Source organism: Bacillus sp. AFS040349 (assembly GCF_002577655.1).
In the GTDB taxonomy this organism is placed as follows: Bacteria; Bacillota; Bacilli; order Bacillales; family Bacillaceae; genus Metabacillus.
The window spans coordinates 1-41,218 of sequence record NZ_NUMC01000014.1 but is presented as its reverse complement, the minus strand read 5'-3'; the positions used below and the strand labels follow the sequence as shown (position 1 = coordinate 41,218).

Genomic DNA, 41,218 nt, shown 5'->3' with positions numbered 1-41,218 from the left:
CCCACTTAAACAGTCTTCATAGCCTCGTTAATGACAGCCGGAAGTGTCACACCTAGCCACTAAAAAAAACAGAAACCGGCGTAACCGGTTTCCCCAACTCTACATATTCCTTCTATATTGTCCCCCGACCTCATATAATGCCTGCGTAATTTGGCCAAGGCTGGCTACTTTTACAGTTTCCATTAGTTCGGCAAAGATGTTGCCGTTGTGGATAGCTTTGTTTTTTAGGTTCAACAATGCTTCTTCAACTTTGTGCTCGTGTGTTTGTTGGAAGGCCTTTAAGTTTTGGATTTGCGTTTCTTTTTCTTCCTGTGATGCACGGGCGAGTTCCATGTTGTCCATCATGTCTTGTGATGGTGGGTTTGGATTTAGGTAAGTGTTTACACCGATGACTGGCAGTTCACCTGTGTGTTTTTTCATTTCATAGTGCATCGATTCATCCTGGATTTTGCCGCGTTGATATTGTGTTTCCATTGCGCCTAGTACACCGCCGCGTTCATTAATACGGTCAAATTCCTGTAGTACTGCTTCTTCTACTAAGTCTGTTAACTCTTCAATAATGAATGAGCCTTGCAGCGGATTCTCATTTTTCGTTAAGCCATGTTCTTTCGTAATAATCATTTGAATCGCCATTGCGCGGCGTACCGATTCTTCAGTTGGCGTTGTGATCGCCTCATCATAGGCATTTGTGTGTAATGAATTACAATTATCATGCAGGGCCATTAGTGCTTGAAGGGTTGTGCGAATATCATTAAAGTCAATTTCCTGGGCATGCAGGGATCGCCCTGATGTTTGAACATGATATTTTAGCTTTTGACTTCGTTCATTGGCGCCGTATTTGTCGCGCATGACGGTTGCCCATATTCTCCGGGCAACGCGACCGATAACCGTATATTCCGGATCGAGTCCATTGCTGAAGAAAAAGGATAAGTTAGGTGCGAATGAATCAATATCCATTCCTCTGCTTAAGTAATATTCTACATACGTAAACCCATTTGAGAGAGTAAAGGCTAGTTGTGAAATTGGATTGGCTCCTGCTTCTGCGATATGATAGCCAGAAATGGAAACAGAGTAGTAATTTCGCACCTTTTGATCAATAAAATATTGCTGAATATCTCCCATTAAACGGAGGGCAAATTCTGTTGAGAAAATACATGTGTTCTGTCCTTGATCTTCTTTTAAAATGTCGGCTTGCACGGTTCCTCTAACTGTTTGCAGGGTGAAGGCTTTTACTTCATCATATTCTTCCATTGTTAACGAGCGACCGAGCTCAGCTTCCTTCTTGCTTAGCTGCTGTTCAATCGCAGTATTCATGAACATCGCTAAAATGATTGGTGCTGGACCATTAATCGTCATGGAAACAGATGTGGAAGGCGCACATAAATCAAAGCCATCATAAAGCTTTTTCATATCATCTAATGTACAAATGCTTACTCCACTTTCCCCGATTTTTCCGTAAATATCAGGACGGTAGGCTGGATCTTCTCCGTATAGTGTTACTGAATCAAACGCTGTACTTAAACGCTTTGCGTCATCATCTTTTGATAAATAATGAAAACGGCGATTTGTGCGGGCAGGAGTTCCTTCACCGGCAAACTGTCGTTTAGGATCCTCTCCTTCTCGTTTAAATGGAAACACACCTGCTGTATATGGAAAAGAGCCTGGTACATTTTCTTTATAAAGCCAATTGAGAACATCACCGTCATTTTTATATTTTGGCAATGATACTTTCGCTATAGATAATCCTGACAGGGAAGTGGTTCTAAGCTTTGTGACAATTTCCTTATTGCGAATAACCGTTGTAAATTGCTCTTGAGCATATTTTTCCTTCGTTTCTTCCCAGCTATTTAGCAATGCTTTTGATTGAGGTGTTAGCTTTTCCTCAAGAGAATTCAGGACATTTTTTAAAGATAAAATCACTTCTTCGTTTGTTTCCTGTTCAATAAGAGTTTCAAGCGCACCTTTTAGTTGAAATCTTTTTGTCGCAAGCTCTGCTTGTTCCTCTGAGTGAAGATGATAGTTTCGAACAGTCTCACTGATTTCTCTTAAGTAATAACGGCGTTCAGGTGGGATAATCACGTTTTGCTTTTCTACATCTTTTACAACCGGAAGAGAGGTTTGCCAGTCTAGATTCGTTTTTTCATTGATTAACTCTAGTAGTTTTGCGAATAGAGTGTTTGTGCCTAAATCGTTAAATTGACTGGCAATTGTGCCGTAAACAGGCATCTCATCTAGCGGTTGATCGAATAGCATCCGACTGCGCTGCACCTGCTTTTGCACTTGGCGCTTCGCATCTTCAGAGCCTTTACGCTCAAATTTATTGATAACGACCACATCAGCATAATCGAGCATATCAATTTTTTCTAATTGAGACGGTGCCCCAAATTCACTTGTCATCACGTACATCGATAGATCACATATCTCGGCGATTTCTGCATCACCTTGACCAATACCGCTTGTTTCGACGATTACCAGATCAAAGCCAGCTGCCTTTACAATAGAGATCGCATCTTGAATGGCCAGTGATAGCTCAGACTTTGATTGTCGCGTTGCCAAGCTTCTCATAAACACTCGTGGAGAAAAAATGGCATTCATGCGGATTCGATCTCCAAGCAATGCCCCACCAGTTTTTTGCTTCGTTGGATCCACGGATAATATGGCGATTTTTACTGATGGCAACTCATTTAAAAAACGTCGAATTAATTCATCTGTTAGTGAGCTCTTTCCGGCACCACCTGTTCCCGTAATCCCGATCACAGGTGTTTTCGTACTCAACGTTTTTATTTCACTAATTAGGTTTTCTGCTGCTTCTGTGATTTCTTGTTTAAACACTTTCGCTTCTGCACAAGAAATGAGTTTGGCAACTGCTTTTGTTTCTCCTTCTTTCACATCGTCCAAAGAGATTTCTCCCTTTTCAACGGTAGAAAAATCGCACTCTCTTAGCATATGGTTGATCATGCCCTGTAGACCAAGCTCGCGACCATCATCAGGAGAGAAAATTTTCGCAATACCATACTCATGAAGCTCTTTTATCTCTCGAGGAATAATGACTCCCCCGCCGCCGCCATAAAGACGAATATGTCCTGCTCCTTTTTCCTGCAGTAGATCGTACATGTATTTGAAAAATTCAACGTGTCCACCTTGATAGGAAGAAATGGCAATCCCCTGAACATCCTCCTGAATCGCAGCAGCCACGATTTCTTCAACTGAACGATTGTGTCCAAGATGAATCACTTCCGCTCCACTTGCTTGAAGGATTCGTCGCATAATATTAATGGAAGCATCGTGTCCGTCAAATAAACTTGATGCTGTGACAAAGCGAACAGCATGCTTTGGTTTATATACCTCTGTTATTGTCATTTATAAAAACACCCCTTTGATTGCCACAAAAGTTACTTCCCAACCCCTTGTAAAATAACCTTTGTTTGCAGCTCAATGTAATCTTCAAGCGTATACATTTTGTGAAGGGCCCAGCGTCTAAAGCCCCACATTTGGCCTTTGACAAAAATATTGTGAGCAATTAAATCACATTCTGGCTCTGATAACGTTAATTCCCCATTTTGCACACAGTCTTTAACAATTTTTTTAAACATCCCGACCATTTCCATTTCCTTTTTTAACACATATGGTAAAGCGTCCTTAGATAATGACTTAACTTCCTGATACATAACGAGCACTTCATCTTGCATCTCATCCATGACGATAAAATAATTGTGAATCGCTCGCTTTAAACTTTCTATTGTGCCTTGTTTTGTATCAATATCTTCCTCTAAGCGGGCATGAACCTGGTCATAAATGCTGTCACAAACTAAGTAAAGAACATCCTCTTTTTGGCGAATATATTCATACAACGTTCCGATACTAAAGCCGGCAGACCTTGCAATCTCTCTAGTTGTCGTGCGGTGAAATCCTTTTTCTTTAAAAAGATTGACCGCACCTTTAATCATTTGCTCTCTTCGCTTTTCAATTAACTTCTCATCCTTAACGGATGCGACAACTTCACGCTTTTCCATCTACCTCCCACCTATCACCGAAACTAGTATTCCTTTATTTCGTTAACATTCTAGAAATGACAAGTCGTTGAATTTCCTGTGTGCCTTCATAGATTTGTGTGATTTTGGCATCTCTCATAAACCGCTCAACAGGGTAATCCTTTGTATAGCCATAGCCACCAAATACTTGAACGGCCTCAGTTGTAACCTTCATCGCTGTGTCACCAGCAAAAAGCTTAGACATTGCTGATTCTTTACCATATGGCAACCCTTCAGACTCTAGCCATGCTGCTTGATAGGTTAATAATCGTGCAGCTTCAATATTTGTTGCCATATCAGCAAGCTTAAAGCTGATTCCTTGCTGAGCTGCGATCGGCTTGCCGAATTGCTCTCTTTCTTTTGCATAGGCAATGGCTGCATCCAACGCACCCTGTGCAATTCCAACTGCTTGAGCTGCTATACCGTTTCTACCACCATCTAATGTCATCATAGCAATTTTAAAGCCATCCCCAATCTCGCCTAATACATTTTCTTTTGGTACTTTACACTCTTCAAACATAATCTCCGTTGTAGGTGATGAACGAATGCCCATTTTGCTTTCTTTTTTTCCTACCGAGAAGCCTTCAAAATCTTTTTCAACGATAAACGCTGTTGTTCCTTTATGCTTGCTTGAAGGGTCTGTTACTGCAAATACGATATAAATATCGGCAATTCCTCCATTTGTGATGAAAATTTTTGAACCATTTAAAATATAATAGTCGCCGTCTTCACGAGCATTCGTGCGCATACCACCTGCATCAGATCCAGAGCTCGGCTCGGTTAACCCGTATGCTCCAATTTTTTCACCTAGTGCCATTGGCTTTAGGTATTTTTGCTTTTGTTCTTCATTTCCGAACTTATATAGGGGCCATCCTGCAAGCGACGTATGGGCGGATAACGTTACCCCTGTTGATGCGCATACTCTTGAAAGCTCTTCAACTGCGATCACATAAGCTAGATAATCACTGCCAATCCCACCATATTCCTCAGACCAAGGAATTCCTGTTAAACCTAGGTCGGCCATTTTTTTGAAAATGTCCATATCAAAACGCTCATGCTCATCGCGCTCTGCTGCTGTTGGTTCTACTTCTTTTCTTGCAAAATCTCTTACCGTTTTACGTAGCATTTCATGTTCTTCTGATAGTTTAAAGTACATCCCTTTCTCCCCATTTCACCGCTTATTTTTCTTTCACTACATGCTTGCTGATCACAATTCGTTGTATTTCACTAGTACCTTCATAAATTTCACAAACCTTCGCATCACGGAAATACCGCTCCACCGGGTAATCCTTTGTGTAGCCATAGCCTCCAAAGACTTGAATTGCCTCTGTGGTAACCTCCATCGCTGTTTTCGAAGCAAATAGCTTAGCCATCGCAGCCTGCTTGCCACATGGAAGTCCTTGTTCTTTTAACCATGCAGCTTGATAAACTAATAGCTTCGCAGCTTCTACATTTGTTGCCATATCCGCAAGCTTAAAGGAAATCCCTTGCTGGAGAGCAATTGGCTTGCCAAACTGCTTGCGCTCCTTGGCATAAGCTGTTGCCTTCTCTAGCGCAGCCTCGGCGATTCCGAGTGCTTGAGCAGCAATGCCAATTCGGCCTCCATCAAGATTGGCCATCGCAAGCTTAAAGCCTTCTCCCTCGTTCCCTAGAAGATTTTCAAGCGGGACTCTAGCATTTTCAAAAATTAACTCCGTTGTTCTTGATCCGTTTAAGCCCATTTTGTGTTCATCTTTTCCGATAAGAAAGCCCGGTGTTCCTTTTTCAACAATGAATGCCGATATGCCGCTGCTTCCTTTGTCCTCGCTTGTTCGAGCAAAAACAATATATATGTCCGCTTCACCACCATTTGTAATGAATACCTTTGATCCATTTAATAAATAGTGATCATCCTTTTTAATGGCCTTTGTTTTCATGCTTGCCGCGTCAGATCCGGAGCTTGGTTCTGTTAAACAAAAAGCTCCTAGACGCTCCCCTGTTGCAAGCTTTTTTACATAGTTGTTTTTTTGCTTTTCATTGCCAAACATTAAAATTGGATAGGTTGCAACAGATGTGTGAACAGATAAAATAACAGCTACTGTCGCACTTACTTTGGCTATTTCATGAATAGCCATAATATAAGAGGTGTAGTCCATGTTCGCCCCGTCATATTCGGTCGGAATTGGAATCCCCATTAATCCAAGTCCCGCCATCTTTTGAAGTACAGAGGATGGAAATACCCCTTTTTCCATTTCTTCCACAAATGGCTCAATTTCGGCTTTTGCAAATTCACGTATCATTTTTTGCATCATTACTTGCTCTTCTGTAAAATGTAGATTCACTTGATGCCCACCCCTTTGGTCATTGCAAAATGAAAACCCTATGTTTCTACTGAAATTAGGAATACTGATAAAACCCTCTACCAGTTTTTTTTCCAAGCCAGCCTGCTTTCACATACTTCCGTAACAATGGACATGGACGGTATTTATCATCCCCAAAGCCTTCGTGGAGTGTTTCCATAATGTATAAGCATGTGTCTAGTCCAATGAAGTCTGCTAAAGTTAACGGACCCATTGGATGATTCATACCAAGTTTCATCACTTCATCAACTGCTTCCGGCTCTGCCACTCCTTCATACACAGTAAAAATCGCTTCATTGATCATCGGCATTAAAATACGGTTGGAAACGAAGCCTGGGAAGTCTTTTACTTCAACAGGTGTTTTATTTAATTTTTTCGTAAGATCTTCAATTTGCTGATAAACTTCATCAGAAGTAGCAAGCCCGCGGATAATTTCAACCAGCTTCATAACAGGAACAGGATTCATAAAGTGCATGCCGATTACGCGATCGGGTCGTTTTGTAGATGCGGCAATTTCTGTAATTGGTAAGGAAGAAGTGTTTGTTGCCAAAATAACCCCCTCTGGTGCAAGAGTATCGAGTTGCTGGAATAGTGTTGTTTTCACTTCCATTTTTTCAATCACAGCCTCGATAATGAAATCAACTTCTTTGGCATCTTCAATCGAATTAGAAGGTGTTAGTCTCTTTAGAGTTTCATCTTTATCCTGCTCAGAAAGCTTTCCCTTTTCCACTTGCCTTTGTAATTGCTTTTGAATGGAATTTAAACCTTTTTCAGCGATTTCCTGTTTCATGTCATGAAGTATCACTTGAAAGCCTGCCATGGCACATACTTGGGCAATGCCTGAGCCCATTTGTCCGGCACCGATAACCATGATTTTTTGAATATTCATATGGGGCCTCCTCTTTAAATATGGGTTGATTTCTGTATGTTTTATCTAACGGAAATATAGTTTTTAATTTCTAATTCTGTTTAGTGTGCTGAGGTGAGATGTCAGAGGTGAGAATTGAGGCAATCGGGGAGTGCCCGATTGCTCTAATTATTAATGGGTTAAACTTCAATCATGATGGCGTCGCCTTGGCCGCCGCCGCTGCAGATAGCTGCGATGCCGATACCGCCGCCTCTGCGTTTTAGTTCATGAATTAAGGTGATGAGAATTCTTGCTCCACTTGCACCGATTGGGTGACCAATTGCAACAGCCCCACCGTTTACATTTACCTTTTCCGGATCAAGACCGGCAATTTGGTTTGCGGCTAATGCAACGGTTGCAAATGCTTCATTGATTTCAAATAAATCGATATCTTCAACGGTTTTACCCGTTTTGCTTAATAGCTCATTAATGACAAGTCCCGGTGTTTTAGGAAAATCTTCAGCTTCAACAGCTATTGCTGTATGAGCAAGAATGGTTGCGAGAGGCTCTCTGCCTTCACTTTTCGCCCTTTCATCACTCATTAACACAAGAGCTGCTGCTCCGTCATTAATTCCTGGGGCATTACCTGCTGTGATCGTTCCATCATGATCAAAAACAGGGTTTAGCTTTGCTAATCTTTCTAGTGATGTGTCTTTACGTGGTGCTTCATCTTTGTCGACCACAATTGGGTCTCCTTTACGCTGGGGTACTTCAACAGCAACTATTTCTTCACCTAAAATTCCCGCTTCCTGAGCAGCAACCGTGCGCTGATGGCTTCTTAATGCCCACTCATCCTGCTGTTGTCGGGTGATTTCAAGCTCTTTTGATGTGCTGTTACCGTATGTGCCCATGTGAACACCAGTAAAGCTACATGTTAATCCATCATAAATCATTAAATCCTTCACAGCATGATCACCCATACGAAATCCCCATCTTGCTTTTGGCATCATATAGGGTGCATTGCTCATTGATTCCATGCCTCCGGCTACAATCACTCCCTCGTCTCCGGCACGAATGATTTGATCTGCCATTGTGACGCTTCTTAGTCCAGATGCACAAACCTTATTTACTGTTTCTGTTTTTACATTCCATGGCAGGTTTGCCGCACGGGCCGCTTGACGCGATGGAATTTGCCCTTGTCCTCCTTGCAGAACATTTCCGATAATCACTTCTTGGACTTCTTCAGGCTGAACACTTGCTCTTGTTAACGCCTCCTTTATGGCGATTCCCCCAAGCTCTGACGCTGTTAATGTTGAAAGAGCTCCACCAAATTTCCCCACAGGTGTTCTGACTCCACTTAAAATAACGGTTTTTGCCATGTTCCTCTCCCCTTTGCAATGTATGTAAATTAAAATTAGTAAACGCTTACAAATAGTGACTGAACGCTCGCTCAATTTTTCTTCAGAGATAAAGAGGGGAAATTCCCCTCTTTCCATTTTATCTTACTTTTCTTTGAAAATGACTATGAAACTAGCTCTTTTTGTTCGCCAAATATCGACTTTTCTAGAAGCTCAGCAACATCATATGTGCTAACCGTTTCTTCTACTTCTTTTGCTTTTGTTCCATCACTTAACATCGTTAAGCAATACGGACAGCCTGAGCTAATCACCGATGGATTCACAGCTAATGCTTGCTCTGTTCTCGCAACGTTAATGCGGCTTCCTGTATCTTCTTCTGTCCACATTAAGCCTCCACCAGCTCCACAGCACATTCCTTTTTCACGATTACGCTCCATTTCAATGAGCTTCACACCAGGAATTGCTTTTAAAATATTACGTGGTGCATCATACACTTCATTGTATCTTCCTAGGTAACAAGAATCGTGGAATGTAATGGTTTCATTAACAGGAAGGCTTGGTTTCAGTCTTCCAGAAGCCACTAGCTCTGCAAGCAATTCTGTATGGTGATAAACCTCTGCTTCTAACCCGAAATCCGGGTATTCATTTTTAAAGATATTATAAGCATGTGGATCGATTGTGACGATCTTTTTCACATCATTTTTTACAAACTCATCAATATTTTTCGTTGCAAGCTCCTGGAATAAAAATTCATTCCCAAGGCGACGCGGTGTATCTCCTGAGTTTTTCTCTTTGTTACCAAGAATCGCAAATTTAACTCCAGCTTCGTTAAGAAGTTTTGCAAAAGATAAAGCAATTTTTTGACTGCGGTTATCGTAAGAGCCCATTGAGCCAACCCAAAATAAGTATTCAAACTCTTCTCCTGATTTGCTCATTTCTTTTACCGTTGGAACGTGTACATCTTCGCGTGCTTCACGCCATGTTTCACGCTCTTTACGGTTAAGTCCCCAAGGATTTCCTTGGCGTTCAATGTTTGTCATTGCACGCTGAGCATCTGCATCCATTTTTCCTTCTGTTAGCACTAGATAACGGCGCATATCAATGATTTTATCAACATGCTCATTCATAACCGGACATTGATCTTCACAGTTACGGCACGTTGTACAAGCCCAAATTTCTTCTTCTGTAATCACATCACCGATTAATGAAGCACTATAGCCAGTTGCTGCCGTTTCTTGCGCACCTGAGCTAGCTGCCATCATTGCAATTTGATTTCCTTTTGTGCCACTGAATGCTACAGCCGGCACCCATGGTTGTTTTTGTGTAACAGCTGCTCCTGTAAAGGTTAAATGGTCACGCAGCTTAATGATCAGGTCCATCGGAGAAAGTATTTTCCCTGTCCCTGTCGCCGGACACATATTTGTACAGCGCCCACATTCAACACATGCATATAAATCAATTAACTGTGGTTGTGTAAAGTCTTCAATTTTGCCAACCCCGAATGATTCTTGTGTTTCATCTTCGAAATCAATTTTTTCAAGTTTACCGGGGTTTGATGTACGGTTAAAGTACACATTCGCAGGCCCGGCAATTAAATGCGCATGCTTTGATTGTGGTACATACACTAAGAACGTTAATAAGAAAAGTAAATGGATCCACCATGCAATATAGAAAATAACAATTGATCCTGTTTCACCTACAAAGCTCAGTAAAAAAGCAAATGATGAGGCAAGTGGCTCAGACCATGTTAGATCATGATCATGCCAGATTAAGCCCATTCCGTTCCCAAGCAATACGGATAGCATTAAACCACCAATAAAAAGTAATACTAGTCCTGATTTAAATCCTCGTTTTAGGCGAACAAGCTTCTCCACATAACGACGGTGAAACGCCCAAACTACGGCAACTAAAATCATAAAGGTGATAATTTCTTGGAAAAACGTAAATGCCGGATACAGCGGTCCAAGCGGCAGATGTGCACCTGGTACTAAGCCTTTAATAATAAAATCAATGGCACCAAATTGAACAAGAATAAAGCCATAGAAAAACATCACATGAATGATTCCACTCTTCTTATCTTTTAAGAGCTTTTTCTGTCCAAACACATTCACCCAAATTTTTTCTAATCTTTCTTTTACCTTTCCATCAAATTCAACTTTTTTGCCTAGCTTAATATAAGCCATTCTTGTACGAATTAAGTAGATGAAAAGATGGAATGCGTAAGCGGTTACAATTAAAAATGCAAGTAAATTTACCCAAAGTAATGCGCCCATGTTGTTTCCCCCAATCTCCCAATTGTTACAGTCTGTTTTTCCCCTTTGCACAACAGTCAGTTTCTTGTTTTCTGAATTTACTTATATCTCTATGATAATAAATGAATGAGCATTCAGTCAATATATTTTTGATGTGTATTTATAAATGGTGGTTGTACAATGTATTCTTGAACTTTTTAAATATTCTTCAAATAATCTTTAAACTTAGTTGGTTTATACCATGTTTTAGTAAATGGTTGATTTCCGCTACAGATTGCTCGCTTTCCGCGGGGCGTGCGGTGCTCCCGCAGGAGTCTCGCATCTTTCGCTACAATCAACCATAAGAAGTTTTACGTCCTGTATCTAATTACATAAAAACAGTTAAAAATGCTCAAGATAAATAGAACTTGCTGATTACTAATATTTACATTCATAAAATCTATGTGCTGCTAGGAGGATGGCGTTTGAACATCGTATTCATTATTTGCTTTATCATAGTGGCAATTATTAGTTGGTGGACGATTGATTATCACCTTGGTAGAAGAAGTCATCTGGCAACAAGCAAGTACACGCAATTTCCTCAACGTAAAAGTGATATTACCCTTATTACAGATGGAGATACTTTATATAAAGATCTTTTTGAGAGCATTAAAAATAGTACAAAAAGTATTCATGTGCTATTCTTCATTGTGAAAAATGATGAGATCAGTCATGAGTTTTTAACGATTTTGGGTGAAAGAGCGAGTCAAGGTGTCGAAGTGCGCCTTTTACTTGACTATGTAGGTAGCTCGAAGCTTACGAAAAAAAGGATTCAAGCTCTAAAAGACAAGGGTGTACGTCTTGCTTTTAGCCATAAACCTAAGTTTCCCTATCTTTTTTATACCCTACAAGCTAGAAATCATCGAAAAATTACAGTTTTAGATGGTAAAACCTCTTATTTAGGCGGCTTTAATATCGGAAAAGAGTATCTTGGAAATGACCCAAAGTTAGGGTATTGGAGAGATTTTCATCTAAAAATAACTGGTGAAGGTACAGCTGATTTACAGAAACAATTTTTAAAGGATTGGTACGACTCTACTGGTGAGGATGATGTAGAAAATCTCGAGTACTACCCTACCCTGCCTTCTGGTAAGAGTGAGCATCTGTTCATTTCTACATATGGAGAAAATCTAAAAAAACACTTTATTTCATTTATTCAGAATGCTAATAAGGAAATTTTAATTTGCTCGCCTTATTTCATTCCAGGTAAAGAAATATTAGACGAGCTATTAGCTGCCACATCAAGAGGTGTGCAAGTCAGAATAATGGTGCCGATGCGAAAGGATCATCCCCTTGTAAAAGAGGCTTCATTCCCTTACTTTGGCCCTCTTTTACTTGCAGGATGTGAAATTTATCGATATTACCATGGCTTCTTTCACGCAAAAATGATTATGATTGACGATCATCTTTGTGACATCGGAACAGCAAACTTTGATAAAAGAAGCTTTTATTTAAACGACGAAATGAACTGCCTTATTTATGACCGCGAATTCATTCAAGAGGTAAAGAAATTTGTTCAAGGTGATTTTGGTCGTTCAGAGTTGTTAACCTATCAGGCATACCAAAGCCGATCTTTTTTTGAAAAAGGAAAGGAAAAGTTTGCTACGTTGGTGTCACATTTTTTGTAATTCATTAGAGTCAGGGTGAGGCCCTCGCAGGCACTTTGGCGCTAAAATCACAACTTTAGGAGGGAGATCATGATTATTCGGTTCGGCTATGTGTCACATGCTCTTTCTCTATGGGATTGTTCACCAGCCAAATCATTAACATTCACAAGATGGAAAAAGCTCGATGAACAAGAACGGCACGATCAATTATTGTTTGTAACGAAGCAAAATCTAGAACACACATTACGAATGATGCACTACAATATTGCCCACGAAATAATGGTATACAGGATGTCATCATCGATTGTTCCGCTTGCCACTCATCCTGAGGTACTTTGGGATTATAAAACACCTTTTAAAGATCTGCTCACTGAAATTGGAGACTTAGTGAAAAAGTATAAGCTGCGGACGAGTTTTCATCCAAATCAATTCACACTGTTTACAAGTGATAAAAAGCATATTACAGAAAATGCAGTTGGCGATATGACCTATCATTATGACTTATTGGATGCGATGGGACTTGCAGATGAAGCCATTATTAACATCCATGTCGGCGGAGCTTACGGTGATAAGACAAAGGCTACAGAGCGATTTCATGAAAATATTAAGAAACTGCCTGGACACATAAAAAGAAGAATGACTCTTGAAAATGATGATAAAACCTATACAACGTCAGAAACATTGGCAATTTGTCAAAAAGAGAAGATTCCCCTTTTATTTGATTATCATCACTACATGGCAAATAAAGATGATGATGAGGATTTCGTAGAACTGCTTCCTACTATTTTTGATACGTGGGATTGGGTCGGTATACACCCAAAAATACATGTTTCCTCTCCAAAGTCTGAGAAGGAATTTCGTAGTCATGCTGATTATGTTGATGCTGAGTTTTTAATGCCGTTATTAAAAGGGTTGAAAGAACTGAATGTTGACGTTGATTTGATGATTGAAGCGAAGCAAAAGGATAGAGCAGCATTGAAGCTTTGTGAGGATGTTGCGAAGATTAGAGGAGTTAAGCGGATTGGTGGCGCTACTATAGAATGGTAGTGCCATTTTCCTATTAAAAATGATAACGTTTTCACTTGATTTATATGTATGATCTGGGTTATCCTTTATGCTACAGCGGTGCTCTTACATTTCATTCTGTGCAATCGGTTGCGCAAATAAACGGTTGTGTAAGCGCTTAAAATAAAACCGTTGTACAACAAAGGAGGATGTAATATGTGTCAATTTTTCAAAAGGTTTGGAATTAGTTTGCTCATTATTCTTCTCACCGTGTCTTCTCTCTTTTCAACCTCAGCAAGCGCAGACATCAAATCAGATTATAAAACATACGTAATGGCACCACTTACGAAAATCACAAACTGGAGTGATTTTGCAAAGCAGTTGGCTACTTTAAAAAGCAATGGGGTATATGCTTTAACAACTGATGTTTGGTGGGGTGATGTTGAAAAAAACGGCAATAATCAATTTGATTGGTCCTATTATCGTCAATATGCACAAACTGTAAGAGAATCAGGACTTAAATGGGTTCCGATCATCTCTACACATCAATGTGGTGGCAATGTTGGTGATGATTGCAATATTCCGATACCAAGCTGGGTTTGGAATTTAGCCTCTACTGATACACTTACTCATAAATCTGAAACCGGCTATGTAAACAAAGAAACATTATCTCCATGGGCAACGGGTGTAATCTCAACACAATATGACGAATTGTATGAATCATTCTCGCAAAATTTCTCAGACTATAAAGATATTATTATAAAAATCTACTTAAGTGGTGGACCTGCGGGTGAATTAAGATTTCCATCCTATGTATCAAGTGACGGTTGGTCCTACCCCTCAAGAGGAAAACTGCAAGCATATACAGATACAGCGAAAAGTGACTTCCGAACGAATATGCAAGCTAAGTATAGTACGTTAACAAACTTAAATACTGCTTGGAAAACAAATCTTACTTCATGGAATCAGGTAAATCCACCTTCAGATGGAGATAACTTCTTCTCCTCAGGTGCTGCCTATAATAGTCAATATGGAAAAGATTTTATGACGTGGTATCAAAATGTTTTAATTAAACATCTTACCTTAATTAGTCAGAAGGCTCATGAAAATTTTGATGCTACATTTGGTGTTCCAGTCGGCGCCAAAATTGCCGGAATCCACTGGAAAATGAATGACCCTTCGATGCCACATGCTGCTGAATACTCAGCTGGTTATTACAACTATGCAAGCATACTTGATCAGTTCAAAGCTAGTAATCTACATCTTACTTTTACATGCTTAGAGATGGACAACAGTCAAGAATTTACAAGCCCGTATTACTCAGCACCGAAGGCTCTTGTTACTCAAATTGCGAATTTGGCAACACAAAGAGGAATCGTGCTTAACGGCGAGAATGCACTGGCTATCTCTAGCTCTGATGCTAGCTATAGTGAGTCTCGCTACCGAAATACAGCACAGCACCTATTCAATGAAGGCTTCAGCGGTTTCACTTTGCTTCGATTAGCAAATGTCGTTCAGTCTAATGGAACAAAAACTGCTGAAATGGACCGCTTTCGAGATATTTTAGCTCTACAGCCGATTAAAGTTAATTTTATCGTTAAAAATGCTCCAACCGCATACGGGGATACTGTTTATGTGACAGGGAACCGCTGGGAAATGGGAATGTGGAACAATCCTGATGGAGACATGATCAAACTAACCTGGGATAACACAAATAAAGACTGGCGTGGAACAGCAAATATTGCAGCTAATCGTTACTATGAATTTAAAGCTGTAATCGTCGGCTCAAATGGAAGTGCAAAAGCATGGGAGCCTAATGGTAATAATACTTGGTCTACTCCTAATATGAGTTCGAATTATACGATTCAGTGGTAAAAATGAGCCCCCTCAGCTTTGCTTTAGGCAAGCTGAGGGGGTTCTTGTGCTTTTGGAGGGGGTATCATCTATTTCGGGCATTTATCCGTGATGCTGAGATTTTATCCGCGATTTCCGAACCCTTATCCGCGATTTCCGAACCGTTATCCGCGATGCTGGGATTTTATCCGCGATTTCCGAACCCTTATCCGCGATGCTGGGATTTTATCCGCGATCCCACAAAAAACCTCAGATGAGCAACTCTCATCTGAGGCAGATTTCTTTTTTTACATCTTTTCAGGTGCAGAAACACCTATGATCGTCAATGCATTTTGTAATGTAACTTGTGTTGCTTTCATTAGGCCTAGTCTTGCGCGGCTTTTTTCTGTGTTTTCAGGATCCAGCACTTTTTCAGCGTTGTAGAAGCTGTGAAGTGTTGATGCTAGGTCATAAATGTAATTTGTAATGCGGTGCGGAATACGTTTTTGAGCTGCTTCCGCTACTGCTTGTGGGAATTCGCCTAGTTTTTTCAGTAAGTCAAATTCTTTTTCTGATGAAATTTCATCTAATTTTAGGTTATCTTCAAATGATAATCCCTGTTCCTCACCTTGGCGCAGCATGCTGCAAATACGTGCATGAGCATATTGTGCGTAGTACACTGGGTTTTCGTTTGATTTTGATACAGCAAGATCCAGGTCAAAGTCCATATGTGTATCAGCACTTCTCATTGCGAAGAAGTAACGAACAGCATCAAGACCTACCTCTTCAATCAGATCACGCATTGTGACAGCCTTACCAGTACGTTTACTCATCTTCATTTTTTCACCGTTTTTGTATAGGTGAACAAGCTGAATGATTTCAACTTCAAGAGTATCCTTGCCATAGCCTAGTGCCTCAATTGCTGCCTTCATACGAGGAATATAGCCATGGTGGTCTGCTCCCCATACGTTAATTAGCTTTGTAAAGCCACGGTCAAGCTTGTCCTTGTGATAAGCAAGGTCTGGTGTTAAATACGTGTATGAGCCATCATTTTTGATTAATACACGGTCTTTGTCGTCACCAAATGTTGTTGAACGGAACCATGTTGCGCCATCTTCTTCATAGATGTGACCTTTTTCTTTTAATGCTACAAGGGCATTATCAATTTTTCCGTTGTGGTAAAGAGATGTTTCTGAGTACCACACATCAAATGGAACACGGAATTCTTCTAAGTCAGTTTTTAGCTTTGCCATTTCGTATTTTAATCCGTATTCTCTGAAAAAGCTTAGGCGCTCGTCTCTTGATTGATCAACGAACTTATCTCCGTACTCTTCTGCAAGCTTTTTCCCAATGCCAATAATGTCTTCCCCATGATAGCCATCCTCAGGCATTTCTTTATCCTTCCCTAGCGCTTGGAAGTAGCGTGCTTCTACTGAAAGAGCTAAGTTGTTAATTTGGTTTCCGGCATCATTGATGTAATACTCACGAGATACATCGTACCCAGCTTTCGCTAATACGTTACATAATGAATCACCTACAGCTGCTCCACGGGCATGACCTAAGTGAAGGTCACCCGTAGGATTTGCTGAAACAAACTCAACTTGAACTTTTTCTTTGTTTCCTACGTTTATTTCTCCATAGCTAACGCCTGCTTTTAAAATGTTTGGAATTAAGTCTGTAAGATAGCTATTATTCATGTAAAAGTTAATGAATCCAGGACCAGCAATTTCAATTTTTTCAATTGAACCTTTTTCTTTATCAAAATTCTCAACAATCGCTTCTGCAATGGCGCGTGGGGCTTTTTTCGCTACACGTGCAAGCTGCATCGCCATGTTTGTTGAATAATCTCCATGTGCCTTTTCCTTTGGAAGTTCTAATAATACATCTGGAATTTGCGCTTCTTCAGCTAAACCAGCTTTTAAAACGGAAGCTTTGATTTCATCTTTTAACCGTTCTTTGACTTGCTCAACGATATTCATTGATACTCCTCCTTATAGGTAATCATCAGTTTATGTACATGCTTTTCATTTTCATCTATTTGCAAATCATATAAAATAACGAGCTTATCTTCAAGCTCTGTTTTTTCTTTTGTTAGTGATTTTGTATATGTTTCTAATTGAAGCTTGCCAAATGGTGTACCATAATCGGTTAGTGTTACCTCATCTTCGATAAAACGCTGTTTCATCGTAACCGCACCAGATCGCATAACCATAACCTCACGATCAGCAATTTTCACAGTTGTTTTGACAGATCCGAGTTCATGAGTTTCATCATAACGGAGATAAATGGTTTTCCCCTTTAAAAAGTATTCACCTGTTGTTGAAACCTCAATCGTTTCTTTATCATCATCATGTTGATTCTGGATCTCCGACAACACATGGATTCTAATAGGCGTGCTTTCTGACATGTAGACACTCCCTTTCCATCATTCTCCTTTAACTTTAATAGTATAAAGAACACATTGCAACTACGCAAGAGAGAAAAATTCGGTGCCTGTCACTTCCCGAAGTTTGTCGAACGAGTTGGAAGACCACAAAAAAACAACCAGCTAATGCTGGCTGCTTCTCTTAACTTATTTCCCAATAAACTGCTGAGTCCAATAGTTACCTTCCGCTACATACCCTACCCCAATGTGAGTAAAGTTTGAACTTAGGATGTTTGCACGGTGGCCTGAGCTGTTCATCCACGCGTTTACAACTTCTTGTGGAGTGCGTTGGCCTTTTGCGATGTTTTCGCCTGCTGTACGGTATGTTACGCCAAATTTCTTCATCATATCAAACGGTGAGCCGTATGTTGGGCTTGTATGTGAAAAGTAGTTATTTTTTTGCATGTCTAATGATTTCTCACGGGCTACTTTGCTTAAAGTTAGATCAACTTTTAACGCTGGTAGACCTTGTTTTGCGCGTTCTTGGTTTGTTAAATCCACTACTTGCTGCTCGTATTGGCTAAGCTGATAGCTTGCTTGCTCGGTAGTTTGTTCTGGTTGAGCTGGTTGCTGTGTAGTAGGCTGTTGAGCTGCTGGCTCTTGAGTTGCTGGCTGTTCAGCCTTAGGTTCTTGAGCAACTGGCTGTTCAGTTGTTGGCTGCTGCACTACTTCTGTTGGCTGCTCTTCTTTAGTAGTTGTTTCAGGTTGTTGAATTTTAACATTACTAAAATATTTTTGGAGCAGAGCATTAATGCGCTCCATATCAACATTACCAGATTGATAATAGTAAACTTTTGATTGTGTAGTGTTTGAAGCCGCATCAGCTTTATCAACGATTGGATTTGCCATTAATAATGCTGCACCTGCTACGACTGACAATATGATTTTCTTTTTCATATGTTTCATCCTCCCTTATCAACTGCTTGCTGACGAACATATCGTATCATGTGTTTTTTTGTCATAATTAAGGGAGAATTTAACAATATTAGATTTTATGATGTTTTAATAGGTTAAAGGTCATATCATTTTTCAGACTCTATCAGGTGCTTCATAGAAAAAATAGACCTTCCGCTTTACTATGAATAATTTCCTATAAATATTTAAAAAATGGATTTTACACCAAATTTTTGTCCTTAAAATCCTGTTGACAGGTTTTTGTAAACAGTTAGGATATTACATTTATATCCGCTGTGTTACAAAGGTTAAGATTATTTCAGCTACCAGCCTGAAAGCATCGTAATGGGATCGTTTAATGTCTCTTAATATACTTTTTCCTAACTTCGGACTTAGCAAAAAAACTATTCTGCCTAAAAGGGTTCGCATTTCCTTTTATGCATGCTTTTATCGCTTCTTTGCTTGAAAATCATACGGAAATGGATATTTCTTACATACCCTTTCACCTTTATCGTCTTTTTTACTTTTTTTTAGGCTTTACGAATGGTTTTATCCTGCCTATCTTGCTAGAAGCATTCGTATTTACCCTTTACGCATGCTTTTATCGCTTTTTTGCTTGGAAACCATACAGAAATGGATATTTCTTACATATCCTTTCACCTTTATCGTCTTTTTTACCTTTTTTTGGGTTTTTCGAATGGTTTTCTCCTACCTATCTTGCTAGAAGCATTCGTATTTACCCTTTACGCATGCTTTTATTGCTTCTTTGCTTGAAAATCATACGAAAGTGGATATTTCTTACATATCCTTTCACCTTTATCGTCCTTTTTACCTTTTTTTAGGTTTATCGGATGGTTTTCTCCTACCTATCTTGCTAAAAGCATTCGTATTTACCTTTTACGGATGCTTTTATTGCTTCTTTGCTTGAAAACCATACGTATTTATAAATCAAACCTATTCCAAAATGTTTTTAAAATTAAAAGCGTTCACGGACCATTATTACATACAAAAAGCACCGCATTTCGCGGTGCCGTGCCCATTAGCTATACATTTTACCGTCCAATGACGACAGTAAACAGAACCCGTAAAAAATATAGGGCCTCTCTCTTCTTACCCTTTTTTCTGCACTAGACCAAGAATCATTTCTCTAATAATTTTACTCGCTGTGTTTGCTGTTTGCTCAGAATGATCATAAATTGGCGCAACCTCAACTAAATCTGAACCAACAACACGTACATCTGAATGAGCAATTTCATGAATAGATGCTAAAAGTTCTTTTGATGTGATACCACCAGCGTCCACGGTACCTGTCCCCGGTGCATGTGCAGGGTCAAGGACATCAATGTCAATTGTTAAGTAAACCGGACGACCTGCAAGGGTTGGTAAAACTTTTTTTAATGGCTCAAGTACTTCAAACTTCGAGATGTGCATGCCCACTTCTTTTGCCCAACGGAACTCTTCTTTCATACCAGAGCGAATTCCGAACGAGTAAACATTTGTTGGTCCGATGTGATCTGCAATTTTTTTGATTGGTGTTGAATGTGATAAAGGCTCACCTTCATAATCATCACGAAGATCTGTATGGGCATCAAAGTGAATAATCGCAAGATCTGGGTACTTTTTGTACATAGCTTTCATCACAGGCCAAGAAACTAGATGCTCTCCACCCATGCCTAGTGGGTATTTTCCGTCTGCAAGTAACTGATCGATATATTCCTCAATCATATCAATGCTTTTTTGCGGGTTTCCGAAAGGCAGTGGGATGTCACCAGCATCGAAGTATTTTACTTCTTCAAGCTCTTTATCTAAATATGGGCTGTATTCTTCAAGTCCGATTGATACTTCACGAATACGAGACGGGCCAAAGCGTGAACCTGGGCGGTAGCTTACTGTCCAGTCCATTGGCATCCCGTAAATTACAGCTTCACTTTCTTCATAGCTTGGATGACTTTTAATAAAAACATTACCTGAATAGGCTTCATCAAATTTCATTGAGTTTTTCCTCCGTTCTTAAAAAAAGTGAGGCTTTACCCTCACTTTGTCTTTTTTATTTAATTAAGTCGCTAACAAACTTCGGTAAAACAAAGCACGCTTTGTGAAGTTCTTTCGTGTAGTATTTTGTTTCGATTTCGTGAAAACGCTCTTCACTGACTTCAAGTGGATCGTATTTTTTAGAACCAATTGTGAATGTCCATAATCCACTTGGATATGTTGGGATGTTCGCTGTGTATAGACGTGTGATTGGGAAGATTTCTTTTACGTCACGTTGAACATTTGTAATTAATTCTGGTGTGAACCAAGGGTTGTCCGTTTGCGCAACGAAAACACCATCCTCTTTAAGTGCTTTTGAAATACCAGCATAGAAGCCTTTTGTAAATAAGTTTACGGCAGGTCCCATTGGTTCTGTAGAATCAACCATGATTACGTCATATTCATTTTCGCTTTCAGCAATATGCATGAAGCCGTCGCCCACTTTTACCTCTACACGTGGATCGTCAAGTTTTCCTGCAATTTCAGGAAGGAATTTTTTTGAGTACTCAATTACTTTTCCATCAATATCAACAAGTGTTGCTTTCTTCACTTGTGGGTGCTTAAGAACTTCGCGAATAACGCCACCGTCTCCACCACCAACAACTAATACGTTCTCAGGGTTTGGGTGTGTAAATAAAGGAACATGCGCAACCATTTCGTGGTATACGAATTCGTCCTTTTGAGACGTCATAACCATTCCATCAAGAAATAGCATGTTGCCGAACTCTTCTGTTTCAACCATTTCTAAATATTGAAAATCTGTTTGCTCTGTATGTAACGTTTGCTTCACTTTTAATGTAATCCCAAAATTCTTCGTTTGTTTCTCTGTGTACCATAATTCACTCATGTAAAACCATCCTTTCAAATTGGAACAAGGGGACAGGTTCTGTGTCCCATTTTTATGGGACACAGAACCTGTCCCCCTGTCCCTTCAAACTATAGATGAATCTAGCAGATATTGAGGAAAAAATCTATGACTTTTTTTCAAAATGTTTAAAAAGTCGGAAAAAATCCCATAATGGCTAACAATATGCTCATTCGAAAAATCAATACTTGTAGAGGAGGTGAGCATGATGGATGTGATTACACCGAAACGAATTAAAATCACATTAAAGACATTACGTGCCATAACATTTATTAGTTTGTTATTACTTGTCTTTTTGTCGACAGTTATATTAAGTATTGTTTTATATGCAAAATGGCAAGGACCTCCCTCTTTATCCGTTCCACAATCAACGATTATTTATGCAAGTGACGGATCAAAAATAGGAGAATTACATAATGGACAAAAACGATATTGGGTTAATCTTGATGATATTTCTCAGCATGTTATAAACGCAACCATATCCATTGAGGATCAAAGCTTTTATGAACATAACGGATTTGACTATAAGCGGATAGCTGGTGCAGCTTTGGCTGATATAAAAGCAATGGCAAAGGTCCAGGGAGCAAGTACAATTACCCAGCAATATGCGCGAAATCTATTTTTAAAGCATGAAAAAACATGGCAACGAAAAGCAAATGAGGCTCTCTATACCATTCGGTTGGAGCAGAATTATAGCAAAGATAATATCCTAGAGGGTTATTTAAATACGATTTATTATGGACATGGTGTTTATGGAATTCAGGCCGCGTCAAATTACTATTTTGGCAAAAACGCAAGTGAACTAACACTTCCTGAAGCTGCTTTACTTGCCGGTATTCCGAAAGGACCTAATTTATACTCTCCTTATGTGAACCGCGAGAAAGCCGAAGAAAGACAGCATGTTATTTTACATACGATGCAAAATGAAGGCTATCTTACTGAGAAGCAATTACAAGAGGCCGTTTCAACGGAACTCGTTTATAAAACAAAGACGGAAAAAGTTGATAAAGGATTTGCAGGTTATTATCAGGATGCAGCTATGAGTGAGCTGTCAGATAAACTAAATTTGGATGTTCAAGCTGTTCAAACACAAGGCTTAAAAATTTATACAACATTAGATGTAAATATGCAGAAAAAAGCCGAGGAAATTGTAGCAAAAACTATAGCTGAAGAATCTGACATTCAAACAGGGATGGTTGCGATTGATCCTAAAACAGGCTACGTTAAAGCATTAATCGGTGGACGTAATTATGAAGAAAGTCCATTCAATCGTGCCATTCAAGCAAAAAGGCAGCCCGGATCAACAATAAAGCCTTTACTCTATTATTCAGCCATCATGAAAGGCTTCACTCCAGCAACAGAAATGAAAAGTGAGCCAACCTCTTTTGCCTATGATGATGGAAAAGCAACCTATAAACCGAGTAACTACAACGACTATTATGCTAATGACTTTATTACGATGCTACAGGCAATCGCTCTGTCTGATAATGTTTTTGCTGTAAAAACTCATATGTTTATCGGCATGGAGGAACTAATCAAAACAGGTGAATTACTGGGGCTTTCAACAAAAATTAAGGAAAATCCATCTGCTGCGTTAGGAACATCACCTGTTCGTCTCGTTGATATTGTAAATGCTTATGGAATTCTCGGTAACGGTGGCAAAAAAATAGAACCGACCTTTATTACAAAAATTGAGGATGCACAAGGTGAGGTCATTTACAAAGCAGATCGCGAGAAAGAACAAGTCCTTAATGAGCAAGCTGCTTTTGTTACGACTCATATGATGAAAGGAATGTTTGATACTTCTATTAATGATTACACATCTGTCACTGGACACAGCATCGCTGATTCCTTAACAAGAGATTATGCCGGAAAATCTGGTACAACCTCAACAGACAGCTGGATGATTGGAATGGCTCCACAACTCGTCACAGGTGTCTGGACAGGGTATGATAAAGGCAAAACAATCGACCTTGTCCAAGAACGTAGCTACGCAAAAACGATTTGGTCCACCTTTATGGAAGAAGCTCTCGACAAACAGTCTGTGAAAGCATTCCGTCCACCTGATGGAGTGGTTGGCGTGTATATTAATCCAGCTAGCGGTAAGCTCGCTACAAAGGACTGCCCCGTTCGCAGATTAACCTACTTTATTGCAGGCACTGAACCTACTCAATATTGTGAAGAACATATCGATGAGTTGAATGGTTTGGATAAAGAACAAAAGCCTGAGGAGCAGAAAAAAGAAGGCTGGTTTGATAAGTACTTTAAGTGGTGGGATTAGATAACGACGGCTAGACTGAGGTGCTTATAATCGATGGCGAAATCTGAGAATCGCGGATATTCCTAAAATTGCTGATATCACCAGTCATCTATAAAATAAATAAAAAACCCCGAGCAAACAAGTCGCTCGGGGTTTTTTATGTCCTAGTTTTATAACTGTATATCTAGTCTACTAATTTTCCCAGTGAACCACAAGAATTTACTTATTTGTTCACGTAATTTTCACACTTTGGACAAATTTAATGAGCTGTGTTCAAATTGTCCTTTAACTTTTGCTCAGAATTCTCCCACATATTTGGGTCATGTTTTTTCAGAAAATCTGTAAGAATTTCTTTTGAACGATCATCCATATGATCAACGATGATATGGCGTTTGATCGATTTATCCATACGGTTTACATGCTCTGGAAGTGATTTGTATCCTCTTCTGATGCTGCGATCGACTGTCATTTCACAGGCTGTTACTCCTGCATAATAAGGACCATCTGTTTTGCGGTCAATCGTCACCCAAACTAACCAATATGGTTTACCATTTGGTACTTCTTCTTTCGTTTTAAGAAACTTGATTCCCTTTTCCACGACACTTCTTGCATGCATCGCGCCAATATCAACAAAGGCTTCTCCTTCTTCGATATCAACAAATACAGGTGAGACATTATCAAGGCTGAGCGCTCCAACACCGAAGCCGCCATGTCCGTCTGTTGGATCACTTTTTATAATATTAAAGCCAATGCTTTTTTTCTTTTTTTCTTCCATATTGGACCTCCTAACTTGTTTTTACAATAAAGGACTAAGCAAAAAGTGGAATGTGTTCATCACGATTGCTCTTCCTACTTCAAATATTGGTTGAATAATATACGCATCTAATGGTGTAATCACAAGGATTAAGAAAATAATGATTCCATAGCTCTCATACTGTGTCATCTTTGAGCGGATATGTGTTGGTGCTAAATCTTCGATAATTCTGTATCCATCCAGTGGTGGAAACGGAAGCAAATTAAAAATAAATAAAATCACATTAAGAGACACAAAAATATTAAAAAACTGTTCAAGGCTTGTTACCATATTGTCTGGCAGTGCAGAAACAGCATTCGTTGTTAATAATATATACCAAATGGCTGTTCCTATAAAAGCAAGCACCAAGTTACTTAACGGACCAGCGATGGAAACCAACACACCTGCCAGGCGTGGACGTTTGAAAAAGTAACGATTTACCGGAACAGGTCTTGCCCAACCGAATCCTGCTATAAAAATAAGGATCGTACCAAATGGATCTAAATGGGCCAGTGGATTTAGTGTTAATCTCCCCTGCCGCTCTGCCGTCGGATCACCGAATTTATAAGCCACATAGGCATGAGCAAATTCATGGAGAGTAAAAGCCACCATAAGTGTAATGATTACATATGGAAACACTTCTAACGGAAACGCTAAAAAGCTACTAAAGTCGTTCATTTTTAACCCCTTTGGTTTTTAAAGTATGTAGGAATCACTCTATTATATGAAAGATCTTGAGGATTCATTATTCTTCTAGCTTAACATGTTACATACTAGATGTTCGACTAAAGTATACTATATTTAGCCTAAAATGAAAAAGACACGCCCGTTAATAGATGATAAAAAAACCGCCAAAAATATTAATTTTTGACGGCCTCATTTTTCACAAGGTTTTTAATCGATTTAATATATTCATATGCATCAGCGATTTCTTCTTCTGTATAGCGCTGCTTGCTTTTTAGCGTGAATACTTTTTCCTTCACTTCTTCTTCTGTTAGTCCTTCAAAGTATAAAACGGTTGAGACTAATTCTAAAAAGCGAGAACTTTGTTCATTTAAGTTTAGCATACATTCCTTGAGTGGTGGCATGTCCAGGTCATAGTGTCCGAGAAATTCACTTCCTGTATCTGTTAAGGAATATCTGTATTGAAAATATCCACCCTTTTTTTCATGAACTTCCTCTAAAAAGCCTAGGTTGCAAAGCTCTTCAATTCGTAAAGTAAGCTCTTCTGAATATGGTCCGTAAAAGTGGAAATTGTATTTTTCATAAAAAGGCAGATCAATCTTTTTTGCAATATAAATCATTTTTTGCAGTTTTTTCCGACCAATGATTTCCCCAGCAGATGAAATAACCTTCATCAGCTTTGCATGTTCTTTCATCAATGCCCCGTCATCTCCTAACTCTTTCTTTGTTTCATCGTTAAAAAATTTATGTTTAGTCTCAAGATGAGGACGTGATCATTCCTCTTTCTTTTTATCTAAGTTCAGTAACTCAAGAATCTTCTTCTTAGCAGCTTTTTTCGTTGAAAAGTCTTCTAATAAGTCCAATGGAAAATATAATTTATGGTCCGTTCTTCTTTTTCCAGAAATAGCATCCACAATCTCTGATTCTCTTGATAATTCTCGCAAATCACCGTTAGACATTAATAAATGAATAGGTAACCGTTCCTCTTCTTCACCTGGACGGTAAAAATCATAAGGCAGATCTGAGGAGGAATCTACTACAAGATAGTACTCCGGATCAATTCCAGCCTTTTTAAATAGAGTTGTAAGCTCCATTAGTGTCATCATTTGGACATTTGGATTGAACTCCACATATTTAAAGAGCTGACGGTTCATAAAACGACAGCATAAGTCACGTAATATAAGATCGTCTTCATCTTGCCAAGCTTGGAAATAATACAAAATAATGGATTCATCCAGCTTTAAGTAATCCTGAAGAGTTAGCTCTTCTTCAAATAAGGAATAAAAATGAATAGGATCATGTTTGAAGGTATAAAACTCTTGGTGGAGTTGTTTTGCACGATGAAGGATTTTGGTTAAAATCACTTCAGCACTGCGCGTAACCGGGTGAAAATACACCTGCCAATACATTTGATATCGGCTCATAATGTAATCTTCAACGGCATGCATACCACTGCTTTTAATGACAACCTGATCCTCACGCGGTCTCATTACCCGTAAAATCCGTTCCATATCAAAGTGGCCATAGCTAACACCAGTGTAATAAGCATCACGTTGCAGATAATCCATACGATCAGCATCAATCTGGCTAGATATTAAACTAACAACCTGTTTCTTTTCATAGGTTTTGGCAATAACCTCTGCGACCTTTTTAGGAAAATCTTCTTCCACTTCTTTTAACACTGAGTTTACCTCAGTATCTCCTAGTATAATCATCTGAGTAAAATCTTCATGATCAAGGTGGAATACCTTTTCGAATGAGTGAGAAAACGGACCATGACCTAAATCATGTAATAAAGCCGCACAAAGGCATAACAGCCTTTCTTCATCATCCCATTCCGGTCTTCCTTTAAAAACATCATCAACGATTCTGCGCACAATTTCATAAACACCTAATGAATGGTTAAATCGACTATGCTCAGCACCATGAAAGGTTAGATAGGTTGTCCCTAATTGACGTATTCTTCTTAAACGCTGAAATTCCTTCGTACCGATCAGATCCCAAATGAGCTTATCACGTACATGAATATAGCGGTGAACGGGATCCTTAAATACCTTTTCTTCAGACAACTTTCTATTTTTCATTGTCTTCCACTTCCGTTCTAACTTAATCACTAATACCTAATCTTTCTCTCATCACTACATCATCTATTATATCGGGTTCCATTCGACAATCCCACCCATAATTCGGAAATCCGTTCGACAAACTTCGGGGAGTGACAGGCACCACAAAACCCAGTCCCCAAACAAAAACATCACCATGCATTTAACACAAGGTGATGTTATTTTCCCAATTTCTTTTCGATCTTTTCGATGAGTTCGTCTTCTGTTAGTGCAGCTAGTGGACGGTTGTTAACAAAGGCGAATGCTTTTTTTCTGCCTGGTCCACAGTAAGATTGACATGCAATGTCTATTGTAGCTTCTGAATCTATTTTTTTTAATTTTGGTATGAGTGTTTTAATGTTTGTTGCTTGACAATCATCACAAATTCGAAATTCATTTGCCATCGATTATCCAGTCCCTTCTATTCGAACGGTACAATTCTACCGTTTTTTCACTAAGAGACATTTTACCTTGATTCGACCTGTGATGCAAGTACGCTGAAGCTAGGCTCTTGTCATATTTCATTTCCTCCTGCGGTTGCATTTTCCATTTCATTTTATAAACATGAGTAAAAATGGTTATAGTAGATTATAAAAATGAAAGATAGTCACCAATTTTCACAGCAATTTACAGGGATATTTATTTGTTTTTGAAAAAATCTACTATCCTCTTAAGAAAATTGTATAAAACAAGTCATTCTTGTCCATGCTTAGTAACAGTTAATAGTAAACAATATTTATTTCACATAGGGAGTTGGACATTTATGAAACAAAGACAAGACGCATGGTCAGAAGAGAATGATTTATTACTAGCCGAAACCGTTTTACGACATGTTCGTGAAGGCAGCACACAGTTAAATGCATTTGAAGAAGTTGGAGATAAGTTAAATCGTACTTCTGCTGCATGTGGGTTCCGCTGGAATGCTGTAGTTCGTCACGACTATGAAAAAGCATTGCAACTAGCGAAAAAACAACGTAAACAAAGAATGAGAGCTTTAGGAAAAGGACAACCTGTTAAAAAGCAATTACTTTATACACCAGATTCTCCTTCTGGAGATATAGAAGATTTCGATGAACAAGAAGAGCAATCAATGATGTCAATGTCTGCTTTAGAAAGCCATATGGCAGAGGTAATGCCTGCAGATGAAGATGTATCAACATCATTTACAAAACAAGCACAACCAGCACCAGTAAAACAACCTGTTGCCACCCACCAAACTCAAGCTACAACTAATAGATTAACAATGGATTCAGTTATTGCATTCTTGCAGTCTTATAAAACAAGCAGCGTTCAATCAGAAGCATTAAAAAGTGAAAACCTTCGTTTAAAGCGTGAAGTTCAAGAGCTTTCTTCACAAAATGATGAACTACAAAAGAAAGTGAACAGATTAGAACAAGACACCGTTACCGTTCAAGAAGACTATGAAACATTAATGAAAATCATGAACCGCGCGAGAAAGCTTGTTCTATTTGATGAAGAAGACCGCACAGTGCCAACTACATTTAAAATGGATCGCAATGGAAATTTAGAGAAAATGGCTGAATAGTTCTAGTTGAAGACGTGATAACCACGTCTTTTTACATTTTATAAAACTTTCATGAAACTCTATTGAATCTTCATTCGTATATAGTGATCATATCAAGTGAAAAGGTTGGTTTAACATGGAAAATCAATATTGGCTGCAATCAGAATTAAAGATCATTGAAAAATGGGAGCAGGATCAAAAAGGGGTTTGGTTTTGGGAGCGAATTGGTCGCCTTCCTTTTAAGCTATTAGATAAAATCACTCCAGCTTTTATTCAAAAAAAGATTGGTGTTCTTTTAGATGAATTAGGGCAATTCGTCCAAACAGGTGGACAATATTTAACACAGGAAAAACTTGTGTTAGGAAAGCTGAGAAAGAAGGCTGGTAACGAAGCTTTAACACTTACCGACATTTCCACTCTTCCCCTCTCAACGATGGATGAAGTAGGCGCAGAGTTAAAGTCAAATCGAAGCAAGCTCGCGACCATTCAAGGAGCTACAACAGGGGTTGGCGGAATTTTCACCCTCGCCATTGATATTCCTGTTCTACTCGGTCTTTCCTTAAAAACGCTTCAAGAAATAGCAATCACATATGGATATGATCCTAGTAAACGCGAGGAACGGATTTTCATTGTAAAATGCCTTCAGTTTTCTTCTGCCGATATTGTTGGAAAACAGGCGATATTAAATGAATTATCATCATTCTACAAACGAAGTGAAAGCACAAATAATGAAATGATTTCACAGCTTCAAGGCTGGCGTGAGGTTGTTTACACATACCGCGATCAATTTGGGTGGAAAAAACTACTTCAAATGGTTCCAATCGCAGGCATCGTATTCGGGGCACTAACAAATCGCTCTATGATTCACGATTTATCAGAAACAGCAATTATGTTGTACCGGAAAAGAAGAATACTAGAAAAACTAGATGCATACGAAAAAGAGTTAGCTGAGTAAGTCAGCTAACTCTTAAATACTTTTTCATTGCGATCGATCATTCGCACCAAATTTTGTTGAAATAGAAGCTGCTCATCCACTGTAAGAGAAGATGAAATTAGCTCCTGACTATGTTCCTTCAACGTAAGTAGCAGTTCATACAACATCTTTTCAACCGTTAGCTCTACTTGAAGTAAATCACTAAGTGAAGACATCGTTTCCGGTTTAATCACTGGAAACGTAAACTTCGTTTGTTCATTTCTTAAAGAAAGCTCATAAAACTGACGAATAAGGTCAGCTCTTTCTTCGCCGCTCCCTGTTACACAAAGATAAATCTGAACAGCAACTCCACCGCGCAGTCTTCTTTGCGATATTCCTGCAAATTTCTTACCGTTTATACTTAAATCATAGCTGCCAGGACAATAAGAGCCAACAATTTCACGTGCTTCAATATTGGCATCGTATTTTTTCAGCATCAGTTTAATTAAATCAAGCATCGCATCATAGCCGCGATCAATATCAATTCCTTTTTCACTATCAGGAAAAATAAGCGATATATTTAATACATCCTTGTCTAATACAACTGCAAGGCCTCCAGAATTTCGAACAATCACATGATATCCTTGGTTTTTGAGAAATTGTACACCTTCCTCTAAATATGGAAGCTTGGTATCTTGTATTCCCAGCACAATCGTTTTATGATGCACCCACGTTCTCACCGTTGCTGGTGACTCATTTTTTCCAACACTTGCACACAAAGTGTCGTCAATTGCAAACGAGTGCTTCGCATCAAATTGCGGTCCCAGGCTTGATTGATCAATGATCCTCCACTGTGGCTGATGGATTAAAGAGGAAGGTAATAGATTGGTCATGATGAATTACTCCTTAAAACAGTTTCGTTCATTCATTATACCACTATTAGTCTTCATTCTATCCTCATTTTCATTTCCAAATCCCGTTATTCACCTCTACTTGTTCTTCTGAAGCTCCTTCTGCTAATCTTCGTTTTTTTAACGCAACTAAGCTAATCATCTCAAATGCTACAGCTGATGCCAATGCAGCAGTGATTTCTCCATGATCATAGGCAGGAAGCACTTCAACAAGATCAAATCCAACTAAATTAAGACCGTCAAGTGCTCTCACATATTCTAATGCTTCGTGACTCGTTGGACCTGCCACCTCTGGCGTACCAGTACCAGGTGCATAAGCAGGGTCCACAAAATCAATATCAAAGGTTACAAAAACAGGTCGATCTTTTCCTACTCGTTCGTGAATACGACGAATGACCTCTTCTTGACCGAGCTTCCTTGTTTCACTCATCGTGATTACTTCAAAGCCTAAGTCTTTAGCATCCTGGATATCACCTGGACCATATAAAGGACCGCGCATTCCGATTTGAATGGAATGATCCACATCTAGTAACCCTTCCTCAACTGCACGACGGAATGGTGTTCCGTGTGTATATTTTTCACCATAATAATGATCCCACGTATCACCATGTGAATCAAAATGAACCAATGCAACCGGGCCATATTTTTCATGAAAAGCACGTAAATTTCCTAATGAAATGGAATGGTCTCCTCCTAAAATAATCGGCACAACTCCTTTATCTAAAATCGGTTTTAATCCTTGCTGCATTCTGTCATACGTTCTCAGCACATTACCAGGAACAATATCAATATCACCGTAATCCACACCAGAGCAATAATCAAAAATATTAATATCCTGATCAGGATTATAAGGTCTTAATAAAACAGAAAAATTACGAATATGCTGCGGGCCGTAACGTGCCCCCACTCGGTTTGTGGCTGCTGTATCAAAAGGTACACCAACCACAACAAAATCAACAGAATCTGTTGTTGGAAGAAGTTCTAATCTCATAAATGTTCGAATTCCAGAAAAACGCGGTGATTGGGAAGAATCTTTTGGTTGATACATTGTGAACCGACTCCTTTTTATCTTAAGTTTTAATATGAACAAATTGAAAAAAGCATGACATTATCTGTCATGCAAAATCCGTGCCACCTATTAATCTATGTGATATTTTTTTAACTTTCTCACCGCTGTTGGTTGACTGATACCAAGCTTTTCAGCGATTTTTGTGGTGGTGATAAATTTTTCCTTTGCCTGTTGAAACACCTTACTCTCGACTTTTTCCAAAATTTCTTTTAACGAGTTACTTTCTAAATGATAAACAATGTCAGAATTGCTTTCTGATCGGTAGGATTCTGGCAAATTATCTACAGAAATTAACTGACTTGGAGTAGTCACAACGAGCCGCTCTATTAAGTTCATTAACTCGCGAACATTGCCCTTCCATTTATGGGTGATTAGATGCTCCATGACGGCATCATCCAATTCTCTTGTTCGATGATATTTTTGAGAAAAATAATCTAAAAAATAATAGATAAGTGGCACAAGATCTCCGCTTCGTTCCTGTAACGACGGAACATGAATCGGTACAACATTTAGCCGAAAATATAAATCTTCTCGAAATAGCTTTTGCTCGACCAACTCTTGAAGATGTTGATTTGTTGCAGCAAGCAATCGGAAATCCACTTTTCTTAGTTTTGTCCCACCTACGCGGTAAAACTGCTTTTCTTGAATGAGTTTTAAAAGCTTTACTTGATTTTCAAGAGAAAGCTCGCCTACTTCATCTAGAAAAAGCGTTCCACCTTCTGCTAGCTCTGCAAGGCCCATTTTTCCACTTCTATTTGCACCGGTAAAGGAGCCAGCTTCATAACCAAAGAACTCCGCTTCGAATAAGGATTGGGGAATGGCCCCGCAATTCACCTCGATAAATGGCTTTTTCTTTCGAGGACTTAGGTTATGTATGTATTTGGCAATTAACGATTTTCCAACACCAGACTCTCCTAACAATAAAACATTCACATCAACATCTGACACCTGCTTCGCCATTTGCAGCGTCATTTTCATTTTTTTATCCTCAGCAATTAGGCCATCTGCAGAGAGATGTTCCTTCTTTAACGATTGAATCTCGTCTTTCACACGCGTCATTTCATCTTCCATTTTTGATAAATAGCTTTTCATCGTTAATAGTTCCGTTACGTCGTGTGAGTAACTAACAACTCGGTGAATTTCACCCCTTTTGTCCACAACAGGAATGCCTGTGACTAAGAGCTTTTTTCCTTTATTTGTGCTTTGGACAATCGTTACTTTTTCCTTTTTCTTCAACACAATCGGGGTGATGGCAGGAGAAAATATTCCTTCACTTTCCAGCTCATAAACTGTACGGCCAATTAGCTTTTCATAAGGAATTTGGTAGATTTCTGCTGTTGCTTGTGTGGCGCGCAAAATTACTCCTTGTTCCGTTGTGACAAGCAAATCATCTTTTAGGGAGTTTAAAATTTCTTCTGCATCAGTAGTTGTGCTCACAGCTTGCTTCATCGTATCACCACCTCTTTTAGATTTGGTTATTCATCTATGTATAGTATATTCATTTTTGAATAGTCAGTCTATTTGTTTTTCATCCCTCGAAATAAAAAAAGGTCAGGGACCACTATCCCCAACCTATCTATTCTTCCATTTGAATCGCAATTGCGCGTACGGGGGATCCATCAATCCCCTTTAACTTTAACGGCAATGCAATAATGAATGGATTTTGAAAATCAATGAGAGCAAAGTTTGTGAAGTTTTCCCCGATGATTCCATTCACCTTTGTGATTAAATCATGTCCCTCAAACGAGCTTCCATCTGGTGGATCAATATTTAAAGCATCGATAAAGAAGGTTTTTATCCCTCTACTTAATAACTCCACGATGACCTCAGGCTTTAGATAAGGATGTTCATAATAAGCTGGCTGACCAAGATATTTTGACCAGCCTGTATGAAATAAGGCAATATCTCCTGCCTGACAATGATGTAACTTCTCCATAATATCTTCTAATATAATGGCCTCTTTTTTGTTTTTGCCCGTTACATCAAACAAAATTCCTCTGCCCATAAACTGCCGAAGCGGCACCTCATCAATTTTTTGACCATCGTTATTAAAGTGATACGGGGCATCAACATGTGTTCCAGTGTGTGAGCCAATTTTTAATAAACTAACATTGTAGCCGTCTCGTTCAAATGTCGCAGCAGGCTTCAGTGATGGCTCTGGGTCCCCCGGATAGATTGGGGTTTGTTCTGTAATGGATATGGATAGATCAACGACCTTTTTCATGTTTATCTCCTACCTTTTGAATAAATCATCGCGAAAGTCTGCTTGCATGGTGAAAAAAGACTCTTGAAGCTCTTTTCTTTGGTCAGTATCAAGTGATGCGAATAAAATCGCTTCTTCCTTTTCCTCTGATTTGACCATTACTTTGCCATCTGGCCCATAAATGGCTGATTTTCCAAAAAAATCAAGATCATTAGAAAGGCCAATATGGTTACAGGTTGCTATAAAGACTGTATAATCAATGGCTCTAGCCCTCGCAAACAGTTCATAAGGCTCATGATGTGGAGATTCCCATGCACTTGGGGCAAGAATCACTTCTGCCCCTTTTTGAGCTAGAGCCTTTGCTAAGTCAGGAAAAGCTAGGTCCCAACATGTCATCAAACCAAACTTTCCTATTTCAGATTCTACAACCACTATTTCTGATCCTGCTGTAAAAAACTTCTTTTCAAGGGGGGTTAAATGAATTTTTCGGTAGTTTGCGATTTTGTCACCATATGAGTTAGTCACCATTAAAGAGTTATAGATCATGTTAGTGTCTCCTTTTTCAACATACCCGTAAGCAATGGTGATTTCTTCTTGTTTTGCGACCTCTGACATGATTTGAAAATGTTCTCCATCTGCAGAATCAGCTACATCTAGTAATTCTTTTGTTAAAAAATAACCTGTTGAACACAGCTCAGGAAATATAATTATTTCAACATTCTGATATTTATTTTTACATGATTTTACTTGCTCGACCATTTTCTCCAGATTTTTTTGTTTATTTCCATTCGTATATTGTGATTGCACAATCCCTATGTTCATCCTGACTCTTACACATCCAATCTCGTATTTGATACTTCATCTGTTAAGTTCGGCTTTGTTACCTGCTTTGTTGCATACATGAATGCCCCGTATACAACTCCAGAGAAAACAAATGTTAAAATAGTGGATCCTACACTTAATGGTTTAATGTAAGTGAAATAAAAGGCAAATATTGCTCCAGCAATGTAAGATACATACGCAACATAGTTGATTCCGCTTTGGTATTGATATAATTTTTTCGTGTTTGACACAAGCTCCTCCGCATCATAACGGCCTTTTTTCAAAATGAAGAAGTCAACAATTACGATTGCAAATACTGGGATAAAAAGTGTTGCAATTAGCAGGACAAAATCAAAGAAATTTGTCATTAATGCTTCTTTCATTAACGCACCAAGTGTACAGATTATCCCTAAAATTAAGCCAGGCTTCCAAAAGCCAAACTTCGTGAAAACATTCATAAATGACATGGTCGCGCTGTATAAAGCCATAACATTTGTTGATAAAACTGAGAAGAAAACAACAATCGAAGCCACTAATCCAAATCCATATTGAGTCAATAATACAGTTGGGTCATATGTTTGTTCCATTCCATTTATAATACTAAATCCACTAACCGCAGCTCCCATCCCCATTGCAATTAAAGAAGCTACTACATAACCAGCGAATGTACCGATCATCCCTTTTTTCCCATCTTTACAATAACGATTAAAATCACAAACAGATGACATCCAAGAAAATGCTGTTGCCACAACGATATCAAACGCGATAACAGCTGTTAGAGCTGGATTTTCACTTAGTGTCATCGTGACAAGTGCCCCGGCATCATAGCTTGTAAATAATTTATAAAAAACGAGTGCAGACAAAATTAGCATTGCAATAGACACATATTTTTCAATACTTTCTACGCCTTTATGACCATAGATCGTAATTGCAACAACAAGGATTTCCGTAAGAATAACAAATAGATTAATATTGCTATAACCAAATGCATAATTCACAGCATAGTTTAAGCTCAGTCCCGCCATATAAGCCTGAATCCAGCTCCAGCCAACCAAGATAATCGTATTAACAATAGCCGGGAGAACAGCTCCTTTTTGACCGAAAGAAGCTCTCGTAATGACCATCGTAGGAAGTCCTGTACGCGTTCCAATTAAGCCTGTCATTGCTAGTGGTATAGCTCCAATTGCAGAGCCTAGTAAAATAGCAATAACAGCATCTTTGAACGAAATATCAGGTAAAAACATCATCCCCGTCATAACTGACGTAATGACAACATTGGCTGCGAGCCAAAGGGCAAACGTACTAAACAAACCCATGGTTCTTTCATTATTCTTTGTTGGTAAAATACTGTCTCTTCCAAATCCCTCTAAAACCTTTGCCATGCACTCATCCCCTTAAAATTAGTTATTTTTAAAGCTATACCAACCAAGCTGCCCGACTCTTTCTGATATATTTACATGCTTTGTTTCTGTGAATGAAGCTAAGCCTTGTGGACCCAACTCTCTGCCAATACCACTTTGTTTAAATCCTCCCCATGGCGCTTCAATATAAGGAGTATGGTAGCTATTAATCCAGATTGTACCCGCCTTAATTTTCGAGGCAATTTCCCTTGCCTTTTGTGCGTCAGAGGATAAAATTCCTCCTGCTAAACCAAATTTTGTCCCATTTGCCAGTTGAATTGCTTCTTCTTCATTTTTAAAGGTTTGAACCGTTACAACAGGACCAAATATTTCATCCTGAACAATTTTCATTTGCTGCTCGACATTTGTGAAAATCGTCGGCTCGATAAAGTAACCTGGACGTTCGATTCTTTTTCCTCCATAAGCAATGTTCGCCCCTTCTTCCAGACCGGTCGATATATAGTGCTGGACTTTTTCTAAATGCTGAGCCGACACTAATGAGCCTAGTTCCGTTTGCTCTTGCTCCGGGTCGCCAATTCTAATGTTAGATGTGTACTCAACAAACTTTTGTAGAAATTCTTCATATATTTTTTCATCAACAAGAATTCTTGAAGATGCCACACATACTTCTCCTTGATTAAAAAAAGCTCCAAACATAGCCCACTCAACAGCCTTCTCAAGCTCGGCATCAGCCAAGATGATTAGAGGAGATTTTCCACCGAGCTCCAAAGATACCCGTTTGAGAGAACTTGCACACTGTTCATTAATTTTTTTGCCTGTGATCGAGCTGCCTGTAAAGGAGATCTTATCAACATCCTCACTTTCAACGACGGTCACTCCAACAGCACCATCTCCAAGGATTAAGTTAAACACTCCTTTAGGAATATCTGTTTCAGCAATTAATTCTGTCAACTTTAGAAAAGATAATGGAGTTACTTCAGAAGGTTTAAACACAACTGTGTTTCCTGCTGCCAATGCTGGTGCCAGCTTCCACAACCCTAGTAAAAGTGGAAAATTCCAAGGTACAATTAACCCACAAACACCAATTGGTTCTTGAATGACCTCACTTACCGTTCCATCACTCATTTCTATTTTTTGAGGCTTCGTTTCACGAATTAATTTAGCGTAATAACGAATACAGCTAACACCATCTTCCACATCGATCTCTGCTTCTCGGAAGGGTTTTCCTGTATTTTCCGATTCGATTTTAGCAAACTCATTTTTTGACTCTTCCAATAGTTGGGCTAAATGAGTTAATGCTGCGGTACGCTTTTCTAGATTTGTCGCCCAATCAGATTGATCAAAAGCCTGTCTAGCTGCTGATATTGCATGAATTGTTTGCTCGCTACTAGCTTCATTTACTGTAGTGATGACCTCACCCTTCGCTGGATTTATAACCGTCCGCTGAGTTCCCTCTCCGGCCAACCACTGTCCGTTTATAAATAAGTCCTTAATAATAATCACTCCTTGTTTTTTGATAGCTTACTAGTTTTAATGCAAATACCATGCCAAGTTAGGGATAGTGTTGTTGCAAATTCTAATTTGCCCCTTGTATCATCTTGCAATATAGGATTTTTGAGTGCATGTTTGATGTTATGTTTTCTAACATAGGAGTTTTGGGTGTATAAGCTTACAATAGTGAGTGTACTTGTTGTTATTCAAAAATGAATAGGTTTGTGATGTGAAAGGGTAAGGGTGGTGGATGGGGTTTTCAAACTTTGGTTATGGTTTGGTTATGGTTATGAAGTACGTTTTCTCGGTTTATTCTTGCGCTTTTGGTCTTCATCATGAGTATGAAGACTGTTTCCCTTTTGATCACCTGCTATTTTAGTCTTCATTGCAAATATGAACGACATTTCCTCTCTAATCTCTCTCCATTTTGTCGTTTACCATCTCCCTCACAATCTTCCCCCCAAATAATAAAGACGCAAATCCTTTAATAGAATTCACGTCTCATCATTCATCTTTTAAGCTTGTGCAGCTGTGATTAACGCTAATTTGTAAACATCTTCTGCGTTACAGCCGCGTGATAGGTCGTTTACTGGTTTGTTTAATCCTTGTAGGATTGGGCCGACTGCTTCGAAGTTTCCTAAGCGTTGAGCGATTTTGTAGCCGATGTTTCCAGCTTCAAGGCTTGGGAAGACAAATACGTTTGCATCACCTTTGATCACTGAGTCTGGTGCTTTCTTTTCAGCTACTGAAGGTACAAATGCTGCGTCGAATTGGAATTCGCCGTCCAGTACGATGCTAGAGTCAAGGCCTTTTGCGATTTCAACAGCTTGTGACACTTTTTCTGTTTCTGGTGATTTTGCTGATCCTTTTGTTGAGAAGCTTAGCATGGCTACACGTGGATCAATGTTAAACATTTTCGCTGTTTCTGCACTTGCGATTGCGATTTCTGCAAGATCCTGACTATCTGGAGCAATATTGATTGCACAATCGGCAAAAACGTATTTTTCATCTTCACGTACCATGATGAAAACACCTGATGTTTTTTTGATGCCTTCTTTTGTTTTGATAATTTGAAGAGCTGGACGTACAGTGTCAGCTGTAGAGTGTGCTGCACCACTTACAAGTCCGTGAGCTTTTCCTAGATGAACAAGCATTGTTCCAAAGTAATTTTCATCCAAAAGGATTTTGCGTGCATCTTCTTCCGTTGCTTTTCCTTTTCTTCTTTCAACAAATGCAGCAACCAGCTCGTCCATTTCTGCATAGTTTTTTGGATCATAAATGTTTACACCGTCTAAAGTTAAGTTTAATTCTTTTGCTTTATTTGTTACTTCCTGCTCGTTACCAACTAAGATTGGTTGCAGAATTCCTTCACCAGCTAAACGGTTTACAGCTGTTAAAATTCGTTCATCTAAACCTTCAGGAAAAACAATTTTAATTCCTTGTCCTTTAACTTTTTCTTTTAATGTCGCAAATAAATCTGACACAAAAAAACCTCCTTGAGTATGTAAGAGAAATGCTTCCTTAACTAGGATACTCCACTTATTCTTAATTTCAAACCGTTCTGTCACACTGTAACGCTTACATCTAAATTTTTTTAATTTCAAAAAAATCTGTTAAATTCTTCGCTTCCACTTTTGGAGTTTTCCACTAATCCTAAGAATTTACTCTTTGTTGTTCAAGTTTTATTACCATGGTGAAATGGACAAGATATGATATAGTAAATGTGTACATAACGAATTCATAAATAGGAGTGAATATATATGAGTGAAGCAGCACAAACCTTGGATGGCTGGTATTGTTTACATGATTTCCGTACTGTTGATTGGTCTGCTTGGAAGCTGTTATCTAATGATGAGCGTGAGGCTGCCATCAATGAGTTTTTAGGTTTACTAGAAAAATGGGGCGTTGCCCAAGATGCGGAGCAAGGAAGTCATGCTCTTTATTCCATTACTGGTCAAAAAGCAGATTTCATGATGATGATTCTGCGTCCAACAATGGAAGAGCTAACTGAAATTGAGCTTGAGTTTAATAAAACAACTCTTGCTGAATTTACGATTCCTGCTTATTCTTATGTTTCTGTTGTTGAGCTAAGTAATTACTTAGCTGGTGAAAGCAATGAAGATCCTTATCAAAATCCACATGTTCGTGCTCGTCTTTATCCAAAACTACCAGAAGCAAAATACGCTTGTTTCTATCCTATGGATAAGCGCCGTCAAGGCAATGACAACTGGTATATGCTTTCAATGGAAGAGCGCCGCGATATGATGAAAAGCCACGGCTTAATTGGTCGTTCTTACGCTGGTAAAGTAAAGCAAATCATCACAGGCTCTGTGGGCTTTGATGATTATGAGTGGGGAGTTACTCTTTTCGCTGAAGATGTTCTTCAGTTCAAAAAGCTTGTTTATGAAATGAGATTTGATGAAGTTAGTGCTCGTTACGGAGAGTTTGGTTCTTTCTTCGTTGGAAACATCTTAAGTACTTCTAAATTGAATGATTATTTTTCGGTTTAATAAGTAAAAAACTGACTCTGTGATTGTAACAAGCTCGGTTTTTGAAGTACAAATTCGAATTAACATTGCTTTTGTTTAATTATTGCACTTGGATTAAAAAGCAATTTGGCAAGTATATTAGAAAAGAAAAATGCTTGGAGACAAATATGCTCCAAGCATTTTTTATACCAAGATCAGCACCTATAAAAGTGATATTCAGATCTTAAAGAATCTCCAGAAGATAAACGGATAAATTCCTCTTAAAGAGGAATTATCACGAAAAAAAGGTGAAATAGGTGGAAAGATTCCGCCTATTTCATTAAAAAGGATGAAAATGGGCAATTTTACTTTGCTTAACCGGAGAAATTCCGGTTATATCTCCCAACTGTGTTCAATGCTTCAATCTAACCGGAAAAACTCCGCTTATTTAAACTACGTTACTGTCCATGAGTCAGTTTTTTAATTTTTTCTCATAGCAATCTACTTCTCTTCCATCTTTAAACGGCTTCGTCTCATAATAGATAAATCCCAATGATTCCCAAAAGATTTTTGCATCCCTATTGTTTGTTAATACACCTAGTCTGATTGCTTGCTTTCCTGAATTTTTAATACTTTGCTCAAAAAGGTGATAAGCTCTTTTTCCAAAGCCCTTTCCTTTCCACTGTTCATGAATCATAAGCAATCCCAGCCAAGGATAGTGGTCCTTCGGGTTTTCAGGTAAATAGTCGATTAAGCCAATGTAGTCTTGATCAGCTTTTATAAAATAGCTATATGTAGCTGGGTTCAGAAACTCTTCCTTCATTTCTTTCATTGATCTTCATTGATCGAGTTTCCTTCCCATTTTCTAAAGCATTGTAGATTTTGTTCGAGAGGACAATTTCTTGCACCTTTTTCATTTTATCCTTTGTTACTTCTTCTAAAGTAATTGTAATCATTTAGCTTCTCCTTCAATATTTTTGTTTAAAAGGCATAAGTTGCTTGTTCGCAACATACCTATGAATGAGCAAAGATTGAGAAAAGATCCCTTTCGGTTTTATCACTTATTAATTTTGGTAGTGTCAAAAGATTT

The 41,218-nt window shown here is 38.8% G+C and carries 34 protein-coding genes; 7 read left to right on the top strand and 27 right to left on the bottom strand.

All coding sequences use genetic code 11. The features are described 5' to 3' along the window. Nucleotides 1–99: 99 nt before the first annotated feature. The 7 genes from icmF to COD11_RS03660 form a co-directional block, all read right to left on the bottom strand. The gene (icmF, locus tag COD11_RS03690; protein ID WP_098795408.1) at nucleotides 100–3,360 is read right to left on the bottom strand and encodes a fused isobutyryl-CoA mutase/GTPase IcmF; all 3,261 of its coding nucleotides are present in this window, start codon (nucleotides 3,358–3,360) and stop codon (nucleotides 100–102) included. Between the two features lie 32 nt (nucleotides 3,361–3,392). After that, nucleotides 3,393–4,013, bottom strand: a complete 621-nt coding sequence (locus COD11_RS03685; RefSeq protein WP_098795407.1) for a TetR/AcrR family transcriptional regulator — start codon at nucleotides 4,011–4,013, stop codon at nucleotides 3,393–3,395. A gap of 34 nt (nucleotides 4,014–4,047) precedes the next feature. After that, complete coding sequence (locus tag COD11_RS03680) at nucleotides 4,048–5,187, bottom strand: acyl-CoA dehydrogenase (RefSeq protein ID WP_098795406.1); 1,140 nt, start codon at nucleotides 5,185–5,187, stop codon at nucleotides 4,048–4,050. A gap of 22 nt (nucleotides 5,188–5,209) precedes the next feature. Further along, on the bottom strand, nucleotides 5,210–6,352 hold the full coding sequence (locus COD11_RS03675; protein WP_098795405.1) for an acyl-CoA dehydrogenase: 1,143 nt from the start codon (nucleotides 6,350–6,352) through the stop codon (nucleotides 5,210–5,212). A 55-nt stretch (nucleotides 6,353–6,407) separates the two neighbouring features. Further along, nucleotides 6,408–7,259 carry a 3-hydroxybutyryl-CoA dehydrogenase gene (locus tag COD11_RS03670; RefSeq protein WP_098795404.1) on the bottom strand — a complete coding sequence of 284 codons (852 nt, stop codon included), beginning with the start codon at nucleotides 7,257–7,259 and terminating at the stop codon, nucleotides 6,408–6,410. Nucleotides 7,260–7,417: 158 nt separating this feature from the next. After that, a complete protein-coding gene (locus tag COD11_RS03665) occupies nucleotides 7,418–8,596 on the bottom strand; it encodes an acetyl-CoA C-acetyltransferase (RefSeq protein ID WP_098795403.1) in 1,179 nt (392 codons plus the stop codon). A gap of 143 nt (nucleotides 8,597–8,739) precedes the next feature. Next, a complete protein-coding gene (locus COD11_RS03660; protein WP_098795402.1) occupies nucleotides 8,740–10,848 on the bottom strand; it encodes a (Fe-S)-binding protein in 2,109 nt (702 codons plus the stop codon). 443 nt (nucleotides 10,849–11,291) lie between these two features. Here COD11_RS03660 and cls point away from each other — a divergent pair, with 443 nt between their 5' ends. The 3 genes from cls to COD11_RS03645 all read left to right on the top strand — a co-directional run bounded on the left by cls (nucleotide 11,292) and on the right by COD11_RS03645 (nucleotide 15,353). After that, nucleotides 11,292–12,494, top strand: coding sequence for a cardiolipin synthase (gene cls / locus COD11_RS03655; protein WP_098795401.1), 1,203 nt, complete (start codon nucleotides 11,292–11,294; stop codon nucleotides 12,492–12,494). Nucleotides 12,495–12,563: 69 nt separating this feature from the next. Further along, nucleotides 12,564–13,520: a UV DNA damage repair endonuclease UvsE gene (uvsE, locus tag COD11_RS03650; protein ID WP_098795400.1), complete on the top strand. Its 957-nt coding sequence runs from the start codon at nucleotides 12,564–12,566 to the stop codon at nucleotides 13,518–13,520. 174 nt (nucleotides 13,521–13,694) lie between these two features. Next, entirely contained in the window at nucleotides 13,695–15,353 is a 1,659-nt protein-coding gene (locus COD11_RS03645) for a family 14 glycosylhydrolase (RefSeq protein ID WP_098795399.1), read from the top strand. A 266-nt stretch (nucleotides 15,354–15,619) separates the two neighbouring features. On the opposite strand, the gene argS is transcribed toward COD11_RS03645, so the two are convergent. From argS to speE, 5 genes are all read right to left on the bottom strand, one after another. Next, entirely contained in the window at nucleotides 15,620–17,290 is a 1,671-nt protein-coding gene (argS, locus tag COD11_RS03640; RefSeq protein ID WP_098795398.1) for an arginine--tRNA ligase, read from the bottom strand. Continuing rightward, the gene (locus COD11_RS03635; RefSeq protein ID WP_098795397.1) at nucleotides 17,287–17,718 is read right to left on the bottom strand and encodes a YwiB family protein; all 432 of its coding nucleotides are present in this window, start codon (nucleotides 17,716–17,718) and stop codon (nucleotides 17,287–17,289) included. The genes argS and COD11_RS03635 overlap by 4 nt, the downstream gene beginning before the upstream one ends. 165 nt (nucleotides 17,719–17,883) lie before the next feature. Then, nucleotides 17,884–18,633: a CAP domain-containing protein gene (locus COD11_RS03630; RefSeq protein WP_098795396.1), complete on the bottom strand. Its 750-nt coding sequence runs from the start codon at nucleotides 18,631–18,633 to the stop codon at nucleotides 17,884–17,886. Nucleotides 18,634–19,740: 1,107 nt separating this feature from the next. Beyond that, on the bottom strand, nucleotides 19,741–20,622 hold the full coding sequence (gene speB / locus COD11_RS03625) for an agmatinase (protein WP_098795395.1): 882 nt from the start codon (nucleotides 20,620–20,622) through the stop codon (nucleotides 19,741–19,743). Nucleotides 20,623–20,677: 55 nt separating this feature from the next. Continuing rightward, entirely contained in the window at nucleotides 20,678–21,508 is an 831-nt protein-coding gene (gene speE / locus COD11_RS03620; RefSeq protein WP_098795394.1) for a spermidine synthase, read from the bottom strand. A gap of 226 nt (nucleotides 21,509–21,734) precedes the next feature. On the opposite strand from speE, the gene COD11_RS03615 reads away from it, so the two are divergent. Further along, nucleotides 21,735–23,807 carry a transglycosylase domain-containing protein gene (locus COD11_RS03615; RefSeq protein WP_098795393.1) on the top strand — a complete coding sequence of 691 codons (2,073 nt, stop codon included), beginning with the start codon at nucleotides 21,735–21,737 and terminating at the stop codon, nucleotides 23,805–23,807. Between the two features lie 238 nt (nucleotides 23,808–24,045). On the opposite strand, the gene COD11_RS03610 is transcribed toward COD11_RS03615, so the two are convergent. The 5 genes from COD11_RS03610 to COD11_RS03590 form a co-directional block, all read right to left on the bottom strand. Further along, the gene (locus COD11_RS03610) at nucleotides 24,046–24,561 is read right to left on the bottom strand and encodes a YwhD family protein (protein WP_098795392.1); all 516 of its coding nucleotides are present in this window, start codon (nucleotides 24,559–24,561) and stop codon (nucleotides 24,046–24,048) included. A gap of 21 nt (nucleotides 24,562–24,582) precedes the next feature. After that, nucleotides 24,583–25,257, bottom strand: coding sequence for a site-2 protease family protein (locus COD11_RS03605; RefSeq protein WP_098795391.1), 675 nt, complete (start codon nucleotides 25,255–25,257; stop codon nucleotides 24,583–24,585). A gap of 182 nt (nucleotides 25,258–25,439) precedes the next feature. Further along, complete coding sequence (locus COD11_RS03600; protein ID WP_098795390.1) at nucleotides 25,440–25,961, bottom strand: YwgA family protein; 522 nt, start codon at nucleotides 25,959–25,961, stop codon at nucleotides 25,440–25,442. A gap of 75 nt (nucleotides 25,962–26,036) precedes the next feature. Next, nucleotides 26,037–27,347 (bottom strand): HD domain-containing protein, encoded by a 1,311-nt coding sequence (locus COD11_RS03595; RefSeq protein WP_098795389.1) that lies wholly within the window; start codon nucleotides 27,345–27,347, stop codon nucleotides 26,037–26,039. 197 nt (nucleotides 27,348–27,544) lie between these two features. Continuing rightward, nucleotides 27,545–27,769, bottom strand: a complete 225-nt coding sequence (locus COD11_RS03590; RefSeq protein WP_098795388.1) for a YuzB family protein — start codon at nucleotides 27,767–27,769, stop codon at nucleotides 27,545–27,547. A gap of 359 nt (nucleotides 27,770–28,128) precedes the next feature. On the opposite strand from COD11_RS03590, the gene COD11_RS03585 reads away from it, so the two are divergent. Both COD11_RS03585 and COD11_RS03580 read left to right on the top strand, forming a co-directional pair. Beyond that, nucleotides 28,129–28,911 carry an RsfA family transcriptional regulator gene (locus tag COD11_RS03585; RefSeq protein WP_098795387.1) on the top strand — a complete coding sequence of 261 codons (783 nt, stop codon included), beginning with the start codon at nucleotides 28,129–28,131 and terminating at the stop codon, nucleotides 28,909–28,911. Nucleotides 28,912–29,026: 115 nt separating this feature from the next. Further along, entirely contained in the window at nucleotides 29,027–29,845 is an 819-nt protein-coding gene (locus tag COD11_RS03580; RefSeq protein WP_098795386.1) for an EcsC family protein, read from the top strand. Nucleotides 29,846–29,850: 5 nt separating this feature from the next. Here COD11_RS03580 and lipL read toward each other — a convergent pair whose 3' ends face one another. The 8 genes from lipL to pta form a co-directional block, all read right to left on the bottom strand. After that, the gene (gene lipL / locus COD11_RS03575; RefSeq protein ID WP_098795385.1) at nucleotides 29,851–30,696 is read right to left on the bottom strand and encodes an octanoyl-[GcvH]:protein N-octanoyltransferase; all 846 of its coding nucleotides are present in this window, start codon (nucleotides 30,694–30,696) and stop codon (nucleotides 29,851–29,853) included. 70 nt (nucleotides 30,697–30,766) lie between these two features. Further along, nucleotides 30,767–31,762, bottom strand: coding sequence for an agmatinase (speB, locus tag COD11_RS03570; RefSeq protein ID WP_098795384.1), 996 nt, complete (start codon nucleotides 31,760–31,762; stop codon nucleotides 30,767–30,769). 90 nt (nucleotides 31,763–31,852) lie between these two features. Then, a complete protein-coding gene (locus COD11_RS03565) occupies nucleotides 31,853–33,232 on the bottom strand; it encodes a sigma-54 interaction domain-containing protein (protein WP_098795383.1) in 1,380 nt (459 codons plus the stop codon). 127 nt (nucleotides 33,233–33,359) lie between these two features. After that, the gene (locus tag COD11_RS03560) at nucleotides 33,360–34,013 is read right to left on the bottom strand and encodes a cyclase family protein (RefSeq protein ID WP_098795382.1); all 654 of its coding nucleotides are present in this window, start codon (nucleotides 34,011–34,013) and stop codon (nucleotides 33,360–33,362) included. Between the two features lie 3 nt (nucleotides 34,014–34,016). Then, the gene (locus COD11_RS03555; RefSeq protein ID WP_098795381.1) at nucleotides 34,017–34,808 is read right to left on the bottom strand and encodes a carbon-nitrogen hydrolase family protein; all 792 of its coding nucleotides are present in this window, start codon (nucleotides 34,806–34,808) and stop codon (nucleotides 34,017–34,019) included. Nucleotides 34,809–34,816: 8 nt separating this feature from the next. Next, nucleotides 34,817–36,190, bottom strand: a complete 1,374-nt coding sequence (locus tag COD11_RS03550) for a purine-cytosine permease family protein (RefSeq protein WP_098795380.1) — start codon at nucleotides 36,188–36,190, stop codon at nucleotides 34,817–34,819. A gap of 18 nt (nucleotides 36,191–36,208) precedes the next feature. Beyond that, complete coding sequence (locus COD11_RS03545; RefSeq protein ID WP_442920049.1) at nucleotides 36,209–37,666, bottom strand: aldehyde dehydrogenase family protein; 1,458 nt, start codon at nucleotides 37,664–37,666, stop codon at nucleotides 36,209–36,211. Between the two features lie 509 nt (nucleotides 37,667–38,175). Next, nucleotides 38,176–39,144 carry a phosphate acetyltransferase gene (pta, locus tag COD11_RS03540; protein ID WP_098795379.1) on the bottom strand — a complete coding sequence of 323 codons (969 nt, stop codon included), beginning with the start codon at nucleotides 39,142–39,144 and terminating at the stop codon, nucleotides 38,176–38,178. Between the two features lie 276 nt (nucleotides 39,145–39,420). On the opposite strand from pta, the gene hemQ reads away from it, so the two are divergent. Next, nucleotides 39,421–40,170 (top strand): hydrogen peroxide-dependent heme synthase, encoded by a 750-nt coding sequence (gene hemQ, locus COD11_RS03535; RefSeq protein ID WP_098795378.1) that lies wholly within the window; start codon nucleotides 39,421–39,423, stop codon nucleotides 40,168–40,170. 430 nt (nucleotides 40,171–40,600) lie between these two features. Here the strand turns inward: hemQ and COD11_RS03530 are convergent, their stop codons facing one another. Further along, complete coding sequence (locus COD11_RS03530) at nucleotides 40,601–40,951, bottom strand: GNAT family N-acetyltransferase (protein ID WP_176550964.1); 351 nt, start codon at nucleotides 40,949–40,951, stop codon at nucleotides 40,601–40,603. Beyond that, a complete protein-coding gene (locus tag COD11_RS26655; protein WP_176550963.1) occupies nucleotides 40,917–41,084 on the bottom strand; it encodes a hypothetical protein in 168 nt (55 codons plus the stop codon). The genes COD11_RS03530 and COD11_RS26655 overlap by 35 nt, the downstream gene beginning before the upstream one ends. Nucleotides 41,085–41,218: the final 134 nt, after the last annotated feature.

What these genes read in the sequence shown, in the direction of transcription:
- icmF (WP_098795408.1), bottom strand. Translation starts at nt 3,360, where the DNA reads ATGACAATAACAGAGGTATATAAACCAAAGCATGCTGTTCGCTTTGTC.
- COD11_RS03685 (WP_098795407.1), bottom strand. Translation starts at nt 4,013, where the DNA reads ATGGAAAAGCGTGAAGTTGTCGCATCCGTTAAGGATGAGAAGTTAATT.
- COD11_RS03680 (WP_098795406.1), bottom strand. Translation starts at nt 5,187, where the DNA reads ATGTACTTTAAACTATCAGAAGAACATGAAATGCTACGTAAAACGGTA.
- COD11_RS03670 (WP_098795404.1), bottom strand. Translation starts at nt 7,259, where the DNA reads ATGAATATTCAAAAAATCATGGTTATCGGTGCCGGACAAATGGGCTCA.
- COD11_RS03665 (WP_098795403.1), bottom strand. Translation starts at nt 8,596, where the DNA reads ATGGCAAAAACCGTTATTTTAAGTGGAGTCAGAACACCTGTGGGGAAA.
- COD11_RS03660 (WP_098795402.1), bottom strand. Translation starts at nt 10,848, where the DNA reads ATGGGCGCATTACTTTGGGTAAATTTACTTGCATTTTTAATTGTAACC.
- uvsE (WP_098795400.1), top strand. Translation starts at nt 12,564, where the DNA reads ATGATTATTCGGTTCGGCTATGTGTCACATGCTCTTTCTCTATGGGAT.
- COD11_RS03645 (WP_098795399.1), top strand. Translation starts at nt 13,695, where the DNA reads ATGTGTCAATTTTTCAAAAGGTTTGGAATTAGTTTGCTCATTATTCTT.
- argS (WP_098795398.1), bottom strand. Translation starts at nt 17,290, where the DNA reads ATGAATATCGTTGAGCAAGTCAAAGAACGGTTAAAAGATGAAATCAAA.
- COD11_RS03635 (WP_098795397.1), bottom strand. Translation starts at nt 17,718, where the DNA reads ATGTCAGAAAGCACGCCTATTAGAATCCATGTGTTGTCGGAGATCCAG.
- COD11_RS03630 (WP_098795396.1), bottom strand. Translation starts at nt 18,633, where the DNA reads ATGAAAAAGAAAATCATATTGTCAGTCGTAGCAGGTGCAGCATTATTA.
- speB (WP_098795395.1), bottom strand. Translation starts at nt 20,622, where the DNA reads ATGAAATTTGATGAAGCCTATTCAGGTAATGTTTTTATTAAAAGTCAT.
- speE (WP_098795394.1), bottom strand. Translation starts at nt 21,508, where the DNA reads ATGAGTGAATTATGGTACACAGAGAAACAAACGAAGAATTTTGGGATT.
- COD11_RS03615 (WP_098795393.1), top strand. Translation starts at nt 21,735, where the DNA reads ATGGATGTGATTACACCGAAACGAATTAAAATCACATTAAAGACATTA.
- COD11_RS03610 (WP_098795392.1), bottom strand. Translation starts at nt 24,561, where the DNA reads ATGGAAGAAAAAAAGAAAAAAAGCATTGGCTTTAATATTATAAAAAGT.
- COD11_RS03605 (WP_098795391.1), bottom strand. Translation starts at nt 25,257, where the DNA reads ATGAACGACTTTAGTAGCTTTTTAGCGTTTCCGTTAGAAGTGTTTCCA.
- COD11_RS03595 (WP_098795389.1), bottom strand. Translation starts at nt 27,347, where the DNA reads ATGAAAAATAGAAAGTTGTCTGAAGAAAAGGTATTTAAGGATCCCGTT.
- COD11_RS03590 (WP_098795388.1), bottom strand. Translation starts at nt 27,769, where the DNA reads ATGGCAAATGAATTTCGAATTTGTGATGATTGTCAAGCAACAAACATT.
- COD11_RS03585 (WP_098795387.1), top strand. Translation starts at nt 28,129, where the DNA reads ATGAAACAAAGACAAGACGCATGGTCAGAAGAGAATGATTTATTACTA.
- COD11_RS03580 (WP_098795386.1), top strand. Translation starts at nt 29,027, where the DNA reads ATGGAAAATCAATATTGGCTGCAATCAGAATTAAAGATCATTGAAAAA.
- lipL (WP_098795385.1), bottom strand. Translation starts at nt 30,696, where the DNA reads ATGACCAATCTATTACCTTCCTCTTTAATCCATCAGCCACAGTGGAGG.
- speB (WP_098795384.1), bottom strand. Translation starts at nt 31,762, where the DNA reads ATGTATCAACCAAAAGATTCTTCCCAATCACCGCGTTTTTCTGGAATT.
- COD11_RS03565 (WP_098795383.1), bottom strand. Translation starts at nt 33,232, where the DNA reads ATGAAGCAAGCTGTGAGCACAACTACTGATGCAGAAGAAATTTTAAAC.
- COD11_RS03555 (WP_098795381.1), bottom strand. Translation starts at nt 34,808, where the DNA reads ATGAACATAGGGATTGTGCAATCACAATATACGAATGGAAATAAACAA.
- COD11_RS03550 (WP_098795380.1), bottom strand. Translation starts at nt 36,190, where the DNA reads ATGGCAAAGGTTTTAGAGGGATTTGGAAGAGACAGTATTTTACCAACA.
- hemQ (WP_098795378.1), top strand. Translation starts at nt 39,421, where the DNA reads ATGAGTGAAGCAGCACAAACCTTGGATGGCTGGTATTGTTTACATGAT.
- COD11_RS03530 (WP_176550964.1), bottom strand. Translation starts at nt 40,951, where the DNA reads ATGAAGGAAGAGTTTCTGAACCCAGCTACATATAGCTATTTTATAAAA.
- COD11_RS26655 (WP_176550963.1), bottom strand. Translation starts at nt 41,084, where the DNA reads ATGATTACAATTACTTTAGAAGAAGTAACAAAGGATAAAATGAAAAAG.